Source organism: Pseudomonas sp. 44 R 15 (assembly GCF_900004965.1).
Taxonomy (GTDB): Bacteria; Pseudomonadota; Gammaproteobacteria; order Pseudomonadales; family Pseudomonadaceae; genus Aquipseudomonas; species Aquipseudomonas orientalis_A.
Window position 1 is genome coordinate 366,931 of record NZ_CVTU01000090.1, and the last position, 44,192, is coordinate 411,122.

The following is a 44,192-nucleotide window of genomic DNA, read 5'->3' on the forward strand; positions in this document are numbered from 1 at the left end:
ACTTGGCCTCGGCGGGCCAGATGTGTTTTTCCAGCCAGGTCATCAATGGCAGGTCATCGGCCAGGCCGCGGAACAGGCTCATCGCCGCATGCCCGTGGGCGTTGATCAGGCCGGGGCTGAGCAGCATGCCCGGCAGTTCGCGCACTTCGTTCGCCTCAAGCTTCAATGCCGCCGCCCGCGGCCCGATAAACACGATGCAACCGTCGCGGATACCCAGGCCATGCTCCTTGAGCACTACGCCGGCGGGTTCGACGGGTACCAGCCAGGTCGGCAGCAGTAATAAGTCGAGCGGGGCGGCAGTGGGCGTCATCGCAGGCTTCTTCCTGGGCAGCTATAAAAGAAGGGCGAAGTATACCCGAGCGTCCCGGCGGGCGGATCGCTATAATCGGCGGCTTTTGTTCATGAGTACGGGGTTAAGGGATGCGCGACCGACTGTTGGCGGCGGAGAAGGTGAAGGCCATCGAGTGGCGTGATGGCGTGCTGCACCTGCTCGATCAGCGTGCATTGCCGGCCCGGGAAAGCTGGGTAACGTGCTCAACCGTCGACGAGGTGGCCGCCGCCATTCGCGCGAGGGTGGTGCGCGGCGCGGCGGCCATTGGTATCAGTGCGGCCTACGGCCTGGTCCTGGCTGCGCGCCAGCGCATTGCCGAGGGCGACGACTGGCAGGCGGCATGGGAAGAAGACTACGCATTGCTGGCCGATACCCGCCCCACCGCATCCAACCTGTTCTGGGCGTTGAAGTGCATGCGCGAGCGCCTTGACCGTCTCAAGCAACACGCCGACCCGTTGGCGGCGCTGGAAGCCGAAGCCATTGCGATTCATGAGAGCGATCGCGAAGCCAATGTGGTCATGGCCCAATTGGGCCTCGAGCGCATTCGCAAGCATCAGGGCAACGCCCAGGCGATCCTGACCCATGGCAACGCCGGCGCCCTTGCCTCCGGCGGTGTCGGCACGGCCCTCGGGGTGATCCGCGCGGCATTCCTGGAAGGCCTGGTCGAGCAGGTTTATGCCAATGAAACCCGGCCGTGGCTGCAAGGCTCGCGATTGACCGCCTGGGAGTTGGCCGGCGCCGGCGTTCCGGTCACGGTAAATGCCGACGCTGCCGGGGCGCATATCCTCAAGACCAAAGGCGTCACCTGGGTGGTGGTCGGCGCGGACTGCATCGCGGCCAATGGCGATGTGATCAGCACGATCGGTACCTATCAACTGGCCGTTTGCGCCATGCACCACGGCGTACGCTTCATGGTGGTGGCGCCGAGCTCGACCGTCGATCTGATGATGGCTACCGGCGATGATGTGACTCTGGAAGAGCGTGACGGCGCTGAGTTGCTGGAGGTGAATGGCCAGCGGTTGGAGGCGCAGGTATTTAATCCGGCGTTCGATGTGACGCCGGCGGATCTGATTGATGTAATCGTGACCGAAAAAGGTGTGGTGGAGCGGCCGGATACTGCCAAGCTGGCCAGGTTGATGTGCCGTAAGCGGCTGCATTGAGGGCTGTGGTGTCTGTGCCATTGCTATCGGGGGCAAGCCCCCTCCCACAGGTTTGACTGTGTTCACAATTCAAGTGTGGGAGGGGGCTTGCCCCCGATTGGCCCTCAAAGTCAATAAAAGTCCCGGATTTGCCCTCAAAAAACAGCACCACCCCACCTCTGAGCCTCTCTCGTCCCCCTCAAGCCTGTCATTCATCAAATTACTAGCCTCCATGCGCATCAGGGGGATAGGTGCGTGGCGGCGATTGTGATAACATCCGGCGGTTTCCAGGGCTGCCCCGAGGGGTGGTCCATAACGTGCAGATCCGTGTCATAACTCGTTGATTTGTCGTAAGTCGTTGTCAGGCACCGTGCCGGCAGCGGCGAGCTTTGTTCGTCCCGAATGGATGTAACGAAGTTTCACCCGAAAAAGGAATCAGGCTTCTCATGGGCGAACTGGCCAAAGAAATCCTCCCGGTCAATATCGAAGACGAGCTGAAACAGTCCTACCTCGACTACGCGATGAGCGTCATTGTCGGTCGGGCACTGCCTGATGCGCGCGACGGCTTGAAGCCCGTGCACCGGCGTGTGCTGTTCGCGATGAGCGAGCTGGGTAACGACTGGAACAAGCCGTACAAGAAATCTGCCCGTGTTGTCGGTGACGTGATCGGTAAGTATCACCCCCACGGCGACACTGCGGTGTACGACACCATCGTTCGGATGGCCCAGCCGTTTTCCCTGCGCTACCTGCTGGTAGACGGCCAGGGCAACTTCGGTTCGGTCGACGGCGACAACGCCGCGGCCATGCGATACACCGAAGTGCGCATGACCAAGCTGGCGCACGAACTGCTGGCCGATCTGCATAAAGAAACCGTGGACTGGGTGCCGAACTACGACGGCACCGAAATGATCCCGGCCGTCATGCCCACCCGTATTCCCAACCTGCTGGTCAACGGTTCCAGCGGTATCGCCGTGGGCATGGCCACCAACATCCCGCCGCACAACCTCGGTGAAGTCATCGACGGTTGTCTGGCCCTCATCGACAACCCCGAGCTGACCGTCGATGAGCTGATGCAATACATCCCCGGCCCGGACTTCCCGACCGCCGCGATCATCAACGGTCGCGCCGGCATCATCGAAGCCTACCGCACCGGTCGCGGGCGCATTTACATGCGCGCCCGCTCGATCATCGAGGACATCGACAAGGTCGGTGGCCGCCAGCAGATCGTCATCACCGAACTCCCGTACCAGCTGAACAAAGCGCGTCTGATCGAGAAGATTGCCGAGCTGGTTAAAGAGAAGAAGCTCGAAGGCATCACCGAACTGCGCGACGAGTCCGACAAGGACGGTATGCGCGTAGTCATCGAGCTGCGTCGTGGCGAAGTGCCCGAGGTGATCCTCAACAACCTCTACGCCCAGACCCAGCTGCAAAGCGTGTTTGGTATCAACGTGGTTGCCCTGATCGATGGCCGCCCACGCATCCTGAACCTCAAGGATCTGCTGGAAGCCTTCGTACGTCACCGCCGTGAAGTGGTCACCCGTCGTACCGTGTTCGAATTGCGCAAGGCCCGCGAGCGCGGCCACATCCTGGAAGGCCAGGCGGTTGCGCTGTCGAACATCGACCCGGTAATCGCCCTGATCAAGGCATCGCCGACGCCGTCGGAAGCCAAGGAAGCCCTGATCAAGATGCCGTGGGAATCCAGCGCCGTGGTGGCCATGGTTGAACGCGCCGGCGCTGATTCCTGCCGCCCCGAGACCCTGGACCCGCAATACGGCCTGCGTGACGGCAAGTATTTCCTGTCGCCGGAACAGGCCCAGGCCATCCTGGAACTGCGCCTGCACCGTCTGACCGGGCTGGAGCACGAGAAGCTGCTGGCCGAGTACCAGGAGATTCTCAACCAGATTGGCGAGTTGATCCGCATCCTCAACAGCGCCGTGCGCCTGATGGAAGTGATCCGCGAAGAACTCGAAGTGATCCGCGCCGAATACGGCGACGTACGCCGCACCGAAATCCTCGATGCGCGCCTCGACCTGACCCTGGGTGACATGATCCCGGAAGAAGAGCGTGTGGTGACCATCTCCCACGGTGGCTACGCCAAGACCCAGCCGTTGGCGGCGTACCAGGCCCAGCGTCGTGGCGGTAAAGGTAAATCGGCTACCGGCGTCAAGGATGAGGACTACATCGCTCACCTGCTGGTCGCCAACAGCCACACCACGCTGCTGCTGTTCTCCAGCAAGGGCAAGGTGTACTGGCTGAAAACCTACGAAATCCCGGAAGCCTCCCGTGCCGCCCGTGGGCGTCCACTGGTCAACCTGCTGCCGCTGGACAGTGATGAATACATCACCACCATGCTGCCGGTCGAGGAATACACCGAAGGTCACTTCATCTTCATGGCCACCGCCATGGGCACCGTGAAGAAGACCCCGCTGGAATCCTTCAGCCGTCAACGCAGTGTGGGCCTGATCGCCCTGGAACTGGATGAAGGCGACGTGCTGATCTCTGCCGCGATCACCGATGGCGAGCGCGAAGTCATGCTGTTCTCCGACGGCGGCAAGGTCACGCGCTTCAAGGAGTCCGACGTTCGCGCCATGGGCCGTACCGCCCGCGGCGTGCGCGGCATGCGCCTGCCGGAAGGGCAGAAGCTGATCTCCATGTTGATCCCGGAAGAAGGCAGCCAGATCCTTACCGCGTCCGAGCGTGGCTACGGCAAGCGCACCGCCATCAGCGAGTTCCCGGAGTACAAGCGTGGCGGCCAGGGCGTGATTGCCATGGTCAGCAACGACCGCAACGGCCGTCTGGTCGGCGCGGTGCAGGTGCTCGACGGCGAGGAGATCATGTTGATTTCCGACCAGGGCACCCTGGTCCGTACCCGCGTGGCGGAAGTATCGAGCCTGGGCCGTAACACCCAGGGCGTGACCCTGATCAAGCTGGCCAAGGATGAAAAACTGGTCGGCCTTGAGCGTGTGCAGGAGCCTTCGGAAGTTGAGGGCGAAGCGCTCGAAGGTGAGGAATTCGACGGCGAGGTGATCGCAGCCGGCGATGACAACGTCGACGAGCCAACCCTCGATGCTGCCGCAGACGAAGAAGAACCGCAGGAATAAGCGGACACACAGGGGGGGGATGAAGATTCGCCCCCTTGTTGTTTGTCCCCTTTGAAATATAACGCCGCCCCCTGTAGGAGCTAGCTTGCTCGCGAAAATCGCCAACGATGACGCGGGCTGCCTGATACGCCCTTGCGCTATCGGGTTTTTCGCGAGCAAGCTCGCCCCAGCAGTGTTTGATTTCAGTCCCACCAGATCAGAGAGATTGGATGTGAGCAAGAGAGCCTATAACTTCTGTGCCGGTCCCGCGGCGCTTCCTGAAGTAGTCCTGCAGCGCGCGCAGGCTGAACTCCTCGACTGGCATGGAAAAGGCCTCTCCGTGATGGAAATGAGCCATCGCAGCGATGAGTTCGTGTCCATCGCCACCAAGGCCGAGCAGGATCTGCGCGACTTGCTGGACATCCCCTCCCACTACAAAGTGCTGTTCCTGCAGGGCGGCGCGAGCCAGCAGTTCGCCCAGATCCCGCTGAACCTGCTGCCCGAAGGCGGCACGGCCGACTATATCGACACCGGTATCTGGGGTCAGAAGGCCATTGAAGAAGCCTCCCGCTACGGTCATGTCAATGTGGCAGGCACCGCCAAGCCTTATGACTACTTCGCCATTCCTGGTCAGAACGAATGGAATCTGTCCAAGGATGCGGCCTACGTGCACTACGTCGCCAATGAAACCATCGGCGGCCTGCAATTCGACTGGGTGCCGCAAGTGGGCGATGTCCCACTGGTGTGCGACATGTCCTCGGACATCCTCTCGCGCCCCATCGATGTGTCCAAGTACGGCATGATCTACGCCGGCGCGCAGAAAAACATCGGCCCGAGCGGCATCCTGGTCAATATCATCCGCGAAGACCTGCTCGGCCGCGCGCGCTCGGTGTGCCCGACCATGCTCAACTACAAGGTCGCGGCCGATAATGGCTCGATGTACAACACCCCGCCGGCATTCGCCTGGTACCTGTCCGGCCTGGTGTTCGAATGGCTCAAGGAGCAGGGCGGCGTGGCTGCCATGGGCAAGCTCAACGAAGTGAAGAAGCGCACCCTGTACGACTTCATCGACGCCAGCGGCCTGTACAGCAACCCGATCAACCTCGCCAATCGCTCATGGATGAACGTGCCATTCCGCCTGGCTGACGACCGCCTGGACAAGCCGTTCCTGGCCGGTGCCGACGAGCGCGGCCTGCTGAACCTCAAGGGTCACCGTTCGGTCGGTGGCATGCGCGCCTCCATCTACAACGCCGTCGACATCCACGCCATCAACGCGCTGGTTGCCTACATGGCAGAGTTCGAAAAGGAACACGGCTAATGTCTGAGCAAGAACTCAAGGCCCTGCGGGTACGCATCGACAGCCTGGACGAGAAAGTCCTCGAGCTGATCAGCGAGCGCGCACGCTGCGCCCAGGAAGTGGCCCGGGTGAAAATGGCGTCCCTGGCGGAAGGCGAGGTGCCGGTGTTCTACCGGCCCGAGCGTGAGGCCCAGGTGCTCAAGCGCGTGATGGAGCGCAACAAGGGCCCGCTGGGCAACGAAGAGATGGCGCGGTTGTTCCGTGAAATCATGTCCTCGTGCCTGGCGCTGGAGCAGCCGCTGAAAGTGGCGTACCTCGGCCCGGAAGGCACCTTCACCCAAGCGGCGGCCATGAAACATTTCGGCCATGCCGTGATCAGCAAGCCAATGGCGGCGATCGACGAAGTGTTCCGCGAAGTGGCGGCCGGTGCGGTGAATTTTGGCGTGGTGCCGGTGGAAAACTCCACCGAAGGCGCGGTCAACCACACGCTGGACAGCTTCCTCGAGCACGACATGGTGATCTGCGGCGAAGTCGAACTGCGTATCCACCACCATCTGCTGGTGGGCGAGAGCACCAAGACCGACAGCATCAGCCGTATCTATTCCCACGCCCAGTCCCTGGCCCAGTGCCGCAAGTGGCTGGATGCGCATTACCCGAACGTCGAGCGCGTGGCGGTCTCCAGCAATGCCGAGGCGGCCAAGCGGGTCAAGGGCGAGTGGAACTCGGCGGCGATTGCCGGCGATATGGCGGCTGGCCTGTACGGGCTCACGCGCCTGGCCGAGAAAATCGAGGACCGTCCGGACAACTCCACGCGCTTCCTGATGATCGGCAGCCAGGAAGTGCCGCCCACCGGCGACGACAAGACCTCCATCATCGTCTCCATGAGCAACAAGCCCGGTGCGCTGCATGAGCTGCTGGTGCCGTTCCACGACAACGGGATTGACCTGACGCGCATCGAGACGCGTCCTTCGCGCAGCGGTAAATGGACCTACGTGTTCTTTATCGACTTCATCGGGCATCACCGTGACCCACTGGTCAAAGGTGTGCTGGAGAAAATCAGCCAGGAGGCCGTGGCACTCAAGGTGCTGGGCTCTTACCCGAAAGCAGTTTTGTGAGGCTTTGACATGAGTGGCAACTTCCTCGCCCTGGCGCAGCCGGGCGTGCAACAACTCTCGCCTTACGTTCCGGGCAAGCCTGTGGACGAGTTGGCGCGTGAGTTGAATCTGGATCCGTCCAAAATCGTCAAGCTGGCGAGTAACGAAAACCCGCTGGGCCCGAGCCCCAAAGTGTTGGCGGCGATTCGGGAAGAGTTGGCCGAGCTGACCCGTTATCCCGACGGCAACGGCTTTGCCCTCAAGTCGTTGCTGGCGCAAAAGTGTCGGGTCGAGCTGAACCAGGTGACCCTGGGCAACGGCTCCAACGACATCCTCGAGCTGGTCGGCCGGGCCTACCTGGCACCGGGCCTGAACGCGGTGTTCAGTGAGCATGCATTCGCGGTCTACCCGATCGTCACCCAGGCCGTAGGCGCCGATGCACGGGTGATTCCGGCAAAGGACTGGGGGCACGACCTGCCGGCGATGCTGGCCGCAATCGATGCGCAAACCCGCGTGGTGTTTATCGCCAACCCGAATAACCCGACGGGCACCTGGTTCGATGAGCAGGCCTTGAACGAATTCCTGCAGGACGTGCCCGAGCACGTCCTCGTGGTGCTGGACGAGGCTTATATCGAGTACGCCGAAGGCAGCGACCTGCCGGATGGCCTGGCCTTCCTGGCGGCCTATCCGAACCTGCTGGTGTCGCGCACCTTCTCCAAGGCCTATGGCCTGGCGTCGCTGCGGGTTGGCTATGGCTTGTCCAGCGCGGTAGTCGCCGATGTGCTGAACCGCGTGCGCCAACCGTTCAACGTCAACAGCCTGGCCCTGGCGGCGGCCTGCGCGGCGTTGAACGATGCCGATTACCTCGAGGAAAGCCGTCGCCTCAACGAGCGCGGCATGCAGCAATTGCAGGACGGTTTTCGCGAGTTGGGCCTGGGCTGGATTGCGTCCAGGGGCAACTTTATCTGCGTCGACCTCGGCCAGGTAGCCGCCCCGGTCTTTCAGGGTTTGCTGCGCGAAGGCGTGATCGTGCGCCCGGTGGCCAATTACGGCATGCCCAATCACCTGCGCGTCACCATCGGTTTGCCGGCTGAGAACAGCCGCTTCCTGGAGGCGTTGGCCAAGGTTCTGGCTCGTGGTTGATTTCACTGCACTGCAACCTGCTGTGCCTATGATCGGTCGCCTGGTGGTGGTCGGTCTTGGGTTGATCGGTGGATCCTTCGCCAAAGGCCTGCGCGAGAGCGGCCTGTGCGGCGAAGTGGTCGGCGTGGACCTGGACCCGCAATCGCGCAAGCTGGCGGTGGAACTGGGGGTGGTGGATCGCTGCGAGGCGGACCTGGCCATCGCGTGCCAGGGCGCCGACGTGATCCAACTGGCCGTGCCGATCCTGGCCATGGAAAAGCTGTTGGCGATTTTGGCCGGCCTGGATTTGGGCCACGCGATCCTCACGGATGTCGGCAGCGCCAAGGGCAACGTGGTGCGCGCCGCGCAACTGGCGTTTGGTGAAATGCCACCGCGTTTCGTGCCCGGCCATCCGATTGCCGGCTCCGAGCAGAGTGGGGTGGAGGCGTCCAACGCCCAGCTGTTTCGTCGGCACAAAGTGATCCTGACGCCGCTTGCGCAGACCGATCCTGCGGCCTTGGCCGTGGTGGACCGGTTGTGGCGCGAGTTGGGCGCGGATGTGGAGCATATGCAGGTCGAGCGTCACGACGAAGTGCTGGCGGCGACCAGCCATCTGCCTCATCTGTTGGCATTCGGCCTGGTGGATTCATTGGCCAAGCGCAACGAGAACCTGGAGATTTTCCGCTATGCCGCCGGCGGCTTCCGCGACTTCACGCGGATTGCCGGCAGCGACCCGGTGATGTGGCACGACATCTTCCTCGCCAATCGTGAAGCGGTGTTGCGTACCCTCGATACCTTCCGCAGCGACCTCGACGCCTTGCGCGACGCCGTGGATGCAGGCGATGGCCATCAACTCTTGGGCGTGTTCACCCGTGCGCGGGTGGCGCGTGAACACTTCAGCAAGATCCTGGCGCGGCGCGCCTATATGGAAACCGCAGTGGATGCCGACGAACTGACCTTCATCGCCCGTCCAGGTGGCCGCTTGAGCGGGCGCATTCGGGTGCCGGGTGACAAGTCGATCTCCCATCGCTCGATCATGCTGGGCTCATTGGCTGATGGCGTGACCGAAGTGGAAGGCTTCCTTGAAGGTGAGGACGCCCTGGCGACCTTGCAGGCATTTCGCGACATGGGCGTGGTGATTGAAGGGCCGCACCACGGCCGCGTGACGATTCATGGTGTGGGCTTGCATGGCTTGAAACCGGCGCCGGGGCCGATCTACCTGGGCAATTCCGGCACCTCCATGCGCCTGTTGTCCGGGTTGCTGGCGGCACAGCGCTTCGACAGCGTGCTGACGGGCGATGCCTCGCTGTCCAGGCGCCCGATGAGCCGCGTGGCCAAGCCGTTGCGGGACATGGGTGCAGTGATCGAGACCGGACCGCAAGGGTGCCCGCCGCTGACCATCCGCGGTGGCCAGGCACTCAAAGGCATCAATTATGTACTGCCGATGGCCAGTGCCCAGGTGAAATCCTGTGTGTTGCTGGCCGGACTGTATGCCGAAGGTAAAACCGCAGTGACCGAGCCTGCACCGACTCGCGACCACACCGAGCGCATGCTGCGCGGTTTTGGTTACCCGGTGACCGTGGAGGGCGCGACGGCGTCGGTCGAATCCGGGCATACGTTGACCGCTACCCATATAGAAGTGCCGGGGGATATTTCCTCCTCGGCATTTTTCCTGGTGGCGGCCACGATTGCCGAGGGTTCCGAGTTGTTGCTCGAACATGTCGGTATCAATCCGACCCGCACCGGGGTGATCGATATTCTGCGCCTGATGGGCGCGGACATTACCCTGGAAAACCCGCGTGAAGTGGGTGGCGAGCCGGTGGCCGACTTGCGTGTACGCGCCGCTGTGCTCAAAGGCATCGAGATTCCCGAAGCGCTGGTGCCGCTGGCGATCGATGAATTTCCCGTGCTGTTCGTCGCCGCCGCCTGCGCGGAGGGGCGCACCGTGTTGCGCGGTGCCGAGGAGCTGCGGGTGAAGGAATCCGATCGCATCCAGGTCATGGCCGACGGTCTGCTGGCGCTGGGTGTGAAGTGTGAACCGACATCTGATGGGATTATCATTGATGGCGGCCCGATAGGCGGCGGCGACGTGCATGCCCATGGCGATCACCGCATCGCCATGGCATTGAGCGTGGCGTCGTTGCGAGCGGCGGCGCCGATTCGTATCCGTGACTGCGCTAACGTCGCTACATCTTTTCCGAACTTTCTTACACTGTGTGCCCATGTTGGCATGCGTGTAGCCCAAGAGGCTCAATTGTGAATATCAAAGCACCGGTGATTACCATCGATGGGCCAAGCGGCTCGGGCAAAGGCACGATCGCCGGCATCCTGGCCAAGCGTCTCGGCTGGTGCCTGCTCGATTCCGGCGCGCTGTATCGCCTGCTGGCCTTCGCTGCGCGCAACCATGGCGTCGACCTGACCAACGAAGAATCCCTGAAGCTGCTGGCGGCGCACCTTGACGTCCAGTTCGTCGGCGCGACGGAAGGTCATCCCCAGCGGATCATCCTCGAAGGGGACGACGTGACCGACGACCTGCGTAACGAGCAAGTCGGTTCCTGGGCCTCCCAGGTTGCCGCGTTGCCCGCCGTGCGTGACGCATTGCTGCAGCGCCAGCGCGCGTTTCAGGAGCCGCCGGGCCTGGTCGCCGACGGCCGTGACATGGGCACGGTGGTGTTTCCCGAGGCGCCGCTGAAGATTTTCCTGACCGCCAGCGCCGAGGAACGTGCTCGCCGCCGTTACTTGCAGTTGAAGGGCAAAGTCGATGGTGTTAGTCTGTCGAGTCTGCTAGATGAGATCCGTGCACGCGATGAGCGTGATACCCAGCGTGCGGTAGCCCCGCTCAAGCCGGCGGCTGACGCCATACAGCTGGATTCCACGGAGTTGTCCATCGAGCAGGTGCTGGAACGCATCATGAGCGAGATCGCCATTCGCGATATCGCCGGGTGACCAAGAAGGCTGCAGGGGACCAGTCATAGTCCTGCGGTGCTTCTTCTAATTGAAACTGACCCATACCGTCTGGGGTGTGGAGATGGGCGTATTCTTCGCCCTTATCAACAGGAATTAAAATGAGCGAAAGCTTTGCGGAACTCTTTGAAGAAAGCCTAAAAACCCTGAACCTTCAGGCAGGCTCCATCATCACCGGTGTTATCGTTGATATCGATTACCAAGCTCGCTGGGTAACCGTTCACGCTGGTCTGAAGTCTGAAGCTCTGATCCCGCTGGAACAGTTCTACAACGATGCTGGTGATCTGACAATCAATGTTGGTGACGAAGTTCACGTTGCTCTGGACTCGGTTGAAGACGGTTTCGGTGAAACCAAGCTGTCCCGTGAAAAAGCCAAGCGCGCTGAATGCTGGATTGTTCTCGAAGCAGCCTTCGCAGCTGAAGAAGTGGTCAAGGGCGTTATCAACGGTAAGGTTAAAGGCGGCTTCACTGTCGACGTTAACGGCATCCGTGCGTTCCTGCCAGGTTCTTTGGTCGACGTTCGTCCTGTGCGTGACACCACGCACCTGGAAGGCAAAGAACTCGAATTCAAGGTCATCAAGCTCGACCAGAAACGCAACAACGTTGTCGTTTCCCGTCGCAGCGTCCTGGAAGCAGAGAACTCCGCCGAGCGTGAAGCTCTGCTGGAATCCCTGCAGGAAGGCCAACAAGTCAAAGGTATCGTCAAGAACCTCACCGATTACGGCGCATTCGTCGATCTGGGTGGCGTCGATGGCCTGCTGCACATTACCGACATGGCTTGGAAGCGTATCAAGCATCCATCGGAAATCGTCAACGTTGGCGACGAGATCGATGTCAAGGTTCTGAAATACGATCGCGAACGCAACCGTGTTTCCCTGGGCCTGAAGCAACTGGGTGAAGATCCATGGGTCGCTATCAAAGCCCGTTACCCAGAAAGCACCCGCGTGACCGCGCGTGTTACCAACCTGACCGACTACGGCTGCTTCGCTGAGCTGGAAGAAGGCGTGGAAGGCCTGGTACACGTTTCCGAAATGGACTGGACCAACAAGAACATCCACCCTTCGAAAGTCGTACAAGTCGGCGACGAAGTGGAAGTTATGGTTCTGGACATCGACGAAGAGCGTCGTCGTATCTCCCTGGGCATCAAGCAGTGCAAATCTAACCCATGGGAAGATTTCTCTGGCCAGTTCAACAAGGGCGATAAAATCTCCGGCACCATCAAGTCGATCACCGATTTCGGTATCTTCATTGGTCTGGACGGCGGCATCGACGGCCTGGTTCACCTGTCCGACATCTCCTGGAACGAAGTTGGCGAAGAAGCTGTTCGTCGTTTCAAGAAGGGCGACGAGCTGGACACCGTTATCCTGTCGGTTGACCCAGAGCGCGAGCGCATCTCCCTGGGCATCAAGCAACTGGAAAGCGATCCGTTCTCCGAGTACGTACAAGAGAACGACAAAGGCGCCATCGTTAAAGGTACAGTGAAAGAAGTTGACGCCAAAGGCGCCATCATCACCCTGGCCGACGATATCGAAGCGACTCTGAAAGCCTCCGAAATCAGCCGTGACCGCGTTGAAGACGCGCGCAACGTTCTGAAAGAAGGCCAGGAAGTAGAAGCCAAGATCATCAGCGTTGACCGCAAGAGCCGCGTAATCCAACTCTCCATCAAGTCGAAAGACGAAGTGGAAGAGAAAGAAGCTATCCAGAGTCTGAAAGAAACTCCGGCAGCTGCAACTGGCGAGACCACCATGGCCTCCCTGCTGCGCGAAGCAATGGCTAAGCAGAACTAAGTTCTGTAAGGCTGTAGAAAAAGGGCGACTTCGGTCGCCCTTTTTTGTGCCTGTTGGTTCAGTCTGATGAGACTTGCAGTTTGTAATCCAGTAGCGCTCCAGTGAATAGCGCTGGCACGCCTTGCTTGAACGATGGATTTATTCGCGGGCCGATTTTTCACGAAAGACGAAGTACTTGCATGTGAAAAAACCAAAAAAAGCGACAACTATGATTGCAAAAATTTGAACAAGTTGATGAGGGTAAAGTAACTTGTCGACTAGTAGATACAGAAGTATAAAGTTTATGAGATACCCGGTTAAATGCATCTGTATATATCGAATCAAAGCGCCTCGATTCTTTCTCTGAGAAAACGTCCATCTGTAATTAAACGTATAACTGGTGAGAACACCTATTATATAAATCAGCGTCATCGCCAGCTTTTCACCACTTCCGCAATACACGAGCAATAAGTAGCCCAGGTAAAGCAGGGCGTTATTGGTCAGACCAACAATCCCATAACGTATCAACTGTAAAAAAGCGGGTGAGGCAAAAAAGCTCATTTTGGCCTTCATTCTTTTTCGAGGCTTAATGTAGATCGAGATGTTTGTGCGCGCGCGCCAAATGTGTCTTCAGGTAAATCGAATGTTTTACGTCCTACAATATACAGGGGGCGGTTTTTGGTCTGGTCAAAGGTTTTACCGACATAGATGCCAACAATGCCCTGGATTGAAATGACAATGCCACCAATAAAGAACGTAGAAACCATCAGACTGGTCCAGCCTTGTACAACGGCTCCGTGTAGCATTGTGGTGAAAATGAGGTATGCCCCATAGATAAATGCCAATGCCGCCATGGCGAAGCCTAGCTTTACTGCAAGCCGAAGCGGTTTGTCTGAGTAGGCAATTATTGTCTCCATTGCCAAGTTCCAGAGCTTTGAAAATGTATAGGTACTTTTCCCGTCCAAGCGTTCTGCATGCAAGACTTCGATCCCGGTGCTGGAAAAGCCTGTCCAATGAACCAGTGCGCCAAAAAATCGAAGTTGCTCACGCATCTGGCAGAGGTTATCGACTACTTTTCGCGACATGATACGAAAGTTTCCGCTATCGCCATTATATTCAAAGTCAGCCAGATAGCTGAACGTTTTGTAGAACAGCCAAGAGGTGGCTCTCTTAAGAAGCGGATCACTTCGTTTGCCTCTCAAGGCCAAAACAATATCGTAACCTTCTTGCGCCTTGTCATAGAGACGAGGAATTTCCTCAGGGCGATCCTGAAGGTCGCAATCCATCACAACGACCCATTTGCCTCGGCAAGCATCCAGGCCTGCCGTGATTCCATAGTGTTGGCCAAAATTTCGACTCAACTGGATGCCACGTACTCTTGGGTCTGCCTCGGCGAGGCGCTCTATCATTTGCCATGAGCGATCACCCCCGCAGTCTTCTACCAATACGATTTCGAAATCGAATGAGATTTCCTCGAGGGCGGATTTTAGACGTAAGTAAAGCTCGTCGAGTGAGTTTTCAGCTTTGTAAACGGGAACGATCACCGAGATATGAGGTAGCGTCAATTTTGCTATCATAATATTTTGGTCTTGTTAGTGTGTGGGGTGAACAAATGGTTACCAAAATTTCGCATTAAAAAAAAGCTCTTGCTTGTAAAAGAATATTCCAAAAAGTGCATGCAAGAAAAACAGCGTGAGACAGAGTGAGTACTTTACTTTATCTACGTTGCGAATCGTCAGATTTTGTCTGTTTTTAAATAAAAAAGCGACAGAGAAAAGGAATACCAGATAGAGCCCTATTTGCCCGCTCCACCAGAAGTTTCCATCGTACATTCTTGATCCACTTTCTGCGAAGAGATAGGTCAGCACCAAACCCATCAACAGGCAGCAGCAGGAAAAAACGACCGCTTTGTCTTGTAGGAAAGCTCTTGGGTAGAATAAAAAAGTCAGCAGCGGAAACGCTATCGATAAAATCAGCTTCGGAAATAGGAAGTCCGAATAGTGAGCCATTGTCTCGAAGGGTAGAACAACAATATGGCTTTCAGGAGTGCCGGTGCCTTGGGAGAGATCCTGGAAGAAAAACGTTTGAAAAAACTGCAGGCCTAGCAAACTGATGATGGGAAGAAAAAACGCGAGATAGATATACTTGCTCATAAGTACTGACCTGAGTTGGCGGGTGATCAGCAGAAAAAGTACAAAGGCGGGGAGCACGATCATCAAGAAACTTGGCTTTGAAATCCCACTGAGAAACAAGGCTAAAGCAAGTGCGAGCCCGTTGGTTAGCGTGTTGTGTTGCGCGTTGTCTACAGACTTGAGTGTATAACAGAACGCCAGGAGCGATAGAGGCTTCAGCAGCAGCATGGTAGGGCTGTGATAAATGCTTATTCCTATGTAGCCGAAGTAAAGATGTTGATCAATAGCGAAGAAAAGTTGTAAAGGTGTAATGATGAGCAGGCAGACCGAGAAAAATATAGCGGTCAACATGGACGTATATGCTTTCAGGATATTGTAATTTAAAGCAGCAAGGAAAAATATTGAAAGTACTATGACCAGTGTTGACGACTGAGGGTAGCTGATGGCAAATGTTTTTTTGGTGAAGATGGCCAGCAGATGATATAGCGGGTGAGGCAGTATCAGTTTTTGACCATTCTCCATGTCGCCTGCCCACTTCAAATGGGTCACATAGTCGTACGCGTTTGCAGACAGAGTGCTGATAAGAGGCTCAAATAATAGAATGCAAATTCCCAAGAGTATTGCATAAGCCACTAATTGAGTGGGGTACTTTGAGTGGGGCGTATCGGATATGGTTTTATTGTTCACCCTGCTATTTTTTTTAATTGGTTTAGCAGGTTTAAATAACGTCATTGCTGCTGCATCCCTTTGGCGTTCGTTGTGAAAATGCGGACCGGATTAGCTTGAATTATACCTTCTGAGCGATGTAGGTGCGCTTTTTGCTGGCTTCTCATCGTAAGGGCTTGCTACCCGATGGCGTCAGCGGCGCTGCTGCGCTGATCTTCCGAAGGTACGCGATGTCCGTGCATGCATAGGCGATGTCGATTCGCATGTAACGCGGCTTACGACTGTCTATAGTCGTCCTATGTGTGGTGGATTTGGTCGCGCACGAATCGGGATGCGCGCGCCGTCGAGACGCGGGGTCGGAGAGGAGCATGCACCTTTCTGGATAGGGCGCTTCAAAGCGTTGTATGAATGACATAGAGACAGGGCAATGACCGACCAGGCGCTTTCTGTCAGTTCTGAAATCAAGTGAATCAAATACCCAGAACTAACGCGTACGTCGCAAGGTCACAAGTGGCTATAGTCTTTAACTGTTCCACATTGCCGATTCAATAAGGGGTTGAATGAACAGGTTTATTGTAGTGCTGGCAGTGCTGGCGCTTGCAGGCTGCTCCGCTACCAGCGCCAAGACTCATGCGACGCGGGGCGGCAGCGGTATTGAGGTCGACTGCTCGGGTTTGGGGAACAAATGGGAAAAGTGCGATGCGCGTGCGATGCGTGAGTGCAAAGGGCGGGGTTACAAGGTCATCGCCCGGTCCAGTGAAGCCAAGGATGACGCCGACGACTACCCGTTCGGCTGGAACCCGGCTGGCGCAATTACGCGCACGATGTTGGTGACCTGTAATTGACGATTTGGGCGTCCACGGCTGTATTGGAATAGGCGCGCAGATAAGTTGGTACATGGGCTGTTCAAAATCCTCAGGTCATGCTAAAACCTTCGAAGCGATTTTCCTAGCTGCTTGAAAAAGAAGGGAAAAATATGACGAAGTCGGAGTTGATCGAACGAATTGTCACCCATCAAGGGCTGCTCTCATCCAAGGATGTCGAGTTGGCTATCAAGACTATGCTTGAGCAAATGTCCCAATGCCTGGCCACGGGAGATCGTATAGAAATCCGCGGTTTCGGTAGCTTTTCGCTGCATTACCGTGCACCGCGAGTAGGGCGTAACCCCAAGACTGGCCAGTCCGTCAGTCTTGACGGGAAGTTCGTACCTCATTTCAAACCCGGTAAAGAGTTGCGCGACCGAGTTAATGAAGATGAGGAAGAGGGCATCTGATTGTTTGCCAGGAGTATGTTATGCGTCAGTTCAAGCGTATTTTTACTGTCATCATTGCTTCAATCGTTGCTCTCGCAATTGTAGGCTTTGTGCTTGAAAACCAACAGTCAGCCTCGCTTTCGTTCTTGGGGTGGTCCTCCGCCACACTGCCTGTTTCAGTATTCGTTACCTTGGCACTGATACTCGGGATGTTACTGGGCCCAGTGCTGTTCGTGCTTTTCAAGCCAAGGCAGACCCGAGGAAAGATGCCGGCGGCTTGACCTGGAGCCGCTCCGTTCAGAGGGACAGGGTTACCAGTGGCGGAAGCGGTGTGCCGTTTGTCGGATCAGCCTGGTCGTTTTTCACGTCGAAAACGCTGATGTACACCCTATAAATGAATATCAGAATTTAAAGCGGCAGCTTTTTTGGTAGCAGCGGCAGGTCGAATCTATTTTTCGATTAATGATAATGACAGTGTTTAAGGGGAACGGTTGCGCGTTGCTAGCTCTGCGGAAATATCCTACGCATAGGTCGGAAGCGTCTCATTGACTTGTCAAGTCTTGCAATGTAGCGAAGAGATGGCAAAATGCAACATATTCTCGAGAACAGTCATTTTGTGCGCTCAAGGCCAGGCAGCGAAGCTGGGCCTCGTTGGGCGGTTGATGGAAAAATCACGCAAGATAGTCTGCATAACGAGCCCGCAGTTTCTCATTGAAGGCAGGTTTTTGTTGTGAGTAGTAGCTTCCGCGCCCCCCCTATGCCCTCGACTGGTGAAGTCGACCTCTTTGCGCTATCTCAAATCGTCTGGCGACAGAAAAAAACAGTCCTGATAACCACTGCAGGCGTGGCGCTGCTCGCAGCGGCGTACGCATTCCTGGCGACTCCTGAATATCAGGTGAGCAGTGTTCTAAGGCCTGCCGCAATCAATGAACTGGATGCATTAAATCGCTCAGAAGTTTACAAGCTGCCACCGAGTGAAGCGCTTTTAAAAGTTGGGGCTTCACTTGAGTCTTATGAAACTCGCTTGAATTTTTTCAGAGCTAATCAGCAACTCTTCAGCGAGTTTGAACGTCCAGGACGCACCCTTGAGCAGAGCTTTGAAGAGTTCAACCGTAATTCGATCAATTTGATCGTGCCGGATTTGAAGAAAGCTGAGTCACTGAGCGCATACATCAAGCTTGAAATGAATTATCCGCAAGGCGTCGATGGTGTAAAAATTCTGAACGACTTCGTTCAGTATGCAATTGCCAGCGAGCGTAAGCAAATAGCCGCCGATATGGATGTCATTGTAAAAAACCGGCTTAACGAAATCACCGGTAAGTTTAACGCTGCGCGAGCCAGTTATGAAACCGACAAGGAAGCAAAGATAGCTTCATTGCTTGAAGCCGATAATCTGAAGCGCGCACAACTGTTGGATGAATTGAAGGCCTTACGTGCCCAGTTGAAGACATTGCGTACCGATCGCATGTCGCAACTGTCTGAGGCAATTGGTATCGCCAAATCACTGGGCATTAACAAACCGACGACGCCTTCTTCGTTGGGAGACGCTGAGCGCGCAAGCTCGAACAGCGTGATGCGCACTGAAGTAAACAACCAGCAGATACCTCTTTATTTCATGGGGGTAGAGGCGCTCGAGGCAGAAAAGCGGGCACTCAATCAACGAAACTCCGATGACTTCGCTGAGGCACGTATCGCCCAAATCGCCAAAGAACTCCAGCTGCTTCAGACCAATCGGCAAGTTGAAGTACTCAATCGCCGCGAAAACGAAGATATTTTCCTGGCCGGGGTTGAGCCGCTGAGAGCGGAAATGGCGCGTTTGCGTAATTTGAATATCGATATGAGTCGCATAAAGTTAGTGGCTATCGACCGAGCCGCTATGGAGCCGTTGAGCGCAATAAAGCCCAAGAAGTCGCTCATTATTATAGGTGGCATTATTGCAGGTTTGGTTCTCGGTATTGCCCTCGTTTTGTTTTCCAGTGTTTTTCGCTCCAAGAGGCTTGCGTAGAGGTGACTCCTGGAGCACACCATGCTATGCGGGCTAGCAAGCACCTGCAAAAATGCGGCCGTCAGTTGCGGTGGGTGATGGCTAATCGCTCTCTATCTGTGCCGGGGCCTGAGATTTGACTGATTTGTTTGGGCGCCATAGGCGATTATGCTATTGCGCCAGGAAAAACAAGTTTAAAATTGCCTATACATTTTGAAGCGCCTGTCAGCAGCGTCCAACTGCGGAATCGTGCGTAAGGTTGCTGACAGTATTGGCGAGGTGTGGAGAGGGTATGGCTTATCAAACAAGCAGCTGGCTCAGGCAGGCTTCAAGAAGCTTGGTAAAAATGTGAAATCAGCGGCCGAGCCAGCATTTATAACGCTGATAAATGGGATAGGCGATTTTTCGCGAAATACGTGTTTTTGTCATTTCAGGCAACGTTAATAAAGAATTTATGGTGAGTTCGATGAAAGTTCCATTCAATAAGCCGCCTTATACCGGTAATGAGGATCAATATGTCACTCGTGCTATGCGCAGCGCGAAGATGTCAGGGGATGGAGACTTCACGATAAGTTGCCAGCGCTGGTTCGAAGAAACTTTTTCTTGCAAAAAGGCATTATTGACACCCTCTTGCACCCAAGCCCTTGAAATGGCGGCAATACTGGTCGATATACAGCCGGGTGATGAAGTGATCATGCCCAGCTACACATTTGTAAGTACCGCTAATGCCTTCGTGCTGCGCGGGGCAAAAATTGTATTTGTCGATATTCGTCCCGATACCATGAATATTGATGAAACATTGATTGAAGCGGCCATTACGAAAAAAACCAAGGTCATCGTGCCAGTTCATTACGCAGGCGTGGCGTGTGAAATGGACACCATCATGGACATAGCACATCGGCATGAATTGTTTGTTGTCGAGGATGCGGCGCAGGGCATGATGTCCACCTATAAAGGGCGCAAGCTGGGCACTATTGGTCATCTAGCTGCTTATAGTTTTCATGAGACAAAAAACTATACCAGCGGTGGCGAGGGTGGCTTGCTACTTATTAATGACGAGCGCTTTATCGGGCGCGCTGAAATTATCCGTGAAAAGGGCACCAACCGTAGCCAGTTTTTCAGAGGAATGATCGATAAGTATACGTGGGTGGATATTGGCAGCAGCTACCTGCCTGGTGAACTTCAAGCGGCCTATCTATTCGGTCAATTGGAACGGGCGGACGCAATCAACGAGTTCCGATGCAATGTGTGGAATCGCTACAATGCTACTTTTAAAGATCTCGTCGATGCCGAACTAATCGAAACGCCGTCAGTTCCTGAGAATTGTGTGGCTAACGCGCACATGTTTTACATCAAGGTCAAGGACATCGTCGCTCGTACAGCAGTACTTAAGCACCTGAACGCCTCCGGCGTGGGAGGGGTTTTTCATTATGTACCTCTGCACAGCGCACCGGCGGGTATTCTGCTGGGACGTTTTAATGGTGAAGATCGTTTTACCACTAAGGAAAGTGAGCGCCTCCTTCGCCTGCCGATCTGGTACGGGATGTCAGACGTTGAAATTCAGCACGTCATTGATTCTGTTATAGGTGCAGTTAATGCCGCCGGTCGGTAAATTAAAAGAGAAAAGGGCGGGACTGCTGGCGGGCGCTTTTTTTACGAGCGCCGCTCAAGCATCAAAAATCCTGGTAGGTTTCTGCGTTCTTAAGCTGATTGCCTTGTATTTGGGTGCAGATGGCCTCGGGAAATTAGGGCACTTTATGAGCCTGGTCTCCATCGCGGTCTTGTTGGCGGGGGGGGGATTAGGGCACGGTGTCATCAAATATGTAGCCGAGTTCAAGGACAGCAGGTTCAAACTGCACAGGCTGTTTTCTACCTCGGTATTCTATGCCCTGGGCGCCTCCATACTTGTCCTGGTGGCCTTGTTTTCATTTGCCGAGAAGATATCGGTTCTGGTGTTTGGAGACGCCCGCTTCTACTGGGTGATCCTGTGCCTTGCAATCGCGCAGGTAGCATTCGCGTTCAATATTCTATTTTCCGGTTTCTTCAATGGGCTCGGTAAACTGAATGTGAATGCGCTGGTGCAGGTTGTTTCAAACATCCTGGCACTTCCATTGATATGGTTTTTGATTTCAAGCTATAAAATGCCAGGTGCGGCGATTGCAATGCTTGCAATTTTTGTCATGCCGATCACGGTGTCTTTGTTTTTTATTAAGGGCATGCCGCTGCTCAGAATGCTCAAGTGGCGAAAGTTTGATGTTGAAATAGGAAAAGGATTTACCAGATTCGGGTTGATGCTGCTGGTGAGTGCGGTCATGTTTCCCGTTGTGGAAATTGTTATCAGGGAATCGCTGATCACGGAAGTGGGCTACAGAGAGGCAGGGATATGGCAAGGAAGTATAAAGCTCTCAAGTGCTTATATCGGTTTTTTTAGCGTCTTCTTGGCGTCCTACTACATGCCACTTATTTCGGCGACGCGAGAAAAAAAGGCGATAACACGTCAAGTTATCAAGTTTATGTCGCTGGTAATGGCCGGCTTCCTTATCGGTGGAAGTGTGCTTTATTTTGGTCGGCATTTCTTTATCCCACTGCTACTATCCTCCGAGTTTCATGAGTTGGAAAGTTATATAATTTTTCAATTGGTGGGTGATTTTTTCAAGGTTTCAGCATACGTGATCGGTTTCGTGGCAGTGGCTAAAGCTGCGACCAAGTTATATATATTGTCTGAAGTTGTTCAGGCGCTGCTTTTTGTCGGACTCACATTTTCGCTTGGAAAAAATATCGGCGGTATTTACGGCGTAATGTACTCCTATATGATGGCTTACATCATATTTTTTGTCATTTCTATCATCGGCTTTGCCTGCTGGGCGCGAAGATAATGGAACTTGAATTCACTCTCCCGTTGTACTTGGCCTATGGCTTTCTAGTGCTCGTGGCGGCATTTGATACGTTAAGTGATAGAAAACTACCGGCGATAGTAATTTCTGTGCTGATGGCCATTCCACTTGTTTTTTTGGCTACGTTCAGAGCAGTTGGCGTGGGCAGCGATGATGCCGCGTATCTCGAGATGCTCTATCAGATACCGTCGGTATTGGATTGCCAGAATGTATATTGCGATTATAGCTACGGGACGTTTAATGTCGAGTTCGGCTTTTTTATGTTCCTGTCAGTATTGGCGGCACTCGGGAAGAACTCGGCTGTACTATTCGGTTTCAGCTCGTTAATTGCGGTTACGTTAAACGTCCGCAGTATCAGGTATTTTTCTCCTTACTTTGCGCTGGCAGTGCTGGTTTACTTTACGCATTTTTACCTGGCGAAGGAACTCAATGCAATACGGCTGGGTCTGGCATCTGGTTTGCTATTCCTCGCAGCAACTTATCTGGATCAACGAAAGTACAAAGTGATGACGATGCTGATCGTTGTCGCGACGTTAGTTCATGTGTCGTCGGTGCTTTTCATTGTGCCAGTGGGGCTGTATTTTTTTCGGCCGAAACGCAGTTTATATCTTTTAGTCAGTGCTGTTCTGCTGGCGATCGCTGCGACCATTGACCTTAAAGCTGTGCTGCGTCAGATGGCACTCTTCGGTTTTGTAGGCGATAAAATCGAACTGTACCTCAATGCCGATATGTACAGTTACTCACTGCCGCTTTTTGACATGGTGAACATTAAGAACTTGCTGGTTGTCATTGCGGGCCTTGTATTTTGGAAAAAGTTGGAAAATCGATACCAGAGTTTCAATCTGATTTTCTGTGTTTTTTATTGTGCGGCTTTTTTACGTATTGTGTTGGGCGATTTCGCGATCCTCGCCGGTCGGGGCTACGCAAGTATTTCGATGTTTGAGTACGTGCTGATCCCCATGATCGCTGTGCAGGTGTGCGGCAAAAAAATAGGCTTTTTGCTAGTGGCGGCTTACACCTTTGCTACTTTGTACCTGAACCTCAATAGCAATTCAGGGTGGTCAGGTGGGTCCGAAGTGTTCTTCGATTTCTTATAGATTATGGTTGAGGGTGTATGAAAAGTATATTGTTTGTAATGGGAGGGCTCGCTATGGGCGGGGTTGAGACGTACGTGGTCAGATTGGCCAAGTATCTCAAGCTGTCCGGGCACTCCATTAGCGTGACTTTGCTGTCCGATAAGTATGATAAGGGCCTGTTCGCCGAACTTTCCCAACACGCGACAATTAATATTGTAGAGCATGTTCCGTTTTTGTCTGCGTCCAGTTGGATCAACGCGTTGATGCCGGCAAAAACAGATGCAACTGTTTACGATATTGTTCATGCGGTAGATCTGCTGACGTTGGCGTATGTTTATTTAAACAAAGAACAATTGAATTTTAAAACGGTCAGTGTCGGCATTTATCACTCCAAGGAGATAAGTTGGTGGCGCGGTCGTAATATCTATTTCAGAAAAAAAATGTTGGAGTTGTATGATCGCAACGTCCACCTCACATTATTTCCTAACGAAAGAACGGCTGAAATGGCTGCGGAATTCGGTGGTTCCGATGTGTCGAGCCTGGATATTCTACCGTTGGGTATTTCTTTTGAAAGCTACAGTGCTCGCCAGCCGCTCCAATCATCCTTGCGTATAGTTTCTGTTGGTCGTTTGGTTGACTTCAAGATCTACAATCGCCATGTCATTTCGCAGCTGGCTGAGCTTCGAAAGCTCGCCGATTTTGAGTACTTCATATATGGCGATGGCCCTGAGCGCAGCGCGCTGGTGGCCTTGGCTCAGTCGCACGGCGTTGAGGCCCACGTGCATTTTTGTGGTGAGGTAGATTACGCCGAACTGCCTTCTATCCTGGATGGGGCGTTTTGCTTTGTAGGGTCGGGGACGACGATTATCGAAGCCTCGGCGGCTGGTATTCCCTCTGTCGTCGGCATTGAGTCGATTGAGAAACCGCTCACGTGTGGTCTGTTTTCGGACGTTGTGGGATATTCCTATAACGAAGAGTCCGCGACCACCAACCGCGTGGGGATTTTTGATACCATTGCAGCGCTGCACGCGATGAGCCCTTCCGAGTACATGCAGGTCTCCGAGCGTCACCGGACGAAGGCCAAGCTTTTTGACATACTGGAAACCTCTGCTCAGTTTGTAGAGAAATCAAATCGCGCCCCTCGTTTCGATATTAAAATTAACCGGTGGGTTGCGATGGTTTCATTCATTAAATCTGTGATTTTTTTGGGGCCTAAAGCGCTCAAATCCAGATTCGATAGTGTGAACTGACATGTCTCTAACTATAGCAATCGTTACTCAGTATTTTTATCCTGAGAGCTTTATCATCAATGATATTGTTGAAGAGCTGGCGTCGCTTGGCCATACCGTAGAAGTATTCACGGGGCAACCTAATTATCCGGACGGTAATACCTACGAAGGCTATGAGAGCGATTCGTGCAGCGAGCACCTTTATAAAGACTCGATAAAGGTCCATCGTGCACCGTTAAGGCCACGTCGTGCAGGCGGTGCAAAGAATCTGATCCTTAACTATCTGTCATTTGTAGTTAATGGCATCAAGCATTTTCCAAAGCAAAATGCAGGAAAAAAATTCGACGCTATCATTGTGTTCGCCGTGTCTCCCATCACTGCTGCGATCCCCGCAATCGTATTGAAACGCTCTACGAATGCGCACCTGATGATATGGGTGCAGGATTTGTGGCCCGAAACGCTGAAAGCAACCGGGTTTATAAAAAATCACTGGGCGCTGAAAGCAGTGGGTGTGCTGGTTCGGTTCATATATGCCAAGGCAGATACCGTATTGGTACAGTCTGAAGCATTTATATCGTCTGCCGAAAAGTATGTGGACAGAAGCAAGCTTGTTTATTATCCCAACTCCTATCGGCTGTCACCCGCGCCGCCAGCAGATGCCGTCAGTGTTTTACCTGATGAAATCAATCAGCTGTTAACCTCCAATTTCTGCATCGTGTTTGCTGGCAATCTCGGATTTGCGCAATCTTTGGAAACTATCGTCGATGCGGCGAAAGCCGTGACTCACCTTGGTTGCAAGATCGTGGTGGTTGGCAGTGGTAGCCGTCTTGAATGGATGAATGAGCAAAAGCGTCTGCATGCGCTGCACAACCTGGAGTTGGTGGGGCGTTTGCCATCTGAATCAATGCCGGAATTATTCTCCAAGAGTGAAGTCCTGTTGGTGACGCTCAAAAAGGACGAAATATTCACCCTGACCATTCCCAGCAAAGTCCAGGCCTATATGGCAGCAGGCAAGCCCATCTTGGCCGCCCTTGACGGCGAGGGTGCGAGAGTCGTGCAGTTGGCGGGCGCCGGCCTTTGCTCTCCCGCAGGTGACGCGGCTGCGCTGGCGAGTAATATCGAAGAAATTTATCGCAGCGAGCCCGAAAAAAGAAGCGCCTACGGGGCCGCAGGGTATCGGTTTTTCTGTGATAATTACGAAATGAAAAGCCAATGCCACCGGTTGGTCGAAATTATTCAAGATCGAATTAAAAATACCTAGAGATCCAATATGAAAATTTTAGTGCTGGGTGTGACAGGGATGCTCGGAAGTGCTGTTTTCAAGTACATCGCCAGCCATACCTCACATAGTGTGTTTGGCACCATGCGTGGTAGAGGGGGGCGTAAGTACTTCGATGAAAAGTACGCAGAAAACTTCTATTCCGATGTTGATGTCCTGGACTACGAAGCGTTGGTCGGTGTCTTCGAGCAGGCACGTCCGGACGTCGTTATCAACTGCGTGGGCTTGATCAAGCAGTTAGCCCAGGCCAAGGACCCGCTGTCGACGTTGCCGCTCAACTCGATGCTGCCGCATCGCCTGTCGAAGTTGTGCGCGCTTATTGGTGCCCGGCTTGTCCATGTCAGTACCGACTGCGTCTTCACAGGCGAGAAGGGAATGTATTTGGAGTCTGATATTTCAGACGCAATCGACTTGTACGGAAAGTCCAAGTTTATTGGTGAAATTCAAGACCAACCTCACGCCATCACCTTGCGCACCTCAATTATCGGCCATGAGCTGGCAAGCAGTGCCTCTCTGGTTGACTGGTTCCTTTCCCAGGAAGGTGCTGTAAAAGGTTTTACGAAAGCCATATTCTCGGGTGTGCCGACCTCAGAACTCGCTCGCATCATTACCGATTTCGTGATTCCCAATCCGCAGCTGTTCGGTCTCTATCATGTTTCCGCTGAGCCTATCGATAAATTCACGTTGCTGAATGAAATCGCGAAGATTTATGAAAAGAAAATCGACATTGTGCCGGACGATCATCTAGCTATTGATCGATCTCTGGACTCTACGCGATTCCGCCAGGCAGTGGGCTACGTTCCGCCTGCTTGGCCAGACCTTATTCAATTTATGCGCGCTCAGCGATAATTAGGAGATTTTACAGATGTTCGATAATAAAGTTTTGATGATTACCGGCGGTACCGGTTCGTTTGGTAACACCGTGCTGAAGCGATTTCTCGATACCGATGTTAAAGAAATCCGTGTGTTCAGCCGTGACGAAAAGAAACAGGAAGACATGCGCATTGCGCTGGGTAACGACAAGGTAAAGTTTTACATCGGTGATGTGCGTGACTATGCCAGCATTTCCCAGGCGATGGTCGGGGTCAATTACATCTTTCACGCCGCTGCGCTCAAGCAAGTTCCCTCTTGCGAGTTCTATCCGATGGAAGCGGTCAAAACCAACGTGATGGGCACGGAAAACGTGCTGAACGCGGCGATCGCCAACAATGTAGAACGCGTAGTGGTTCTAAGCACGGATAAAGCCGTCTACCCAATCAATGCGATGGGTATTTCCAAAGCCATGGCGGAAAAGCTGGTCGTTGCCAAGTCCCGGATGATCCCGCAAAGCGGTCCTGTCATTTGTTCCACGCGCTACGGCAACGTTATGGCTTCCCGAGGTTCGGTGATCCCCCTGTTCATCAATCAGTTGAAGCAGGGCGGCGAACTGACGGTAACTGACCCCAACATGACCCGTTTCCTCATGTCCCTGGAAGATTCGGTTGATTTGGTTTTGCATGCTTTTGAATATGCTGAACAAGGCGATATTTTCGTACAAAAGGCGCCTGCATCGACTGTCGAAGATTTGGCTCAAGCGCTCAAAGAGCTGTTCGAGTGCATGAATTCGATCAAGGTGATCGGCACGCGTCACGGCGAGAAGCTTTACGAGTCGTTGATTTCTCGCGAAGAAATGGCCAAGGCAGAAGACATGGGCCGTTACTACCGGATCCCTGCGGACAATCGCGATCTGAACTATGAGAAATATTTCGTAGAGGGTGAAACGCATATTTCGGAGTTGGACGACTATACATCACACAACACTGAACGCCTGGATGTTGAGGGTGTTAAAGCGCTGCTGATGAAGTTGGAGTTTGTTCGGGAGCAACTCAATGCTTAAAGTCATGACCCTGGTGGGCACTCGGCCGGAACTCATCAAAATGAGCCGCGTGATCGCAGAACTGGACAAACAGACCCACCATATTTTGGTGCATTCCGGTCAGAACTACGATTATGAGCTTAACCAGGTATTTTTTGATGACCTGGATATTCGTAAGCCTGACCATTTCCTGGGCGCTGTAGGTGATACCGCGGCCCAGACGATCGCTCAGGTTATCGCTAAGTCGGATGAGTTGTTCGAGTCGGAAAAGCCGGATGCACTCCTGCTCTACGGGGATACCAATACCTGTCTGGCTGTCATTTCTGCCAAGCGCAGAAAAATCCCGGTTTTCCATATGGAAGCGGGTAACCGTTGCTTCGACCAGCGCGTGCCCGAGGAGCTGAATCGCAAGGTTCTCGACCACCTCAGCGATATAAACATGGTGCTGACCGAGCACGCCCGTCGCTATCTGCTGGATGAGGGCGTGCGCCCGGAAACGATCATCAAGACCGGGTCGCACATGGCAGAAGTTCTGGACTTCTACATGCCCAAGATCCAAGCGTCCGATGTACTGGCTCGCGAAGGGCTGACCTCCGGTGGCTTCTTTATTGTCAGCACGCATCGTGAAGAGAACGTAGATACCCCGGATAATCTTCGGGATCTGATTGGCTCGCTGAAGGCACTGGCTGACGAGTACAAGCTGCCTATTATTGTTTCCACACACCCAAGGACGCGTAAGCGCCTTGAAGCATTGGGTGAGTCGCTTGACCATCCACTGATCCGCTTCGTTAAACCGTTCGGTCTCCTTGACTACATCAAGTTGCAGATGGAAGCGTTTTGCATTCTGTCCGACAGCGGCACCATCACTGAAGAGGCGTCTTTGCTGAACTTGCCAGCGGTGACGATTCGCAACGCTCACGAGCGGCCAGAAGGAATGGATGAAGGCACGCTTATCATGTGTGGCCTGACGACTGATCGCGTGCTGAACGCTGTCAGGGTCGTGACCAGCCAGCATGTACGTGGCGAACGAGTGATGTCGGTGGTAGGCGATTATTTGGGGGGCGCCGTCTCCAAAAAAGTCGTGCGCATTGTGCACAGCTATACCGATTACATTAATCGCACCGTTTGGTCTAAATCCTAAACAAGGAGTTTGGTGTGCGCATATTTGTGACTGGGGCATCTGGATTTGTTGGTAGCCGGTTGGTCCAAGTGTTATCCGCTCGTACAGATGTTCAGGTCACGGTTGCCGTCAGAGACCCCGGTTTTTCCTGTCCTGGCGCCGATCAAGTGGTTCAATTCGACGACCTGTCGCGCGCTGATTTTTCGGGTGTTCTGACGGGGGTTGAGGCGGTTGTTCATTGCGCGGCTCGCGTTCATGTGATGAACGATTCCGAGGCCGATCCGCTTGAAGCCTTTCGCCGCGTCAATGTCCAGGGCACCCTGGCCCTGGCGCATCAGGCGGCGCAGGCTGGTGTGCGACGCTTTGTGTTCCTCAGTTCAATCAAGGTCAACGGTGAAGGCACGGTCTCGGGCGCACCTTATACCGCCGATCAGCCGCCGGCACCGTCGGACCCTTACGGCATATCGAAGATGGAGGCCGAACAGGGTCTCCTGGAGTTGGCTGCAACGACAGGGATGGAAGTGGTGATCATCCGTCCGGTGCTGGTTTATGGCCCGGGTGTAAAGGCCAACTTCCTGAGCATGATGCGTTGGCTGCACAAAGGTGTGCCATTGCCTTTCGGCGCCATTCATAACGCGCGCAGTCTGGTCGCGCTGGATAACCTGGTTGATCTTTCGATTACCTGCATCACTCATCCAGCCGCCGCCAACCAGGTATTCATGGTCAGTGATGGCGAAGATCTTTCAACCACTGTTTTATTACGCAAAATGGCGTCTGCGCTGGGCAAACCCGCGCGTCTTCTTCCCGTTCCAGCCTCGTTGCTGAGTGCGGCCGCAATTACCCTGGGCAAACGCAGTCTGTCCCAACGGTTGTGTGGTTCCTTGCAGGTCGACATTGGGAAGACGCGTACCCTTTTAGGCTGGACGCCTCCGCTGTCGGTTGATGAGGCGCTCAAGGTCACGGCGTCTGCTTATATGGAAAGTCAAAACACATGAGTTATTGGTGGATCGTTCCGGTTGTTGCGTTTGTCTCGTTTGTCATGACCGCTGTGCTTAGGCGCTATGCGTTATCTCGAAGCATCATTGATATACCGAACGCACGGAGTTCACATTCTGTTCCTACGCCAAGGGGCGGCGGGGTAGCTATTGTATTGGCCTTTCTTGCGGTACTCCCGCTGGTCGGGTGGCTGGACCTGGTCCCGTGGCCTTCGCTCGTTGCAGCAGGCGGCGCCGGAGTGGTAATAGCCGTCCTGGGCTTTATGGATGACCATGGACACATTGCAGCTCGCTGGCGTTTGGCAGGGCATTTTGCTGCGGCGGCATGGGCGTTGTTCTGGATCAACGGACTGGCCCCGCTGAACATATTCGGATGGGCCCTGGATCTGGGGCTTGTGGGTACTGTGCTGGCTGCTGTCTATATCGTCTGGATGCTCAATCTCTACAATTTCATGGATGGAATTGACGGTATCGCCAGCGTGGAAGCGATTTGCGCCTGCCTGGGCGCCTGTTTGCTTTACGTATTGGGCGGTCACCCGCAGATGATCTGGCTGCCTTTATTGCTGGCAGCGGCAGTGGGGGCATTTCTGGTTTGGAATTTTCCACCGGCCAAGATTTTCATGGGGGATGCCGGTAGCGGTTTCCTGGGGATTACCTTGGCCTTCTTCTCACTGCAGGCAGCCTGGGTCAAATCGGATTTTTTCTGGGCATGGTTGATTTTGCTCGGCGTCTTCGTCGTCGACGCGACCTGCACGCTTGTTCGTCGCTTGGTAAGGGGTGATAAGGTTTACGAAGCACATCGCAGTCATGCTTATCAATTTGCCTCGCGCAAATATGGCAAGCACCTGCCAGTGACCATGGCCGTTGCTGCCATCAACGTTTTTTGGCTTTTGCCTATTGCGGCGGGTGTAGTCTTGAGCGGATGGGATGGCACATGGGCTTTGGTTGTTGCCTACTTGCCGTTGGTCGCGCTGGCGATAAAGTTTCATGCCGGCGAGCTCGAGATGATGGTCGCGCAGAAGTAAAGGTTATCGTAGTCGGTCAGCGAGTCCTGAAAAGCCCGTGGATGGCTTTGCAGTATTAGGCATTGGAATGTACAGAGGTGTTCGAAGGGGTTATGGATAAGTTACGGGCGTTCTTAGTCGGTTTGCCTCGACGCAAAAAGCGGCTGATTCAGGTCAGTACCGATGTAATGGTGGTCTGGGCTGCATTGTGGCTTGCTTTCGTCGTACGTCTGGGCGTCGATGAAATGGCTAATCCAATCATCGCTCACCTTTGGCTGTTTATTGCCGCACCTGTCGTGGCGATACCCCTGTTCATTCGTTTCGGTATGTACCGAGCGGTGATGCGGTATTTCGGTAACGATGCGCTGATTGCGATTATCAAGGCGGTCAGTCTTTCATCGCTGATTCTCGGCGTGGTCGTATATTGGTACAGCAATCACCAGAATGTGGTCCCGCGCTCGATCATTTTCAACTATTGGTGGCTCAGCCTGATCATGGTCGGCGGCCTGCGTCTGGCGATGCGCCAATACTTCCTGGGTGACTGGTTTACGGCGGCTCAGCACGTTCCGTTCACTAGCCGGGAAGATGGTCTGCCGCGCGTTGCTATTTATGGCGCGGGCGCAGCCGGCAACCAATTGGTCGCGGCGTTGAGGATGGGCAGGGTGATGCGCCCTGTCGCGTTTATCGACGATGATGAAAGCATCACTGATCGCGTCATTTCGGGTCTGCAGGTGTACAAGGCCAAACATATCCAGCGAATGATCGATACCACTGGCGCCCAGGAAATACTGTTGGCCATCCCTTCCTCCAACCGTGGGCGTCGCCGTGAAATCCTCGGTTTCCTCGAAGGCTTCCCGCTCCACGTACGAAGCGTTCCGGGTTTCATGGACCTGGCCAGCGGTCGCGTCAAGGTCGATGACATCCAGGAAGTCGACATCGCCGACTTGCTGGGTCGCGACACGGTGCCTGCACAGGACGAGCTCCTGGAACACTGCATCAAGGGCCAGACTGTTCTGGTCACTGGCGCAGGCGGTTCGATCGGTTCCGAGTTGTGCCGGCAGATTCTGGCGTTGCGTCCAACGACGCTGCTGTTGTTCGAACACAGTGAGTTCAATCTCTACAGCATCCTGTCGGAACTTGAGCAGCGCGTGGTCCGTGAGTCGTTGCCCGTCAAGTTATTGCCCATCCTTGGTTCTGTGCGTAACCCGTCCAAACTGCTGGATGTGATGAAAACCTGGCGCGTGGATACGGTTTATCATGCTGCAGCGTACAAGCATGTACCGATGGTTGAGCACAACATCGCAGAAGGTGTGCTGAACAACGTCATCGGGACGTTGAATACTGCCCAGGCCGCCCTTCAAGTTGGTGTTTCCAACTTTGTTCTGATCTCTACGGACAAAGCCGTGCGCCCGACCAATGTCATGGGCAGTACCAAGCGTTTGGCCGAACTGACCCTGCAGGCGCTCAGTCGTGAACTGGCTCCCGTATTGTTCGGTGACAAGTCGAATGTCTCCCGCGTCAACAAGACCCGTTTCACGATGGTTCGTTTCGGCAATGTACTGGGTTCTTCGGGCTCGGTGATTCCGCTCTTTCACAAGCAGATCAAGTCTGGCGGCCCATTGACGGTCACCCATCCGAAGATCACGCGTTACTTCATGACGATCCCTGAAGCGGCGCAGTTGGTGATTCAGGCAGGCTCCATGGGCCTGGGCGGTGATGTGTTTGTGCTGGACATGGGCGAGCCGGTGAAGATTGTCGAGCTGGCCGAAAAAATGATTCATCTGTCCGGCTTGAGCGTGCGTTCCGAAAAGAATCCCCATGGCGATATTGCCATCGAATTCTCCGGCTTGCGTCCCGGCGAAAAGCTTTACGAAGAGTTGCTGATTGGCGACAACGTCGTCGCGACCCAACACCCGATGATCATGAGTGCCAACGAAGATTATCTGTCATGGGAAGTCCTCAAGGGCAAGCTCACTGAGTTGCTTGCAGCGGTGGATGAAGACGATTACACCCGCGTCCGTCAGCTCCTGCGCGACACGGTCAGTGGCTATGCGCCCGACGGCGAAATCGTTGACTGGATCTATCAGCAACGTCGCCTGGAGCCGTGAGTTAACACCCTGTTACTCAACCGCTTTTGACACCCTCCAACCATCGCCTAAGTTAGAAAAGCAGCTTCGGAAAAGCTGCTTTTCTCTTACCGATGTCATGGAGCGTCACCGATGCAAAACACCTACGTTTCCTCCCTTGTCTTTGCCTTCCTCGCCAGCCTCTCTGTCGCCACCACCGCAGCCCCATCCGTCAAACCTGAAGCCCCAACCCCCATCTCCGCGCAAATGATCAAAGCCGAGCAATCCGCCAAGGTCAACCTCAACGCGGCCGATGCTGAAACCCTGCGCCGCGATTTGTTCGGTATCGGCGCCGCCAAGGCGAAAGCGATCGTTGCTTTTCGCGAAAGCAATGGCCCGTTCACTGCGGTGGATGAGTTGCTGGAGGTAAAGGGTATTGGCAAGGCCCTGCTGGAGAAGAATCGCGACAGGTTGATTATCAACTGAAGAACGTAGCCACGAAGGCCGATCATTGATCGGCCTTTTAGCCTGTGTGTTTCTAGCCCAGTCCTGGCATGAAATGTGGTTACCTCAAGATTATCGATTGTTCGACAGTCACCCTTGATGGAGGATCGCCCCATGTACAAAGACTATCCGGCCGCCTACCAAGTCAGCAAAGGCTCGGCATTACAGGTGGATACGGCGTTCTACGAGCGCATCCGGGATCGCCGGGACCAACGCACGCTGGTCGGACAGTTCGAGGTGCCTATCCGCACGGGCAGGGCATGGAAAGTCCCTGCCGGGCATGTCTTCCGCGTGACCACTCCGGTGGGCCCGCAAGTGGGGGATTTCAACGTGTGGAACGCCAATGATCCGCGCGAGCGCCTCTGGGCAGCTCGCACTCGGCAACTTCAAGGTGCCCATGTCGGCACCCACGACCGTTTGTGGTCGAACCTTCCGTTCCTGCGGCCACTGGTCACCATTACCGATGACAGCCTGGCAGGCTACGGCATCGATGAACATGGCGGGCGCCTGCATGATTTGCTTGGCACGCGCTGCGATCCTTATGTGAACCGTATGCTCACCGGGGAGGACTTTCATCATCATTGCCATTCGAACCTGACTCGCGCGGTATTGCCCCACGGTCTGACGGAATTCGATGTGCACGACGTGCTGAATATTTTCCAGTGCACCGGACTCAATCACGATGACATGTACTTTATGAAAGCCTGTCCGGCACAGAAGGGCGATTACCTGGAGTTTTTTGCCGAGATTGATTTGCTGTGCGCGCTGTCGACGTGTCCGGGTGGGGATTTGTCGCTGCCGATGTGGGGGCCGGACGCGCAGGACCCGTTGACGGTGTGTCGTCCGTTGGGGGTAGAAATCTACCAATTGGAGGAGGGGTTGCTTGAAGGCTGGAGTCAGCCCGAGCGTGCTGCCTATAAAGGGCAGCACGGGTTGCAGATTGCCAAGGCGGCTTGGGAGTAACCCCAGGGCTCAACGATCCTGGGCATCCTTGGCATCCGCCTGCGCATTGCGCTCGGCCACGCGTTTGCGTTGTTCGTCGGTGAGTTCCACTTTGTTGGCGCTGTCGCGCAGCATCATCAATCCACCGACGATCGATCCGATCGCAACAACCATAATCAACCACGCATACCACGGCATAAGGCTCTCCTTGAGGCAGGTTGCCGGGGGAGAATTCTCCCACGAATAACTGCTTTGAGTTACGGGCGTTCTGAGTAGTTCAGTGTAGGCCCGTTCTGCCTCACGAGTCTTATAGCCCGGTCAACATTGCATCTGCCGGCGCATCGGCGCGGTCTTGGGCGGTCAGTTGGAAGTAGATGAAGCCCACGGCCATGAAGCCAAGGAAGATCAGCCCGATCAGTGTATTGAACCAGGCCATCGCCACCAGGCACACCACGGCCAGTACCAGCGCGATGCCCGGTACGATGGGGTAGCCCGGTGCGCGGAAAGTCCGCTCCAGCAGCGGTTCGGTTTTGCGCAATTTGAACAGGCTGAGCATGCTCATGATGTACATGACGATGGCGCCGAACACCGCCATGGTGATCATCGCGGCGGTCAGGGTCATGCCGCCAAGGTTGATCAGGCCGTCGCTGTAGATGGCCGCGATGCCGACCACGCCGCCGGCGATGATGGCGCGGTGAGGTGTCTGAAATCGCGACAGTTTGGCCAGGAAGGGCGGCAGGTAACCGGCGCGCGCCAGGGCGAAGAACTGGCGCGAGTAGCCGAGGATGATGCCGTGGAAACTTGCCACCAGGCCGAACAGGCCGATCCAAACGAGCATGTGCAACCAGCCGGAGCTTTCGCCCACCACGGTTTTCATGGCCTGGGGCAGCGGGTCGTTGATGTTTGACAGGGTGCGCCAGTCGCCCACGCCGCCCGCGAAGAACATCACGCCCATGGCCAGGATTACCAGGGTGAGGATGCCGCTGATGTAGGCTTTTGGAATGGTGCGCTTGGGATCTTTCGCTTCTTCGGCGGCCATGGCCGCGCCTTCGATGGCGAGGAAGAACCAGATGGCGAAGGGGATCGCGGCGAACATGCCGGCAATCGCCGGGGCACCGAAGGTGTCGGAACCGGCCCAGCCGTTCAGGGCGAAGTTGCTGAAGCTGAAGGCGGGCGCCACCACGCCCATGAACACCAGCAGCTCAGCGACGGCGAGCACGCACACCACCAGTTCGAAGGTGGCGGCGAGTTTCACGCCGAGGATGTTCAGGCCCATGAACACGATGTAGGCGCCGACGGCGGCGTGTTTCGGGTCCAGCGCTGGAAACTGCACGTTGAGGTAGGCGCCGATGGCCAGGGCGATCGCGGGTGGCGCGAAGACAAACTCGATCAGGGTTGCCAGGCCGGCGATCAAGCCGCCTTTTTCACCGAAGGCGCGGCGGCTGTAGGCAAAGGGGCCGCCGGCGTGGGGAATCGCCGTGGTCAGTTCGGTGAAGCTGAAGATGAAGCAGGTGTACATCGCGGCGACCATCAATGAGGTCACCAGAAATCCCAGTGTGCCGGCCACACCCCAGCCATAGCTCCAGCCGAAGTACTCGCCGGAAATCACCAGCCCGACAGCGATGCCCCATAGATGCAGGGTGCCCAAGGTGGGTTTGAGTTGTGTGTTCATTGTGAGGAGTTCCCTGAACGGTTGGAATGATTCAGGGTGTTGCAGTGGGCATGCCAGCCTGAGAATCATTGTCGTAAAGCGATGCAACTGTCGTGTGGAAGATGGTTTGGCGTTTGAAAATTCTCATCATTGCACCAGGCAGGTGCAGCCCTGCCCGGACCGCCGCCATCGCGTGCAAGCCGGGCTCCCACAGTGGACCGCATTCCAGTATGGGAGTGGGCTTGCCCGCGATGAGGCCCAGCCAGCCACTGCAACCCCCCAGTAAACCGCGCATAAAGCCATTCTTTACGCCATCTTTACGCCCCGCGCCCCGCCTCGCTCTCGTTCCTTTACACCCCTCCTGCGGACAATTGCCCCACACGCGGCACTCGCCGTTAAACGGAGAAACTTCCATGAGCGTTCTGGACGGGGTGTCACTGCTATTGGCCGTGGCGCTGTTCATTTATCTGCTGGTTGCGCTGTTACGCGCGGATCGGAACTAGGAGCGGGCTATGCACAGTTATGACTATTGGCTGATCATCGCCTTCTTCGCCGTGGTACTGGTGCCGGCACCGTTTCTGGGGCGGTTCTATTACAAGGTGATGGAAGGCCAGCGCACGTGGCTGACGCCGGTGCTTGGGCCTGTCGAGAAAGCCTGTTATCGCCTGTCGGGTGTCGACGATCAACAAGAGCAAAGCTGGCAGAAGTACATGCTGGCCTTGCTCGCGTTCAACCTTGCGGGCTTCCTGCTGTTGTTCGCCATCCTGTTGTTTCAGGACTATCTCCCACTCAACCCGCAGAAATTGCCGGGCCAGGAATGGACGCTGGCGTTCAACACCGCGGTCAGTTTCATGACCAATACCAACTGGCAGAACTACAGCGGCGAAGCCTCCCTGAGCTACCTCAGCCAGATGGTCGGCCTCACCGTGCAGAACTTCGTCAGCGCCGCCACCGGCCTGGCAGTCCTGGTCGCGCTTTGCCGTGGGATTGGTCGCAAATCCACCGCGACCCTGGGGAATTTCTGGGTCGACATGACCCGCGCCACGCTCTACGGTTTGCTGCCGCTGTGCCTGGTGCTGGCGCTGTTCCTGGTATGGCAGGGGGTGCCGCAGACGTTCGCCCATTACGTTGACGCCGTGACGATGCAGGGTGTGGATCAAGTCATTCCCCTGGGCCCGGCAGCCAGCCAGATCGCGATCAAGCAACTGGGCACCAATGGCGGCGGCTTCTTTGGGGTGAACTCGGCGCATCCGTTCGAAGACCCGACGGCCTGGGCCAACCTCTTCGAAGTGGCGTCGATCATCCTGATCCCGGTCGCCCTGGTGTTCACCTTCGGTCACTACGTCAAAGACCTGCGTCAGAGCCGCGCGATTCTCGCGTGCATGCTGGCCCTGTTCCTGATTGGCGGCGCGACGTCGCTGTGGTCCGAGTACCAGCCCAATCCGACCCTGAATAACCCGGCCGTGGAACACACCGCGCCGCTGGAAGGCAAGGAAACACGCTTCGGCACCACCGGCACGGTGCTCTGGTCGGTGACGACCACTGCGGCCTCCAACGGATCGGTCAACGGCATGCAGGACAGCCTCAACCCTCTGAGCGGCATGGTGGCGCTGGTCAACATGATGGTTGGCGAAGTGATTTTCGGCGGCGTCGGTGCCGGTCTGTACGGCATGTTGCTCAACGTGTTGATCGCGGTGTTCCTCGCCGGCCTGATGATCGGCCGCACCCCGGAATACCTGGGCAAGAAGCTTCAGGCCAAGGAAGTGCAATTGCTCGTCGTGACCCTGCTCGTAATGCCGGTGGGTGTGCTCGTGCTGGGTGCCATCGCCGCCAGCCTGCCGGGCCCGGCCGGGGCCGTCAGCAACCCTGGGCCCCACGGTTTTAGCCAGTTGCTCTACGCCTACACCTCGGCCAGTGCCAACAACGGTTCGGCGTTCGGCGGTTTCAGCGGCAACACCGCGTTTCACAACCTGATGCTCGGCCTGGGCATGTTGATTGGCCGGTTCGGTTACATCCTGCCGGTGCTGGCCCTCGCCGGTAGCCTGGCGATGAAGAAGACCGCACCGATTGGCCAGAACAGTTTTCCGACCCACGGCCCGTTGTTCGTGACGCTGTTGACCGTGACCATTTTGCTGGTGGGCGGCCTGACGTTTCTGCCGACACTGGCGCTGGGCCCGATTGCTGAACACCTGAGCATGGGCTTCTAAGTCAAGGGGATATGAGAATGAACATGTCTGTAAAAAATGCTGCCCCCGCGCGCACTCAGGAGCCCGCCAAAACCGCGATCTCTGCGTTGTGGCGCCCGGCGCTGGTCCAGGCGTTCGTCAAGCTGGACCCCCGTCAATTGCAACGTTCGCCCGTGATGCTGGTGGTCGAGCTGACCGCCATTCTGACCACCGTGCTGTGCTTTGTGCCCGATACCAGCGTGCCGACTTTCGTGGCCGTGCAAATCGCGGTGTGGCTGTGGTTCACCGTGTTGTTCGCCAACTTCGCTGAAGCCTTGGCCGAAGGCCGTGGCAAGGCCCGCGCCGACAGCCTCAAGGCCGGCAGTGAGGGCCTGAGCGCGCGCCGCAAGGAGGCCGACGGCAGCTTCAAGGTGGTACCGGCCACCAGCCTGCGCAAAGGTGATGTGGTGCGCGTCGCGGCAGGCGAAATGATTCCTGGCGACGGCGAAGTGATCGAAGGCATCGCCGCGGTCAACGAAGCAGCGATTACCGGCGAGTCCGCCCCGGTGATCCGCGAGTCCGGCGGCGACCGCTCGGCCGTCACCGGTAACACTCGACTGGTATCGGACTGGCTGCTGGTCCGCATCACCGCCAACCCCGGCGAGTCGACCCTGGACCGCATGATCGCGCTGGTGGAAGGCGCCAAACGCCAGAAAACCCCCAACGAAGTTGCACTGGATATCCTGCTGATCGGCCTCACCCTGATCTTCCTGCTGGTGGTGGTTACCCTGCAGCCGTTCGCTCACTTCGCCAATGGCAGCCTGCCCCTGGTGTTCCTCGTCGCACTGCTGGTGACGCTGATTCCCACGACCATTGGCGGCTTGCTCTCGGCCATCGGCATTGCGGGCATGGACCGTCTGGTGCGGTTGAACGTGATCGCCAAGTCCGGTCGCGCGGTGGAAGCGGCAGGGGATGTGCACGTGTTGCTGCTGGACAAGACCGGCACCATCACCTTCGGTAACCGTCGTTGCACCGCCGTGGTTGCGGCGCCCGGTGTCAGTGGTCGGGAAGTGGCTGAAGGCGCGTTGTTCGCCTCCCTGGCCGATGACACGGCGGAAGGCAAGTCCATCGTCGAATACCTGCGCGCCTTGCACCCCCAGGCCGAGCCGACGCTGGAGCAACTGATCGCCGTACCGTTCAGCGCGGAAACCCGCTTATCCGGTGTCGATTACCAGGGCCGCGTCTTTCGCAAGGGTGCGGTGGATTCGCTGCTGGCGTTTATCGGCCAGCAACGTAGCGACCTGTTACCTGCGCTGTCGCGGGAAATCGACAAGATCGCGCAGAGTGGCGGCACGCCGTTGCTGGTGTGCGCCGATGGCAAGTTACTCGGTGCGATCCATCTCAAAGACGTGGTCAAGCCCGGTATCCGCGAGCGTTTCGCCGAGCTGCGCAAGTTGGGCATTCGTACCGTGATGGTCACCGGCGATAACCCGCTGACCGCCGCCGCGATTGCCGCTGAAGCCGGCGTGGATGATGTACTGGCTGAAGCCACGCCTGAGAAGAAACTGGCGCGTATCCGCCATGAACAGAACGACGGCCGTCTGGTCGCCATGTGCGGCGACGGCGCCAACGACGCCCCGGCACTGGCCCAGGCCGATGTCGGCATGGCGATGAACGACGGTACCCAGGCTGCGCGGGAAGCCGCGAACATGGTCGACCTCGACAGCGATCCGACCAAGCTGCTGGACGTGGTGCAGATCGGCAAGGAGTTGCTGGTGACCCGGGGTGCGCTGACCACCTTTTCCATCGCCAACGACGTGGCCAAGTACTTCGCGATCCTGCCGGCGCTGTTTGCCTCGATCTATCCGCAACTGGGCGTGCTCAATGTCATGCACTTGCAGAGCCCGCAGAGTGCGATCCTGTCGGCCATCGTGTTCAACGCGCTGATCATCGTGGTGCTGATTCCCCTGGCCCTGCGCGGTGTGCGCGTGCAAGCCGCGAGCGCGGCCGCGCTGTTGCGCCGCAACCTGCTGATCTACGGCCTGGGTGGGCTGCTGGTGCCCTTTGTGGGCATCAAGGCGATCGACATGCTGCTGACGGCGCTGCACCTGGTTTGAGCCTGATCATTCCCACGCTCAGCGTGGGAATGCCGCCCCGGACGCTCCGCGTCCCACCGCATCACTGCACCGAGGAGTCTGAAATGTCCAACATCATCCGCCCAGCCCTGAGCCTGCTGGTACTCATGACCCTGATCACCGGCGTCGCCTACCCGCTGGTGGTGACCGGCGTCGCGCAAGTAGCCTTTGCGGACCAGGCCAATGGCAGCCTGGTGCGCGATGCCAGCGGCAAGGTGCGCGGCTCCAGCCTGATCGCCCAGGATTTCAGCGGCGACGGCTGGTTCCACCCACGCCCTTCGGCCGGCGCGTTCGCAACGGTTTCCAGCAGTGCCAGCAACCTTGGCCCGAGCAACCCCGCACTGGCCGCGCGTATCTTTGACGACGCGACTAAACAACAGGTGCCAGGCCAGGGGCCGGTACCGTTGGCCTCGCTGACGACCTCCGGCAGCGGGCTCGATCCACACTTGCCACCCGAGGCAATTGCCTATCAACTGGCGCGAGTGGCGGCCGCACGAAATGTACCGGTGTCGACCTTGCAGCGGCTGTTGGATGAACACATCGAAAGCCCGTTGGTAGGCCCGCCCGTAGTCAACGTGCTGGCGCTGAACATGGCCCTGGAAACACTCTGACCCCTGTGGGAGGGGGCTTGCTCCCGATAGCGCTGGTTCAGTTGAAATAGCTGTTACTGACACACCGCTATCGGGAGCAAGCCCCCTCCCACATTTGATCTTCATTGAACCTGACTACTTTGAACACCTGAGGAACCCCCGCGCATGAGCGACTCCGGCCGCGCCGATGCCCTGCTAGCCGATCTGCCCCGCAACGGCCGTGGCCGGCTCAAAGTTTTCCTTGGCGCCGCGCCCGGTGTAGGCAAGACCTACGCCATGCTCCAGGCTGCCCATACTCAACTGCGCCAGGGTGTGGCTCTGATCGCCGGGGTGGTCGAGACCCACGGCCGCGCCGAGACCGAAGCCTTGCTCAGCGGTTTGCCGCAACAGCCGTTGTTGCGCAGCGAATACCGGGGCGTAATGCTTGAAGAAATGGACCTCGACGGCCTGCTCGCGGCCCGGCCCAAGCTGGTGCTGGTCGATGAACTGGCCCATAGCAACGCTCCCGGCAGCCGTCATGAAAAGCGCTGGCAGGACATCCAGGAACTGCTCGCAGCCGGCATCAACGTGTTCACCACGGTCAACGTCCAGCACCTGGAAAGTCTCAACGACCAGGTGCGTGGCATCACCGGCGTGCAGGTGCGTGAAACCCTGCCGGACTGGGTGCTGCAGGAGGCCGACGAACTGCTGCTGATCGACCTGCCATCCCGCGAATTGCTCGAGCGCCTGCGCGACGGCAAGGTGTATGTGCCGGAACAGGCGCGTGCGGCCATCGATGCGTTTTTCACCCAGACCAACTTGATGGCCCTGCGCGAGCTGGCCATGCAGACCGCTGCCGCCCATGTCGACGACGATCTGGCCCAGGGATATCGCCAGCTCGGCCAAGCGGCGCCGGCGGTGCGGGGTCGCCTGCTGGTGGGGGTCGATGGCGATGCGCAAGCCGAACGCCTGGTGCGCCATGCCAGCCGTGTCGCCCAGCGGCGGCATTTGCCGTGGAGCCTGGTGCATGTCGACAACGGCCGCGCGCGGGATGAACAGTCACGGCTGCGCCTGCAGAATGCCCAGCAACTGGCTGAACGCCTGGGCGGTGAGGTGGTGTTGCTGCGGGCCGGCGAGGTGGCCAGGACGTTGATCCAGCATGCCGCCGAGCGCCGCGCCAGTCTGGTATTGGTGGGGCAGTCGCGCATGCGCTGGCGCCGACGGCTGTTCGGTGGCGGCCTCGCCGCACGCTTGCTGCGCGATGCGCGGGGCCTGGAAATCAACGTGCTCGACAGCGACGATAGGCCAGCAGCGCCGCGCTTGCCGGATGTGCGTGGGCTGCGCTGGTTCGATTATGCCCTGGCCGTGGTGGCCACCCTGGTTGCGGCCGGCCTGGCGTGGGGCGTGTCCAGCCTTTTGCCGTTGCCGAATATCTCGCTGGTGTTTCTCGCTGCGGTGCTGCTGGTGGCGGTGCGCAGCAGCCTGGGGCCTTCGCTGGTGTGTGCGGCGTTGTCGTTCATGACCTACGACTTTCTGTTTATCCCACCGAATTTCTCCTTTTCCATCCAGCGTGAAGAGGACGTCCTGACGCTGTTGTTTTTCCTGTTGATGGCGGCGCTCACCGGCAACCTGGCCGCACGCCAGCGTCGGCAATTACAGGCGCTGCGCGATACCCAGGAAGAAACCAGCGAGCTGCTCGACCTGTCACGCAAGCTCACCGCCGCCACGGATCGCCAGGCGGTCATCAGTGCAGCGGCTCATCACCTGCAAGGCTGGAATGAGTTGGATCTGTGCCTGGTCAATCGCGACGGCCAGGGCGGTTGGACGATCGAGACTGGTGGCCCGCTGACCCTCACCGAGGCCGAGCGTGCCGCCGCCGACTGGGCCTGGCAGCACGACCAACCGGCAGGCATGGGCACCGGCACCTTGCCGTTTGGACGCTGGTGGTGGTGGCCGTTGTCGGGTGAAGAGGGCCCCTTGGGCTTGCTGGGCGTCAGCGCGAAAGCCGGCATGGAGTTGAGTGGCCAACGCCGTCGCCTGCTCACGGCATTGAGCCAGCCGTTGGCCCAGGCGTTGGCGCGTGCGCAGTTGGCGCAGGAATTGGAGTCCGCGCGTTTGCACGGTGAGACCGAACAACTGCGCAGCGCCTTGCTCGCCTCCGTCTCCCATGATTTGCGTACGCCGCTGACCTCCATGCGCGGCAGTATCGACAGCCTGCTGGCGCTGGGTGAGGCGATCCCCTTGGAGGACCGTCGCGAATTGCTCGAAGGTACCCGTGATGAAGCCGAGCGCCTCGACCGCTATATCCAGAACCTGCTGGACATGACCCGCCTGGGCCACGGTGCGCTGAAGCTGGCGCGCGATTGGGTGTCGCCCGGGGATATCGTCGGCAGTGCCCTTGGCCGCCTTCGCGCCGTGCTGGCGCCTTTGCAGGTCGACACTGATGTGCCGCCGGACTTGCCCTTGCTCTATGTGCATGCGGCGTTGATCGAGCAGGCCCTGGTCAATGTCATGGAAAACGCCGCGCGCTTTTCGCCGCCCCAGGGCCGCTTGCAGTTGAGCGCCGGTGTGTCGGACGGCCAGGTGTTTTTTGCCGTAGCCGATGAGGGGCCGGGAATTCCGGAGGACGAACGGGCAAAAATCTTCGATATGTTCTACACCGCTGCGCGCGGTGATCGCGGCGGGCAGGGCACCGGCCTGGGGTTGGCGATCTGCCAGGGCATGGTCGGCGCGCACGGTGGGCACATCAGTGTGGCCGACGGTATTGAAGGGCGGGGCACCTGTATTACCTTGTTCCTGCCATTGCCTACACAACCTGCCCTGGAGCAAAACCTGTAGGAGCGAGCTTGCTCGCGAAGGTCGTTAACGATAAAGATGGCTTCCTGAATGTACGCGGCGCCTAGAGGTTTTTTGCGAGCAAGCTCGCTCCTGCATGGGTTGGTTTTTAATTGATTTTAACTGAGACACCATGAGCCAGACCTCGACGATTCTCGTCATTGATGACGAACCGCAGATCCGCAAATTCCTGCGCATCAGCCTGGCCTCCCAAGGCTATAAGGTGATCGAAGCCGGTAGCGGCAACGAAGGCCTTGCTCAGGCGGCGTTGAGCAAACCGGACTTGCTCGTCCTTGACCTGGGCCTGCCCGATATGGACGGCCAGCAGGTGCTGCGCGAGTTTCGCGAGTGGTCGACGGTGCCGGTATTGGTGCTCTCGGTGCGGGCCAGCGAAGCGCAGAAGGTCCAAGCCCTTGACGGTGGCGCCAATGACTACGTGACCAAGCCGTTCGGTATCCAGGAGTTCCTCGCCCGTGTGCGCGCCTTATTGCGTCAGGCTCCGGCGGGGGAAACTCAGGAGGCTGCGTTGAGTTTCGGCCCGCTGACGGTGGACCTGGCCTACCGCCGTGTTCTGCTCGACGGCGTCGAAGTGGCACTGACCCGCAAGGAGTACGCGGTGCTGGCGCAACTGGCGCGGCATGCTGGGCGGGTCATTACCCAGCAGCAATTGCTCAAGAACATCTGGGGGCCGACCCACACCGAAGACAGCCACTACCTGCGCATTGTGGTGGGGCATTTGCGCCAGAAGCTGGCGGATGACCCGATGCAGCCGAGGTTTATCGTGACTGAGGTGGGGGTGGGGTATCGGTTGCTGGGTGCTTGAGTTTGCCGGGGCCTGAAGCGGCCTCGCACACTTTGAATGTATTCACAGATCAAAATGTGGGAGGGGCGGTGCGACGATTCGACTTGCCCCCGATGGCGGCCTCTGGGCTGGCCGGGATGTTGGATTGGGCCGAGTACATATCCATTATTTAGGTAACGGCCACTTAGGGTTCCGCCCTGACGGCGGGTCACTTTGGAAAAGCCCCAAAGTAACCAAAGGGCTC

General features: G+C 56.5%; 37 protein-coding genes (1 of these 37 running past the window's edge). 31 read left to right on the forward strand and 6 right to left on the reverse strand.

All coding sequences use genetic code 11. From position 1 onward, the window contains the following. Positions 1 to 310 carry the start of a TRZ/ATZ family hydrolase gene (locus BFP93_RS14040; RefSeq protein WP_065893576.1) on the reverse strand. Its footprint begins 1,022 nt before the window's first position, so the window shows 310 of its 1,332 coding nt (coding positions 1-310); the start codon lies at positions 308 to 310; its stop codon lies beyond the left edge, outside the window. A gap of 110 nt (positions 311 to 420) precedes the next feature. On the opposite strand from BFP93_RS14040, the gene mtnA reads away from it, so the two are divergent. From mtnA to rpsA, 8 genes are all read left to right on the forward strand, one after another. Continuing rightward, positions 421 to 1,491 carry an S-methyl-5-thioribose-1-phosphate isomerase gene (gene mtnA, locus BFP93_RS14045; protein WP_065893577.1) on the forward strand — a complete coding sequence of 357 codons (1,071 nt, stop codon included), beginning with the start codon at positions 421 to 423 and terminating at the stop codon, positions 1,489 to 1,491. Between the two features lie 425 nt (positions 1,492 to 1,916). Beyond that, entirely contained in the window at positions 1,917 to 4,571 is a 2,655-nt protein-coding gene (gyrA, locus tag BFP93_RS14050) for a DNA gyrase subunit A (protein WP_065886408.1), read from the forward strand. A gap of 211 nt (positions 4,572 to 4,782) precedes the next feature. Then, a complete protein-coding gene (serC, locus tag BFP93_RS14055) occupies positions 4,783 to 5,868 on the forward strand; it encodes a 3-phosphoserine/phosphohydroxythreonine transaminase (protein ID WP_065893578.1) in 1,086 nt (361 codons plus the stop codon). Beyond that, on the forward strand, positions 5,868 to 6,962 hold the full coding sequence (gene pheA, locus BFP93_RS14060; RefSeq protein ID WP_053132458.1) for a prephenate dehydratase: 1,095 nt from the start codon (positions 5,868 to 5,870) through the stop codon (positions 6,960 to 6,962). Before serC ends, pheA begins: the two co-directional genes overlap by 1 nt. 9 nt (positions 6,963 to 6,971) lie before the next feature. Then, entirely contained in the window at positions 6,972 to 8,084 is a 1,113-nt protein-coding gene (gene hisC / locus BFP93_RS14065; protein WP_065893579.1) for a histidinol-phosphate transaminase, read from the forward strand. A 28-nt stretch (positions 8,085 to 8,112) separates the two neighbouring features. Then, positions 8,113 to 10,323 carry a bifunctional prephenate dehydrogenase/3-phosphoshikimate 1-carboxyvinyltransferase gene (locus tag BFP93_RS14070; RefSeq protein ID WP_065893617.1) on the forward strand — a complete coding sequence of 737 codons (2,211 nt, stop codon included), beginning with the start codon at positions 8,113 to 8,115 and terminating at the stop codon, positions 10,321 to 10,323. Continuing rightward, complete coding sequence (cmk, locus tag BFP93_RS14075; protein ID WP_012722932.1) at positions 10,320 to 11,009, forward strand: (d)CMP kinase; 690 nt, start codon at positions 10,320 to 10,322, stop codon at positions 11,007 to 11,009. The genes BFP93_RS14070 and cmk overlap by 4 nt, the downstream gene beginning before the upstream one ends. Positions 11,010 to 11,128: 119 nt before the next feature. Continuing rightward, positions 11,129 to 12,814 carry a 30S ribosomal protein S1 gene (gene rpsA, locus BFP93_RS14080; RefSeq protein ID WP_065886412.1) on the forward strand — a complete coding sequence of 562 codons (1,686 nt, stop codon included), beginning with the start codon at positions 11,129 to 11,131 and terminating at the stop codon, positions 12,812 to 12,814. 138 nt (positions 12,815 to 12,952) lie between these two features. Here the strand turns inward: rpsA and BFP93_RS29690 are convergent, their stop codons facing one another. From BFP93_RS29690 to BFP93_RS14095, 3 genes are read right to left on the reverse strand one after another with little or no spacing between them, the layout of a single operon-like run. Further along, positions 12,953 to 13,366 carry a GtrA family protein gene (locus tag BFP93_RS29690; protein ID WP_083205667.1) on the reverse strand — a complete coding sequence of 138 codons (414 nt, stop codon included), beginning with the start codon at positions 13,364 to 13,366 and terminating at the stop codon, positions 12,953 to 12,955. Beyond that, positions 13,363 to 14,370, reverse strand: a complete 1,008-nt coding sequence (locus tag BFP93_RS14090; RefSeq protein ID WP_083205668.1) for a glycosyltransferase family 2 protein — start codon at positions 14,368 to 14,370, stop codon at positions 13,363 to 13,365. The genes BFP93_RS29690 and BFP93_RS14090 overlap by 4 nt, the downstream gene beginning before the upstream one ends. Before the next feature lie 39 nt (positions 14,371 to 14,409). Beyond that, entirely contained in the window at positions 14,410 to 15,657 is a 1,248-nt protein-coding gene (locus tag BFP93_RS14095) for a hypothetical protein (RefSeq protein WP_065893581.1), read from the reverse strand. 494 nt (positions 15,658 to 16,151) lie between these two features. Here BFP93_RS14095 and BFP93_RS14100 point away from each other — a divergent pair, with 494 nt between their 5' ends. From BFP93_RS14100 to BFP93_RS14180, 17 genes are all read left to right on the forward strand, one after another. Next, a complete protein-coding gene (locus BFP93_RS14100; protein WP_065893582.1) occupies positions 16,152 to 16,436 on the forward strand; it encodes a hypothetical protein in 285 nt (94 codons plus the stop codon). Between the two features lie 131 nt (positions 16,437 to 16,567). Further along, positions 16,568 to 16,864 (forward strand): integration host factor subunit beta, encoded by a 297-nt coding sequence (gene ihfB / locus BFP93_RS14105; RefSeq protein ID WP_065886416.1) that lies wholly within the window; start codon positions 16,568 to 16,570, stop codon positions 16,862 to 16,864. 20 nt (positions 16,865 to 16,884) lie between these two features. Next, positions 16,885 to 17,124 (forward strand): lipopolysaccharide assembly protein LapA domain-containing protein, encoded by a 240-nt coding sequence (locus BFP93_RS14110; RefSeq protein WP_065893583.1) that lies wholly within the window; start codon positions 16,885 to 16,887, stop codon positions 17,122 to 17,124. A 449-nt stretch (positions 17,125 to 17,573) separates the two neighbouring features. Continuing rightward, positions 17,574 to 18,848 carry a Wzz/FepE/Etk N-terminal domain-containing protein gene (locus BFP93_RS14115; protein ID WP_083205669.1) on the forward strand — a complete coding sequence of 425 codons (1,275 nt, stop codon included), beginning with the start codon at positions 17,574 to 17,576 and terminating at the stop codon, positions 18,846 to 18,848. A gap of 445 nt (positions 18,849 to 19,293) precedes the next feature. Next, on the forward strand, positions 19,294 to 20,439 hold the full coding sequence (rffA, locus tag BFP93_RS14120) for a dTDP-4-amino-4,6-dideoxygalactose transaminase (protein ID WP_065893585.1): 1,146 nt from the start codon (positions 19,294 to 19,296) through the stop codon (positions 20,437 to 20,439). Beyond that, complete coding sequence (locus BFP93_RS14125) at positions 20,423 to 21,703, forward strand: O-antigen translocase (protein WP_065893586.1); 1,281 nt, start codon at positions 20,423 to 20,425, stop codon at positions 21,701 to 21,703. Before rffA ends, BFP93_RS14125 begins: the two co-directional genes overlap by 17 nt. Next, the gene (locus BFP93_RS14130; RefSeq protein ID WP_065893587.1) at positions 21,703 to 22,818 is read left to right on the forward strand and encodes an EpsG family protein; all 1,116 of its coding nucleotides are present in this window, start codon (positions 21,703 to 21,705) and stop codon (positions 22,816 to 22,818) included. Before BFP93_RS14125 ends, BFP93_RS14130 begins: the two co-directional genes overlap by 1 nt. 17 nt (positions 22,819 to 22,835) lie before the next feature. Continuing rightward, entirely contained in the window at positions 22,836 to 24,047 is a 1,212-nt protein-coding gene (locus tag BFP93_RS14135) for a glycosyltransferase family 4 protein (RefSeq protein ID WP_065893588.1), read from the forward strand. A 1-nt stretch (position 24,048) separates the two neighbouring features. Then, positions 24,049 to 25,287 carry a glycosyltransferase family 4 protein gene (locus BFP93_RS14140; protein ID WP_065893589.1) on the forward strand — a complete coding sequence of 413 codons (1,239 nt, stop codon included), beginning with the start codon at positions 24,049 to 24,051 and terminating at the stop codon, positions 25,285 to 25,287. A 9-nt stretch (positions 25,288 to 25,296) separates the two neighbouring features. After that, positions 25,297 to 26,154 (forward strand): dTDP-4-dehydrorhamnose reductase family protein, encoded by an 858-nt coding sequence (locus BFP93_RS14145; RefSeq protein WP_065893590.1) that lies wholly within the window; start codon positions 25,297 to 25,299, stop codon positions 26,152 to 26,154. Between the two features lie 16 nt (positions 26,155 to 26,170). After that, positions 26,171 to 27,181, forward strand: coding sequence for a polysaccharide biosynthesis protein (locus BFP93_RS14150; RefSeq protein WP_065893591.1), 1,011 nt, complete (start codon positions 26,171 to 26,173; stop codon positions 27,179 to 27,181). Continuing rightward, positions 27,174 to 28,301, forward strand: coding sequence for a non-hydrolyzing UDP-N-acetylglucosamine 2-epimerase (gene wecB, locus BFP93_RS14155; RefSeq protein WP_057722891.1), 1,128 nt, complete (start codon positions 27,174 to 27,176; stop codon positions 28,299 to 28,301). The genes BFP93_RS14150 and wecB overlap by 8 nt, the downstream gene beginning before the upstream one ends. Positions 28,302 to 28,315: 14 nt before the next feature. Beyond that, positions 28,316 to 29,275, forward strand: a complete 960-nt coding sequence (locus tag BFP93_RS14160; RefSeq protein WP_065893592.1) for a UDP-glucose 4-epimerase family protein — start codon at positions 28,316 to 28,318, stop codon at positions 29,273 to 29,275. Further along, positions 29,272 to 30,300 (forward strand): MraY family glycosyltransferase, encoded by a 1,029-nt coding sequence (locus BFP93_RS14165; protein ID WP_065893593.1) that lies wholly within the window; start codon positions 29,272 to 29,274, stop codon positions 30,298 to 30,300. Before BFP93_RS14160 ends, BFP93_RS14165 begins: the two co-directional genes overlap by 4 nt. Positions 30,301 to 30,392: 92 nt before the next feature. After that, positions 30,393 to 32,387 carry a polysaccharide biosynthesis protein gene (locus BFP93_RS14170; protein WP_065893594.1) on the forward strand — a complete coding sequence of 665 codons (1,995 nt, stop codon included), beginning with the start codon at positions 30,393 to 30,395 and terminating at the stop codon, positions 32,385 to 32,387. Positions 32,388 to 32,498: 111 nt separating this feature from the next. Continuing rightward, on the forward strand, positions 32,499 to 32,831 hold the full coding sequence (locus tag BFP93_RS14175; RefSeq protein ID WP_065893595.1) for a ComEA family DNA-binding protein: 333 nt from the start codon (positions 32,499 to 32,501) through the stop codon (positions 32,829 to 32,831). Between the two features lie 132 nt (positions 32,832 to 32,963). Further along, complete coding sequence (locus BFP93_RS14180; protein ID WP_065893596.1) at positions 32,964 to 33,812, forward strand: urea carboxylase-associated family protein; 849 nt, start codon at positions 32,964 to 32,966, stop codon at positions 33,810 to 33,812. Between the two features lie 9 nt (positions 33,813 to 33,821). Here the strand turns inward: BFP93_RS14180 and BFP93_RS14185 are convergent, their stop codons facing one another. Beyond that, on the reverse strand, positions 33,822 to 33,989 hold the full coding sequence (locus BFP93_RS14185) for a DUF2897 family protein (protein ID WP_003172675.1): 168 nt from the start codon (positions 33,987 to 33,989) through the stop codon (positions 33,822 to 33,824). A 109-nt stretch (positions 33,990 to 34,098) separates the two neighbouring features. Continuing rightward, positions 34,099 to 35,463: an ethanolamine permease gene (gene eat, locus BFP93_RS14190; RefSeq protein ID WP_065893597.1), complete on the reverse strand. Its 1,365-nt coding sequence runs from the start codon at positions 35,461 to 35,463 to the stop codon at positions 34,099 to 34,101. Between the two features lie 392 nt (positions 35,464 to 35,855). Between eat and kdpF the strand changes: the two genes are divergently transcribed. The 6 genes from kdpF (at position 35,856) to BFP93_RS14225 (ending at position 43,969) form a co-directional block, all read left to right on the forward strand. Continuing rightward, the gene (kdpF, locus tag BFP93_RS14200; protein WP_003218754.1) at positions 35,856 to 35,945 is read left to right on the forward strand and encodes a K(+)-transporting ATPase subunit F; all 90 of its coding nucleotides are present in this window, start codon (positions 35,856 to 35,858) and stop codon (positions 35,943 to 35,945) included. 9 nt (positions 35,946 to 35,954) lie between these two features. Beyond that, the gene (kdpA, locus tag BFP93_RS14205; RefSeq protein WP_065893599.1) at positions 35,955 to 37,649 is read left to right on the forward strand and encodes a potassium-transporting ATPase subunit KdpA; all 1,695 of its coding nucleotides are present in this window, start codon (positions 35,955 to 35,957) and stop codon (positions 37,647 to 37,649) included. An 11-nt stretch (positions 37,650 to 37,660) separates the two neighbouring features. Beyond that, positions 37,661 to 39,724, forward strand: a complete 2,064-nt coding sequence (gene kdpB / locus BFP93_RS14210) for a potassium-transporting ATPase subunit KdpB (RefSeq protein WP_256095209.1) — start codon at positions 37,661 to 37,663, stop codon at positions 39,722 to 39,724. 83 nt (positions 39,725 to 39,807) lie between these two features. Next, the gene (gene kdpC / locus BFP93_RS14215) at positions 39,808 to 40,353 is read left to right on the forward strand and encodes a potassium-transporting ATPase subunit KdpC (protein ID WP_065893601.1); all 546 of its coding nucleotides are present in this window, start codon (positions 39,808 to 39,810) and stop codon (positions 40,351 to 40,353) included. Between the two features lie 144 nt (positions 40,354 to 40,497). After that, positions 40,498 to 43,149: a sensor histidine kinase gene (locus BFP93_RS14220; RefSeq protein WP_065893602.1), complete on the forward strand. Its 2,652-nt coding sequence runs from the start codon at positions 40,498 to 40,500 to the stop codon at positions 43,147 to 43,149. Between the two features lie 130 nt (positions 43,150 to 43,279). Beyond that, a complete protein-coding gene (locus BFP93_RS14225; RefSeq protein ID WP_065893603.1) occupies positions 43,280 to 43,969 on the forward strand; it encodes a response regulator in 690 nt (229 codons plus the stop codon). Positions 43,970 to 44,192: the final 223 nt, after the last annotated feature.

Excerpts from the sequence above, each read along its gene's own strand:
- mtnA (WP_065893577.1), top strand. The coding sequence starts at position 421 with ATGCGCGACCGACTGTTGGCGGCGGAGAAGGTGAAGGCCATCGAGTGG.
- gyrA (WP_065886408.1), top strand. The coding sequence starts at position 1,917 with ATGGGCGAACTGGCCAAAGAAATCCTCCCGGTCAATATCGAAGACGAG.
- pheA (WP_053132458.1), top strand. The coding sequence starts at position 5,868 with ATGTCTGAGCAAGAACTCAAGGCCCTGCGGGTACGCATCGACAGCCTG.
- hisC (WP_065893579.1), top strand. The coding sequence starts at position 6,972 with ATGAGTGGCAACTTCCTCGCCCTGGCGCAGCCGGGCGTGCAACAACTC.
- BFP93_RS14070 (WP_065893617.1), top strand. The coding sequence starts at position 8,113 with ATGATCGGTCGCCTGGTGGTGGTCGGTCTTGGGTTGATCGGTGGATCC.
- rpsA (WP_065886412.1), top strand. The coding sequence starts at position 11,129 with ATGAGCGAAAGCTTTGCGGAACTCTTTGAAGAAAGCCTAAAAACCCTG.
- BFP93_RS29690 (WP_083205667.1), bottom strand. The coding sequence starts at position 13,366 with ATGAAGGCCAAAATGAGCTTTTTTGCCTCACCCGCTTTTTTACAGTTG.
- BFP93_RS14090 (WP_083205668.1), bottom strand. The coding sequence starts at position 14,370 with ATGATAGCAAAATTGACGCTACCTCATATCTCGGTGATCGTTCCCGTT.
- BFP93_RS14095 (WP_065893581.1), bottom strand. The coding sequence starts at position 15,657 with ATGACGTTATTTAAACCTGCTAAACCAATTAAAAAAAATAGCAGGGTG.
- BFP93_RS14100 (WP_065893582.1), top strand. The coding sequence starts at position 16,152 with ATGAACAGGTTTATTGTAGTGCTGGCAGTGCTGGCGCTTGCAGGCTGC.
- ihfB (WP_065886416.1), top strand. The coding sequence starts at position 16,568 with ATGACGAAGTCGGAGTTGATCGAACGAATTGTCACCCATCAAGGGCTG.
- BFP93_RS14110 (WP_065893583.1), top strand. The coding sequence starts at position 16,885 with ATGCGTCAGTTCAAGCGTATTTTTACTGTCATCATTGCTTCAATCGTT.
- rffA (WP_065893585.1), top strand. The coding sequence starts at position 19,294 with ATGAAAGTTCCATTCAATAAGCCGCCTTATACCGGTAATGAGGATCAA.
- BFP93_RS14125 (WP_065893586.1), top strand. The coding sequence starts at position 20,423 with ATGCCGCCGGTCGGTAAATTAAAAGAGAAAAGGGCGGGACTGCTGGCG.
- BFP93_RS14130 (WP_065893587.1), top strand. The coding sequence starts at position 21,703 with ATGGAACTTGAATTCACTCTCCCGTTGTACTTGGCCTATGGCTTTCTA.
- BFP93_RS14135 (WP_065893588.1), top strand. The coding sequence starts at position 22,836 with ATGAAAAGTATATTGTTTGTAATGGGAGGGCTCGCTATGGGCGGGGTT.
- BFP93_RS14140 (WP_065893589.1), top strand. The coding sequence starts at position 24,049 with ATGTCTCTAACTATAGCAATCGTTACTCAGTATTTTTATCCTGAGAGC.
- BFP93_RS14145 (WP_065893590.1), top strand. The coding sequence starts at position 25,297 with ATGAAAATTTTAGTGCTGGGTGTGACAGGGATGCTCGGAAGTGCTGTT.
- BFP93_RS14150 (WP_065893591.1), top strand. The coding sequence starts at position 26,171 with ATGTTCGATAATAAAGTTTTGATGATTACCGGCGGTACCGGTTCGTTT.
- wecB (WP_057722891.1), top strand. The coding sequence starts at position 27,174 with ATGCTTAAAGTCATGACCCTGGTGGGCACTCGGCCGGAACTCATCAAA.
- BFP93_RS14165 (WP_065893593.1), top strand. The coding sequence starts at position 29,272 with ATGAGTTATTGGTGGATCGTTCCGGTTGTTGCGTTTGTCTCGTTTGTC.
- BFP93_RS14170 (WP_065893594.1), top strand. The coding sequence starts at position 30,393 with ATGGATAAGTTACGGGCGTTCTTAGTCGGTTTGCCTCGACGCAAAAAG.
- BFP93_RS14175 (WP_065893595.1), top strand. The coding sequence starts at position 32,499 with ATGCAAAACACCTACGTTTCCTCCCTTGTCTTTGCCTTCCTCGCCAGC.
- BFP93_RS14180 (WP_065893596.1), top strand. The coding sequence starts at position 32,964 with ATGTACAAAGACTATCCGGCCGCCTACCAAGTCAGCAAAGGCTCGGCA.
- BFP93_RS14185 (WP_003172675.1), bottom strand. The coding sequence starts at position 33,989 with ATGCCGTGGTATGCGTGGTTGATTATGGTTGTTGCGATCGGATCGATC.
- eat (WP_065893597.1), bottom strand. The coding sequence starts at position 35,463 with ATGAACACACAACTCAAACCCACCTTGGGCACCCTGCATCTATGGGGC.
- kdpF (WP_003218754.1), top strand. The coding sequence starts at position 35,856 with ATGAGCGTTCTGGACGGGGTGTCACTGCTATTGGCCGTGGCGCTGTTC.
- kdpA (WP_065893599.1), top strand. The coding sequence starts at position 35,955 with ATGCACAGTTATGACTATTGGCTGATCATCGCCTTCTTCGCCGTGGTA.
- kdpB (WP_256095209.1), top strand. The coding sequence starts at position 37,661 with ATGAGAATGAACATGTCTGTAAAAAATGCTGCCCCCGCGCGCACTCAG.
- kdpC (WP_065893601.1), top strand. The coding sequence starts at position 39,808 with ATGTCCAACATCATCCGCCCAGCCCTGAGCCTGCTGGTACTCATGACC.
- BFP93_RS14220 (WP_065893602.1), top strand. The coding sequence starts at position 40,498 with ATGAGCGACTCCGGCCGCGCCGATGCCCTGCTAGCCGATCTGCCCCGC.
- BFP93_RS14225 (WP_065893603.1), top strand. The coding sequence starts at position 43,280 with ATGAGCCAGACCTCGACGATTCTCGTCATTGATGACGAACCGCAGATC.